64 protein-coding genes and 1 riboswitch are annotated in these 53,755 nt (G+C 64.3%); of the genes, 20 read left to right on the plus strand and 44 right to left on the minus strand.

Annotated elements, in window-relative coordinates:
• Positions 1–723 (plus strand): outer membrane protein (locus DDF70_RS15910; protein WP_162820432.1); only part of this gene is annotated, 723 nt, incomplete at its 5' end.
• A 479-nt stretch (positions 724–1,202) separates the two neighbouring features.
• Here the strand turns inward: DDF70_RS15910 and DDF70_RS15915 are convergent.
• The 11 genes from DDF70_RS15915 to cobA all read right to left on the minus strand — a co-directional run bounded on the left by DDF70_RS15915 (position 1,203) and on the right by cobA (position 13,054).
• Positions 1,203–2,435 (minus strand): phenylacetate--CoA ligase family protein, encoded by a 1,233-nt coding sequence (locus DDF70_RS15915; RefSeq protein ID WP_114945937.1) that lies wholly within the window; start codon positions 2,433–2,435, stop codon positions 1,203–1,205.
• 116 nt (positions 2,436–2,551) lie between these two features.
• Positions 2,552–2,953, minus strand: a complete 402-nt coding sequence (locus tag DDF70_RS15920; protein WP_114945845.1) for a DUF805 domain-containing protein — start codon at positions 2,951–2,953, stop codon at positions 2,552–2,554.
• Between the two features lie 112 nt (positions 2,954–3,065).
• Positions 3,066–3,914, minus strand: a complete 849-nt coding sequence (locus DDF70_RS15925) for an ABC transporter ATP-binding protein (RefSeq protein WP_114945846.1) — start codon at positions 3,912–3,914, stop codon at positions 3,066–3,068.
• 143 nt (positions 3,915–4,057) lie between these two features.
• Entirely contained in the window at positions 4,058–5,380 is a 1,323-nt protein-coding gene (locus tag DDF70_RS15930; protein ID WP_114945847.1) for an ABC transporter substrate-binding protein, read from the minus strand.
• Positions 5,381–5,455: 75 nt separating this feature from the next.
• The gene (locus DDF70_RS15935) at positions 5,456–6,541 is read right to left on the minus strand and encodes a branched-chain amino acid ABC transporter permease (protein ID WP_114945848.1); all 1,086 of its coding nucleotides are present in this window, start codon (positions 6,539–6,541) and stop codon (positions 5,456–5,458) included.
• A 12-nt stretch (positions 6,542–6,553) separates the two neighbouring features.
• Positions 6,554–7,510, minus strand: a complete 957-nt coding sequence (locus DDF70_RS15940; protein WP_170316084.1) for a branched-chain amino acid ABC transporter permease — start codon at positions 7,508–7,510, stop codon at positions 6,554–6,556.
• Positions 7,511–7,523: 13 nt separating this feature from the next.
• Complete coding sequence (locus DDF70_RS15945; protein ID WP_114945849.1) at positions 7,524–8,324, minus strand: ABC transporter ATP-binding protein; 801 nt, start codon at positions 8,322–8,324, stop codon at positions 7,524–7,526.
• Positions 8,321–10,369 carry an AMP-dependent synthetase/ligase gene (locus tag DDF70_RS15950; RefSeq protein WP_114945850.1) on the minus strand — a complete coding sequence of 683 codons (2,049 nt, stop codon included), beginning with the start codon at positions 10,367–10,369 and terminating at the stop codon, positions 8,321–8,323. The genes DDF70_RS15945 and DDF70_RS15950 overlap by 4 nt, the downstream gene beginning before the upstream one ends.
• Positions 10,370–10,541: 172 nt before the next feature.
• Entirely contained in the window at positions 10,542–10,745 is a 204-nt protein-coding gene (locus tag DDF70_RS15955; RefSeq protein ID WP_114945851.1) for a hypothetical protein, read from the minus strand.
• Positions 10,746–10,940: 195 nt separating this feature from the next.
• Entirely contained in the window at positions 10,941–12,263 is a 1,323-nt protein-coding gene (locus DDF70_RS15960; protein ID WP_114945852.1) for a cobyrinic acid a,c-diamide synthase CobB, read from the minus strand.
• Positions 12,260–13,054 (minus strand): uroporphyrinogen-III C-methyltransferase, encoded by a 795-nt coding sequence (cobA, locus tag DDF70_RS15965; RefSeq protein ID WP_114945853.1) that lies wholly within the window; start codon positions 13,052–13,054, stop codon positions 12,260–12,262. The genes DDF70_RS15960 and cobA overlap by 4 nt, the downstream gene beginning before the upstream one ends.
• A gap of 71 nt (positions 13,055–13,125) precedes the next feature.
• On the opposite strand from cobA, the gene DDF70_RS15970 reads away from it, so the two are divergent.
• Positions 13,126–14,229 (plus strand): cobalt-precorrin-5B (C(1))-methyltransferase, encoded by a 1,104-nt coding sequence (locus tag DDF70_RS15970; protein WP_114945854.1) that lies wholly within the window; start codon positions 13,126–13,128, stop codon positions 14,227–14,229.
• Positions 14,230–14,240: 11 nt separating this feature from the next.
• Here the strand turns inward: DDF70_RS15970 and cobM are convergent, their stop codons facing one another.
• The 3 genes from cobM to cbiE are packed head-to-tail and all read right to left on the minus strand — an operon-like array spanning position 14,241 to position 16,602.
• Positions 14,241–15,008 (minus strand): precorrin-4 C(11)-methyltransferase, encoded by a 768-nt coding sequence (gene cobM / locus DDF70_RS15975; RefSeq protein ID WP_114945855.1) that lies wholly within the window; start codon positions 15,006–15,008, stop codon positions 14,241–14,243.
• Positions 15,005–15,391: a cobalamin biosynthesis protein gene (locus tag DDF70_RS15980; RefSeq protein WP_245435510.1), complete on the minus strand. Its 387-nt coding sequence runs from the start codon at positions 15,389–15,391 to the stop codon at positions 15,005–15,007. The genes cobM and DDF70_RS15980 overlap by 4 nt, the downstream gene beginning before the upstream one ends.
• Positions 15,388–16,602 (minus strand): precorrin-6y C5,15-methyltransferase (decarboxylating) subunit CbiE, encoded by a 1,215-nt coding sequence (gene cbiE / locus DDF70_RS15985; protein ID WP_114945939.1) that lies wholly within the window; start codon positions 16,600–16,602, stop codon positions 15,388–15,390. Before cbiE ends, DDF70_RS15980 begins: the two co-directional genes overlap by 4 nt.
• A 37-nt stretch (positions 16,603–16,639) precedes the next feature.
• On the opposite strand from cbiE, the gene DDF70_RS15990 reads away from it, so the two are divergent.
• The gene (locus tag DDF70_RS15990) at positions 16,640–17,392 is read left to right on the plus strand and encodes a cobalt-precorrin-6A reductase (protein ID WP_114945857.1); all 753 of its coding nucleotides are present in this window, start codon (positions 16,640–16,642) and stop codon (positions 17,390–17,392) included.
• Here the strand turns inward: DDF70_RS15990 and cobJ are convergent.
• From cobJ to DDF70_RS16035, 9 genes are all read right to left on the minus strand, one after another.
• Positions 17,374–18,138: a precorrin-3B C(17)-methyltransferase gene (cobJ, locus tag DDF70_RS15995; RefSeq protein WP_114945858.1), complete on the minus strand. Its 765-nt coding sequence runs from the start codon at positions 18,136–18,138 to the stop codon at positions 17,374–17,376. The genes DDF70_RS15990 and cobJ overlap by 19 nt on opposite strands.
• Positions 18,135–18,878 (minus strand): precorrin-2 C(20)-methyltransferase, encoded by a 744-nt coding sequence (locus tag DDF70_RS16000; RefSeq protein WP_114945859.1) that lies wholly within the window; start codon positions 18,876–18,878, stop codon positions 18,135–18,137. The genes cobJ and DDF70_RS16000 overlap by 4 nt, the downstream gene beginning before the upstream one ends.
• A 4-nt stretch (positions 18,879–18,882) precedes the next feature.
• A complete protein-coding gene (locus DDF70_RS16005; RefSeq protein ID WP_114945860.1) occupies positions 18,883–19,512 on the minus strand; it encodes a precorrin-8X methylmutase in 630 nt (209 codons plus the stop codon).
• The gene (gene cobG / locus DDF70_RS16010; protein ID WP_114945861.1) at positions 19,509–20,807 is read right to left on the minus strand and encodes a precorrin-3B synthase; all 1,299 of its coding nucleotides are present in this window, start codon (positions 20,805–20,807) and stop codon (positions 19,509–19,511) included. The genes DDF70_RS16005 and cobG overlap by 4 nt, the downstream gene beginning before the upstream one ends.
• A complete protein-coding gene (cobN, locus tag DDF70_RS16015) occupies positions 20,804–24,271 on the minus strand; it encodes a cobaltochelatase subunit CobN (protein WP_114945862.1) in 3,468 nt (1,155 codons plus the stop codon). The genes cobG and cobN overlap by 4 nt, the downstream gene beginning before the upstream one ends.
• A 1-nt stretch (position 24,272) precedes the next feature.
• Positions 24,273–25,310 (minus strand): cobalamin biosynthesis protein CobW, encoded by a 1,038-nt coding sequence (gene cobW, locus DDF70_RS16020; protein ID WP_114945863.1) that lies wholly within the window; start codon positions 25,308–25,310, stop codon positions 24,273–24,275.
• Positions 25,311–25,490: 180 nt separating this feature from the next.
• Complete coding sequence (locus tag DDF70_RS16025) at positions 25,491–25,865, minus strand: DUF1636 family protein (protein WP_114945864.1); 375 nt, start codon at positions 25,863–25,865, stop codon at positions 25,491–25,493.
• A 3-nt stretch (positions 25,866–25,868) separates the two neighbouring features.
• Positions 25,869–26,645, minus strand: a complete 777-nt coding sequence (locus DDF70_RS16030; protein ID WP_114945865.1) for a CbtA family protein — start codon at positions 26,643–26,645, stop codon at positions 25,869–25,871.
• 12 nt (positions 26,646–26,657) lie between these two features.
• Positions 26,658–26,834, minus strand: coding sequence for a CbtB domain-containing protein (locus tag DDF70_RS16035; RefSeq protein WP_114945866.1), 177 nt, complete (start codon positions 26,832–26,834; stop codon positions 26,658–26,660).
• A gap of 31 nt (positions 26,835–26,865) precedes the next feature.
• Positions 26,866–27,053: riboswitch (cobalamin riboswitch) on the minus strand.
• 108 nt (positions 27,054–27,161) lie between these two features.
• On the opposite strand from DDF70_RS16035, the gene cobO reads away from it, so the two are divergent.
• A complete protein-coding gene (gene cobO, locus DDF70_RS16040) occupies positions 27,162–27,767 on the plus strand; it encodes a cob(I)yrinic acid a,c-diamide adenosyltransferase (protein ID WP_114945867.1) in 606 nt (201 codons plus the stop codon).
• 11 nt (positions 27,768–27,778) lie between these two features.
• On the plus strand, positions 27,779–29,224 hold the full coding sequence (locus DDF70_RS16045) for a cobyric acid synthase (RefSeq protein ID WP_114945940.1): 1,446 nt from the start codon (positions 27,779–27,781) through the stop codon (positions 29,222–29,224).
• Here the strand turns inward: DDF70_RS16045 and cbiB are convergent.
• Positions 29,211–30,197, minus strand: coding sequence for an adenosylcobinamide-phosphate synthase CbiB (cbiB, locus tag DDF70_RS16050; protein ID WP_114945868.1), 987 nt, complete (start codon positions 30,195–30,197; stop codon positions 29,211–29,213). The genes DDF70_RS16045 and cbiB overlap by 14 nt on opposite strands.
• A gap of 11 nt (positions 30,198–30,208) precedes the next feature.
• On the opposite strand from cbiB, the gene cobD reads away from it, so the two are divergent.
• The gene (gene cobD / locus DDF70_RS16055; RefSeq protein ID WP_114945869.1) at positions 30,209–31,213 is read left to right on the plus strand and encodes a threonine-phosphate decarboxylase CobD; all 1,005 of its coding nucleotides are present in this window, start codon (positions 30,209–30,211) and stop codon (positions 31,211–31,213) included.
• 488 nt (positions 31,214–31,701) lie between these two features.
• On the opposite strand, the gene DDF70_RS16060 is transcribed toward cobD, so the two are convergent.
• Positions 31,702–31,956, minus strand: coding sequence for a hypothetical protein (locus tag DDF70_RS16060; protein ID WP_114945870.1), 255 nt, complete (start codon positions 31,954–31,956; stop codon positions 31,702–31,704).
• A gap of 239 nt (positions 31,957–32,195) precedes the next feature.
• Here DDF70_RS16060 and DDF70_RS16065 point away from each other — a divergent pair, with 239 nt between their 5' ends.
• A complete protein-coding gene (locus DDF70_RS16065) occupies positions 32,196–32,426 on the plus strand; it encodes a DUF6894 family protein (protein WP_162820433.1) in 231 nt (76 codons plus the stop codon).
• Between the two features lie 286 nt (positions 32,427–32,712).
• Here DDF70_RS16065 and DDF70_RS16070 read toward each other — a convergent pair whose 3' ends face one another.
• Entirely contained in the window at positions 32,713–33,438 is a 726-nt protein-coding gene (locus tag DDF70_RS16070) for a Crp/Fnr family transcriptional regulator (protein ID WP_114945872.1), read from the minus strand.
• A gap of 103 nt (positions 33,439–33,541) precedes the next feature.
• Positions 33,542–34,537: an HAD family hydrolase gene (locus tag DDF70_RS16075; protein WP_162820434.1), complete on the minus strand. Its 996-nt coding sequence runs from the start codon at positions 34,535–34,537 to the stop codon at positions 33,542–33,544.
• A 104-nt stretch (positions 34,538–34,641) separates the two neighbouring features.
• Here DDF70_RS16075 and DDF70_RS36625 point away from each other — a divergent pair, with 104 nt between their 5' ends.
• On the plus strand, positions 34,642–34,908 hold the full coding sequence (locus DDF70_RS36625; protein ID WP_162820435.1) for a hypothetical protein: 267 nt from the start codon (positions 34,642–34,644) through the stop codon (positions 34,906–34,908).
• Between the two features lie 146 nt (positions 34,909–35,054).
• Here DDF70_RS36625 and DDF70_RS16085 read toward each other — a convergent pair whose 3' ends face one another.
• Entirely contained in the window at positions 35,055–35,861 is an 807-nt protein-coding gene (locus tag DDF70_RS16085; protein ID WP_245435511.1) for an Rz1 family lipoprotein, read from the minus strand.
• A 719-nt stretch (positions 35,862–36,580) separates the two neighbouring features.
• On the opposite strand from DDF70_RS16085, the gene DDF70_RS16090 reads away from it, so the two are divergent.
• The gene (locus tag DDF70_RS16090; RefSeq protein WP_114945941.1) at positions 36,581–37,009 is read left to right on the plus strand and encodes a hypothetical protein; all 429 of its coding nucleotides are present in this window, start codon (positions 36,581–36,583) and stop codon (positions 37,007–37,009) included.
• A 432-nt stretch (positions 37,010–37,441) separates the two neighbouring features.
• On the plus strand, positions 37,442–37,762 hold the full coding sequence (locus tag DDF70_RS16095; protein WP_114945876.1) for a hypothetical protein: 321 nt from the start codon (positions 37,442–37,444) through the stop codon (positions 37,760–37,762).
• A gap of 53 nt (positions 37,763–37,815) precedes the next feature.
• Here the strand turns inward: DDF70_RS16095 and DDF70_RS16100 are convergent, their stop codons facing one another.
• Both DDF70_RS16100 and DDF70_RS16105 read right to left on the minus strand, forming a co-directional pair.
• Positions 37,816–38,391: a peptidoglycan-binding domain-containing protein gene (locus tag DDF70_RS16100; protein ID WP_245435512.1), complete on the minus strand. Its 576-nt coding sequence runs from the start codon at positions 38,389–38,391 to the stop codon at positions 37,816–37,818.
• A 162-nt stretch (positions 38,392–38,553) separates the two neighbouring features.
• Positions 38,554–38,898, minus strand: a complete 345-nt coding sequence (locus DDF70_RS16105) for a VanZ family protein (protein ID WP_114945878.1) — start codon at positions 38,896–38,898, stop codon at positions 38,554–38,556.
• A 521-nt stretch (positions 38,899–39,419) separates the two neighbouring features.
• Here DDF70_RS16105 and DDF70_RS16110 point away from each other — a divergent pair.
• Both DDF70_RS16110 and DDF70_RS16115 read left to right on the plus strand, forming a co-directional pair.
• Entirely contained in the window at positions 39,420–39,800 is a 381-nt protein-coding gene (locus DDF70_RS16110; RefSeq protein WP_162820436.1) for an HNH endonuclease, read from the plus strand.
• 306 nt (positions 39,801–40,106) lie between these two features.
• The gene (locus DDF70_RS16115) at positions 40,107–40,313 is read left to right on the plus strand and encodes a hypothetical protein (protein WP_114945880.1); all 207 of its coding nucleotides are present in this window, start codon (positions 40,107–40,109) and stop codon (positions 40,311–40,313) included.
• A 159-nt stretch (positions 40,314–40,472) separates the two neighbouring features.
• On the opposite strand, the gene DDF70_RS16120 is transcribed toward DDF70_RS16115, so the two are convergent.
• Positions 40,473–41,084, minus strand: coding sequence for a hypothetical protein (locus tag DDF70_RS16120; RefSeq protein ID WP_114945881.1), 612 nt, complete (start codon positions 41,082–41,084; stop codon positions 40,473–40,475).
• Positions 41,085–41,130: 46 nt separating this feature from the next.
• Between DDF70_RS16120 and DDF70_RS36630 the strand changes: the two genes are divergently transcribed.
• From DDF70_RS36630 to DDF70_RS16135, 4 genes are all read left to right on the plus strand, one after another.
• Entirely contained in the window at positions 41,131–41,523 is a 393-nt protein-coding gene (locus DDF70_RS36630) for a hypothetical protein (RefSeq protein ID WP_162820437.1), read from the plus strand.
• 676 nt (positions 41,524–42,199) lie between these two features.
• Positions 42,200–42,403: a hypothetical protein gene (locus tag DDF70_RS16125; protein ID WP_114945882.1), complete on the plus strand. Its 204-nt coding sequence runs from the start codon at positions 42,200–42,202 to the stop codon at positions 42,401–42,403.
• A gap of 226 nt (positions 42,404–42,629) precedes the next feature.
• Positions 42,630–43,208, plus strand: a complete 579-nt coding sequence (locus DDF70_RS38045) for a hypothetical protein (RefSeq protein ID WP_245435513.1) — start codon at positions 42,630–42,632, stop codon at positions 43,206–43,208.
• A gap of 152 nt (positions 43,209–43,360) precedes the next feature.
• Entirely contained in the window at positions 43,361–43,639 is a 279-nt protein-coding gene (locus tag DDF70_RS16135) for a hypothetical protein (protein WP_162820438.1), read from the plus strand.
• Positions 43,640–43,708: 69 nt separating this feature from the next.
• Here DDF70_RS16135 and DDF70_RS16140 read toward each other — a convergent pair whose 3' ends face one another.
• Positions 43,709–44,413 carry a hypothetical protein gene (locus DDF70_RS16140; protein WP_114945884.1) on the minus strand — a complete coding sequence of 235 codons (705 nt, stop codon included), beginning with the start codon at positions 44,411–44,413 and terminating at the stop codon, positions 43,709–43,711.
• Positions 44,414–44,603: 190 nt separating this feature from the next.
• On the opposite strand from DDF70_RS16140, the gene DDF70_RS16145 reads away from it, so the two are divergent.
• Together DDF70_RS16145 and DDF70_RS16150 are read left to right on the plus strand one after the other, a co-directional pair.
• Complete coding sequence (locus DDF70_RS16145) at positions 44,604–44,912, plus strand: hypothetical protein (protein ID WP_114945885.1); 309 nt, start codon at positions 44,604–44,606, stop codon at positions 44,910–44,912.
• Between the two features lie 150 nt (positions 44,913–45,062).
• Complete coding sequence (locus DDF70_RS16150; RefSeq protein WP_114945886.1) at positions 45,063–45,443, plus strand: hypothetical protein; 381 nt, start codon at positions 45,063–45,065, stop codon at positions 45,441–45,443.
• A 198-nt stretch (positions 45,444–45,641) separates the two neighbouring features.
• Here the strand turns inward: DDF70_RS16150 and lysC are convergent, their stop codons facing one another.
• The 5 genes from lysC to DDF70_RS16175 are packed head-to-tail and all read right to left on the minus strand — an operon-like array spanning position 45,642 to position 47,284.
• Positions 45,642–45,911, minus strand: a complete 270-nt coding sequence (lysC, locus tag DDF70_RS16155; protein ID WP_114945887.1) for an Rz1-like lysis system protein LysC — start codon at positions 45,909–45,911, stop codon at positions 45,642–45,644.
• Positions 45,908–46,294, minus strand: coding sequence for a hypothetical protein (locus DDF70_RS16160; RefSeq protein ID WP_114945888.1), 387 nt, complete (start codon positions 46,292–46,294; stop codon positions 45,908–45,910). Before DDF70_RS16160 ends, lysC begins: the two co-directional genes overlap by 4 nt.
• Entirely contained in the window at positions 46,291–46,518 is a 228-nt protein-coding gene (locus DDF70_RS16165; RefSeq protein WP_114945889.1) for a hypothetical protein, read from the minus strand. The genes DDF70_RS16160 and DDF70_RS16165 overlap by 4 nt, the downstream gene beginning before the upstream one ends.
• Positions 46,515–46,775, minus strand: coding sequence for an XRE family transcriptional regulator (locus tag DDF70_RS16170; RefSeq protein WP_114945890.1), 261 nt, complete (start codon positions 46,773–46,775; stop codon positions 46,515–46,517). Before DDF70_RS16170 ends, DDF70_RS16165 begins: the two co-directional genes overlap by 4 nt.
• Positions 46,776–46,777: 2 nt before the next feature.
• Complete coding sequence (locus tag DDF70_RS16175; protein WP_205772436.1) at positions 46,778–47,284, minus strand: N-acetylmuramoyl-L-alanine amidase; 507 nt, start codon at positions 47,282–47,284, stop codon at positions 46,778–46,780.
• Between the two features lie 166 nt (positions 47,285–47,450).
• On the opposite strand from DDF70_RS16175, the gene DDF70_RS36635 reads away from it, so the two are divergent.
• Positions 47,451–48,497, plus strand: coding sequence for a hypothetical protein (locus DDF70_RS36635; RefSeq protein WP_162820439.1), 1,047 nt, complete (start codon positions 47,451–47,453; stop codon positions 48,495–48,497).
• Positions 48,498–48,683: 186 nt separating this feature from the next.
• Here the strand turns inward: DDF70_RS36635 and DDF70_RS16180 are convergent, their stop codons facing one another.
• Positions 48,684–49,070, minus strand: coding sequence for a hypothetical protein (locus DDF70_RS16180; protein ID WP_114945891.1), 387 nt, complete (start codon positions 49,068–49,070; stop codon positions 48,684–48,686).
• A gap of 32 nt (positions 49,071–49,102) precedes the next feature.
• Between DDF70_RS16180 and DDF70_RS36640 the strand changes: the two genes are divergently transcribed.
• Entirely contained in the window at positions 49,103–49,249 is a 147-nt protein-coding gene (locus tag DDF70_RS36640; protein ID WP_162820440.1) for a hypothetical protein, read from the plus strand.
• A gap of 37 nt (positions 49,250–49,286) precedes the next feature.
• Here DDF70_RS36640 and DDF70_RS36645 read toward each other — a convergent pair whose 3' ends face one another.
• From DDF70_RS36645 to DDF70_RS16210, 6 genes are all read right to left on the minus strand, one after another.
• Entirely contained in the window at positions 49,287–49,469 is a 183-nt protein-coding gene (locus tag DDF70_RS36645) for a hypothetical protein (RefSeq protein ID WP_162820441.1), read from the minus strand.
• A gap of 74 nt (positions 49,470–49,543) precedes the next feature.
• Positions 49,544–49,966 (minus strand): very short patch repair endonuclease, encoded by a 423-nt coding sequence (locus DDF70_RS16190; RefSeq protein WP_245435514.1) that lies wholly within the window; start codon positions 49,964–49,966, stop codon positions 49,544–49,546.
• On the minus strand, positions 49,950–50,891 hold the full coding sequence (locus DDF70_RS16195; RefSeq protein ID WP_114945893.1) for an Eco29kI family restriction endonuclease: 942 nt from the start codon (positions 50,889–50,891) through the stop codon (positions 49,950–49,952). The genes DDF70_RS16190 and DDF70_RS16195 overlap by 17 nt, the downstream gene beginning before the upstream one ends.
• Positions 50,891–52,072, minus strand: a complete 1,182-nt coding sequence (locus tag DDF70_RS16200) for a DNA cytosine methyltransferase (protein ID WP_245435515.1) — start codon at positions 52,070–52,072, stop codon at positions 50,891–50,893. Before DDF70_RS16200 ends, DDF70_RS16195 begins: the two co-directional genes overlap by 1 nt.
• A 283-nt stretch (positions 52,073–52,355) precedes the next feature.
• Positions 52,356–52,706 carry a hypothetical protein gene (locus DDF70_RS16205; protein WP_114945894.1) on the minus strand — a complete coding sequence of 117 codons (351 nt, stop codon included), beginning with the start codon at positions 52,704–52,706 and terminating at the stop codon, positions 52,356–52,358.
• Between the two features lie 74 nt (positions 52,707–52,780).
• Positions 52,781–53,176, minus strand: coding sequence for a hypothetical protein (locus tag DDF70_RS16210; protein WP_114945895.1), 396 nt, complete (start codon positions 53,174–53,176; stop codon positions 52,781–52,783).
• Positions 53,177–53,755 lie beyond the last annotated feature (579 nt).

The following is a 53,755-nucleotide window of genomic DNA, read 5'->3' on the forward strand; positions in this document are numbered from 1 at the left end:
TCCGCTGCCGACCTTCCGCGCCAGGCGCCGCCGCCTGCCCCGATCATTGCTGCTCCGATCTTCACCTGGACCGGCTTCTATATCGGCGGCAACTTGGGCTGGGGCTGGCGGAACAGCAACAATGACCCTGTGTTCCTCGGAGGACCTGGCATGCCTGTCGGCCTCGCCGGGGGCACGCTCATCTTCGACAACAACAACGACGGTGCCTTCACCGGCGGTGGCCAGATCGGCTACAACTACCAGATCGGCTCGTTCGTGATCGGTGTCGAGACCGACATCCAGGGGATCGACAACGGCAACAACAATGCGGTGTTCATTCCGGGTCCGGGCTTTGCCGGCGGCACCTTCGTTCCCGGCCGGTTTGAGGACTCTGCGGATTGGTGGGGTTCGACCCGCCTGCGCGCCGGTGTCGCCTTCGATCGCGTGCTGATCTACGCCACCGGTGGTGTCGCCTACACGGACAACGACACCGGCTGGGCCGTCGGTGGCGGCCTCGAATGGGCTCTGCCGACGAACTGGAACCTGTTCGGCGGCACCAGCGCGGTCACTCTGGGCCTTGAGGGCCTGTGGGTCAGCATCGATCAGGGCAATAACAGTAATTCTATCGGGACCTTCCAGCCGGTTGCTGGCCCGGCGGTCAATGTGTTCCTGCCGCAGACCAACAACGATCAGGACTTCTTCGTCGCCCGTGCCAAGCTGAACTTCAAGTTCGGCACGTACTGATCAGTTGATGCAAAGACGGAAAGGCCCGGGATCTCCCGGGCCTTTTTGCATGGGCCTTGGCGTGCTGCCGGGGCAGCCTGGATGACAGGAATAGCCGCGCCTGAACGGAGGTAGCCGCGACCATGTCCCGTTGAAGGGATCTCTGGTCGCGGCCCCGGCCCGTGTTTGCCCCCACGGGAAGCTAAGCCCTAGACCCTGAAAACGTGACTGTAATGAGGCGCGGGCCGGGCCGTAAAATTCCTACAAAAAATTCGGAACCAAACAGGCCCCTAGGCGTTTAATGACATCTCCGGTCACTTTTGCCCCTACGGCCGGACACCTTAAGAGCACCTCCGGGTGCTCTTTCTTTTTGGAATTACTCACTCTTTTGAGTTCGAATCGCGGTCGAGGACGAGCTTATGAAGCGGGAGTCCTGCGTTCAAGAGTTCCCAATCCCGGCAGCATCTGCATCGCTGCAATGTCGGCTTGCGGCCGTGGGCTCATCCCAGTTTCCGCTCATCCGCGATCACCTTTCCGTCGTTCGGAAGGCTGCCGGGGGCTGCGAACGTGACCAGCCCCTTGAGCTTGAGGACGCTCTGCAATGACGCACTGAGCGAGTTCGCGAGAGCATCGTTCGGACCGTCCGTTTCCGCCATCAGCGTCATGAGGTCCGTCTCGCCTTCGCGGGTGACCACGAGGCGCAGGCGGCCAAGTTCGGGATGGCGCCGGCCGAGCTCCGCCACCTGCTCCGGCCGTACGAACATCCCCTTGACCTTGGTCGCCTGATCGGCGCGCCCCATCCACCCCTTGATGCGCATATTGGTTCGACCGCAGGGGCTGGTGCCGCGCATGACGGCCGTCAGGTCCCCGAGGGCGAGCCTGATGAAAGGATGGCGCGGATCGAGCGTCGTCACGACGATCTCGCCCACATCTCCCTCCGGCACCGGATCGCCCGTGCCCGGCCGCACGATTTCGACGATGATATCCTCGTTGACGACGAGTCCTTCGCGAGCCGGGGTTTCGTAGGCGACGAAGCCGAGATCCGCCGTCGCATAAGCCTGAAAGGCCTCGATGCCTCTCGCGGAAAACTCTTCCTGCAACGATTTCGGAAAGGCGGCGCCCGAGACGAGCGCGCGTCTGATCGACGAGACATCGCGACCCGACGACGCTGCGCCGTCGAGCAGAATCTTCAGGAAATCCGGCGTGCCGCAATACGCGACGGGACGGTAGGCCTCGATCAGTTCGAATTGCTGCTCGGTGTTGCCAGGCCCTGCCGGGATGACGGCGCAGCCGAGCGCGCGCGCGCCCGAATCCATGATGAAACCGCCGGGGGTCAGGTGGTAGCTGAAGGTATTGAGCACCACGTCGTCGCGCCGGAACCCGGCGGCAAAGAGGCCGCGCGCCGCGCGCCAGGGATCGAGCGCATCGGTTTCCGGCTCGAAGATCGGGCCTGGCGACGTGAAGAGGCGTCCGAACGAGCCTGGTGAACTGGAGACGAATCCGCCGAAGGGCAGGGCGCCCTTCTGCAGGCCCGGCAGCTCGGATTTGCGCAACACCGGCAGGGTGGCAAGAGCCTCGCGGCTCCCGATCCTGTCGAGATCGACACCATTGAACCGTTCCGCATAGGCCGGGGCTTTGGCTGCCTGCTTCAGGATTTCCGGGAGACGTTCGAAGAGCGAGGCTTCGCGCTCGGCGGGATCACGGGTTTCGACATCGTCGTAATGATCCGCCAAGGGCTTCCTCCGCATCGTCTCGATCACTGCCGGAACATACCGTCAGTCCAGAATAGAATGGTGGAATGACGGTATGAGGATGATGGTGGATGAGCCACCGAGCCTTGGCAAGCGAGTTACGCTTGCGCTAACGCGCCGTAGGCGGCAGACGACGGCTCGGGTCCGAACTGGTTCGGGCCGGCGGTTCCGGGCTGGCAGCAGAGATAGATGACGAAGAGGCCGCCGACGATGGGAACCAGGGCGACGAGAAGCCACCAGCCGGAGCGGCCCGTGTCGTGCAGGCGGCGCGCACCGGCGGACAGGGTGGGGACGAGCGTCGCGAGCGCCACGATCAGGCCCAAGGCCGATGTTCCGATAAGGATCGAGTCGATAAGGTTCGCCACGAACAGAAGAGCGATGACCGGGAGCATGAGATACCAGTATTCCGGGCGGGATGCGCGACCCGAGAAGTCCGCGAACTTGCCGATGCTTGTCCGGACAGCCTGCTCCACATTCGTCTTCAAGATTTCAAAGTTCATCGTAAGCCCCTCACTTTAAGGTTTGCGCGTGAGTCGGCATGGAGACTCCGCTACCCTCGTGCTTAGAAAGTTATTTTGTAACGTCAAGTTGCCTTAAAGACGGATCCTTCGATCAGGCCAGCCAGCGCTTACGGCGCTTGTAGCTTTTCACCGCGCGGAAGGATTTACGGTCTCCCTCCGAGACGCCGAGATAGAACTCCTTCACGTCCTCGTTCTCGCGCAGCATCCGGGCGGGGCCGTCCATGACGACGCGGCCCGTTTCGAGGATGTAGCCGTAGGTGGCGTATTTCAGCGCCATGTTGGTGTTCTGCTCGGCGAGCAGGAAGGACACGCCTTCCGTCGCGTTGAGGATACGCACGATCTCGAAGATCTCCTCCACGATCTGCGGCGCGAGGCCCATGGACGGTTCGTCGAGCAGGATCATGGAGGGACGCGACATCATCGCCCGGCCGATGGCGCACATCTGCTGTTCTCCGCCGGAGGTGTACCCCGCCATGGAGGTGCGCCTCTGCTTCAGGCGCGGGAAATAGTCGTAGATCGCCTCGAGGTCGCGCCGGATGGCGGCGTTGCCGTCCCGGCGCGTGAAGGCGCCAGTGAGCAGGTTCTCCTCGATGGTCAGGTGGCCGAAGCAGTGGCGGCCCTCAAGAACCTGGATGCAGCCGCGCCGCACCAGCTCGTTGGGGGAGAGCCGGTCGACCCGCTCGCCCTTGAACTCGATCGATCCCTTCGTCACCTCGCCGCGCTCCGCGTGGAGCAGGTTGGAGATGGCCTTGAGCGTCGTGGTCTTTCCGGCCCCGTTCGCGCCGAGCAGCGCCACGATGCCGCCCTTGGGCACGTTGAGCGACACGCCTTTGAGCACGAGGATCACGTGGTCGTAAACGACCTCGATGTTGTTGACGGTCAGGACGGTTTCGGCCGCTTCTGATTGGGGGGGCGGTTGTGTTTGAACAGCACTCGACATCAAAAGGGCTCCCGGCTTTTCCCTCCCCCTTGTGGGGAGGGATTAAGGGTGGGGGTGTGAGCTCTGAACTGGACCAGCGAAGCGCCGACACCCCCACCTCCACCTCCTCCCCACAAGGGGGGAGGAGAGTAGGTTGCGCTTGCTCAACTCGCCTTGTCGCAAGCCTCGGTGCGTTTGGGCCAGCCGGCGTTCTTCTCGGCATAGTCCTTCGCGGCGGCATCGAGCTGAGACTTCACGCGGTCCGTCATGGGCTCGATGGGGTTGGAGATCTTCACCCACTTCGTGCCGTCCCATTCCTGCATGAACGCGGCGCGGTGGCCGTTATGGTCGTTGCAGGAGAGGACGAGCTGATCGGTGAAGCCTTCGAGCCCGAGTTCCTTCAGCCTAGCCGGGTCGAGCTTGATGTTCTCCATGCCGCGGCGCACGTCCTCACCGGTCACGACCTTCTTGCCGGTGATCTTCTGGGCCTGTGCGATGCCTTCGGCGATCAGGAGCGAGTTGTAGACGCCGCGGTTGTAGAGAACCTCGCCCACCTTGTCCTTGGAGGCTTTGGACAGGCCCTTGTCGACCACGTGCTTCTGGATGTCCTGCAGGGCCGGGAAGTTCGCGCCGACCGCGTGCCAGTTGAGCTCCTTGAAACCCTTGGCCCCAGCGCCGCCGGAGCGGGCATCATCCTCGCTCGGCCACCAGACCGAGTAGAACTTGTCCATCGGATAGCCCGAGCGCACGGCTTCCTTCACGGCGGCGCCGTTCATGGAGCCCCAGCCCCACATGATCATGTAGTCGGGCCGGTCGCGGCGGGCACTGAGCCATTGCGAGGACTGGTTCTGCATGTCCTGCGCGGCGACGGGATAGAGCGCCACCTCGAAGCCGATTTCCTTGGCGAGTTCCTGGAGCAGGGGAATCGGCTCCTTGCCGAAGGCCGCATCGAGATGAATGAAGCCGATCTTCTTGCCCTTCAGCTTTTCGAGCCCGCCCTCCTTCTCGCCGATGAACTTGATGATCATCGACAGGCCGTCCCAATAGGTGGCCGGTGGGTTGAACACCCAGGGGAAGATGTCGCCGCGCGCCGAGGCCGAGAGGCCATAGGCCATCGAGAGGATCGGGATCTTGTCCACGGAAGCGCGCGGGATCAGTGGAAGCGTGATGCCGGTCGACCAGGGGTTCACGACAACCGGGTTCTTGCCCTTCACGGCCTCGTAGCATTCGACGCCCTTCTTGGTGTCGTAGCCGGTCTCGCATTCCTCCAGCACGAGCTTCACGCCGCCGATGCCGCCGTCGCGCTGGTTCAGCATCTCGAGATAATCGTGCATGCCGTCGGCGATGAAGGTGCCCGAGCCCGCGAAGGGACCGGTGCGATAGGTGAAGAGGGGGACGTAGATCGAATCCTGCGCGAAGGCGGGCAGGGCCGTGCCCGCGAGCATCGTCACGGCGGCAAATCCAAGGCTCAATTTGCGAAACGACATGGTTGCGTTTCCTCCCATTGTATCGGCCGAGAAGCCGATTTCTTGTTCCGTGTTCGTCTCCTTTGAGCCTGCCCGTCAGTAGGGGAACGGCCAGACCAGGAGCTTCTGCTTGCCGATCTGCCAGAGCCGCGCGAGGCCGTGCGGTTCCACGATCAGGAAAAAGATGATGAGCGCTCCGACGATCATGAAGCGCAGATGTTCGATGACATCGGCCCCGACCGAGAGGCCGAAGGGCGACAGCATGGCCGGAAGCACGATGCCGAGAACGATCGGCAGGATGAAGATCAGCGCCGCTCCGAAGAACGAGCCGATGAGGCTGCCGAGTCCTCCGATGATCACCATGAACAGGATGAAGAAGGACTGGTTGATGTTGAAGACGTCGTATTCCGCGCCGCCATACCAGAGGAAGACGAGCAGTGCGCCGGCGACGCCGCAGTAATAGGACGAGACGGCAAAGGCGAGGAGCTTCGTCTGGAGCGGCCTGATGCCCATGAGCTCGGCCGCGAGATCCATGTCGCGGATCGCGATCCACATACGTCCGATGCGGCCATGGACGAGATTGGAGGCGAGCCAGGTGAGCAGGATCACGATGGTGAGTACGACGAGATAGCGCGTCTGCGGCGTGGCGTTCGGCCCCATGATCGGAACGCCGAAGAGAGTGCGTAAGGGCGCATCGAGCGCGCCCGAGACGTTATAGTTCACGAGCCAGGGGATGCGGATGAAGCACCATTGCAGGAAGAACTGGGCGGCGAGCGTGGCGACCGCCAGGTAGAAGCCCTTGATGCGCAGCGACGGCAGGCCGAACAGGGCACCGATTGCGGCGGAGAAGAAGCCCGACACGAAGATCCAGACGATCACGTTCACGCCCGGAAATGCTGTCATCAGCTTGTAGCAGGCATAGGCGCCCACGCCCATGAAGGCGCCGGTGCCGAGGGACAGGAGGCCCGTATAGCCGGTGAGGATGTTGAGCCCGATGGCCGCCAGGGAGAAGACGAGGAACGGGATCAGCACCGCCTGGAGCAGGAAATTGCTGCCGAGGAAGGCCAGCGCATAGGCAGCGAGGATGATGAGGGCCAGCCCGATCCGGTCTTCGCGCAATGGGAAGATAGCACTGTCCGCGACGTAGTTGGTCTTGAACTGGCCGGCCTCTCGGTAGAGCACTGAGATGTCTCCCTAAATCCGTTCGATGATCTTTTCGCCGAACAGGCCCTGCGGCCTGTAGAGCAGGAAGACGAGGGCGATGACGTAGGCGAGCCAGGTCTCCACGCCCCCGCCGACGAGTGGGCCCCAGTAGAACTCGCCGAGCTTCTCGCCGACCCCGACGATGAGGCCGCCGATGATGGCACCGGGGATCGACGTGAAGCCGCCGAGGATGAGCACGGGCAGTGCTTTGAGTGCGATGATCTGGAGCGAGAACGACACGCCCGAGCGCGCACCCCACATGATGCCCGCCACCAGCGCCACGATGCCCGCGGCGAACCACACGATCACCCAGATCTGGTTGAGCGAGATGCCGACGGAGAGCGCCGCCTTGTGGCTGTCGGCCACTGCGCGCAGCGCGCGGCCGATGCGGGTCTTGGAGAAGAACACGGCGAGCAGGCCGATCATGATGGATGCGATGACAGCGGCCGCGATGTCGAGGTGCTGGAAGCGCACCCTTCCTCCCAGCATGTCCACTTCTGTCGTGCCCTGGGGCAGGAAGAGCTGTTCCGTGATCATCTCGCGCGGATTGCCGCCGAAAATGAGCTCGCCGAAGCCGATGAGGAAGTAGGTGAGCCCGAACGTCGCCATGAAAAGAATGATGTCGGGCTGGTTGACGAGGGGGCGGAGCACCACCCGCTCGACGACCATGGCGAGAACCAACATTGCCACGGCGGCGAGGATCAACGCCAGGAAGGCGGGAACACCCTTCTCGTAGAGGCCCACCAGGATCAGGGCCGCGAAGACGACCATGATGCCCTGCGCGAAGTTGAAGACGCCGGAGGCCTTGAAGATGAGCACGAAACCGAGCGCGATCAGGGCGTAGAGTACGCCCGAGACGAGGCCTTCCCAAAGGGTCTGGACCAAAAGATCCGGGGCCTCGCCCATGAAGACGAAGGGTTCGATGAAGACCTTGTAGAGCATGTCCATCGTCAAGAACCCTTCAATGCGCCACGCCGAGATAGGCGTCGATCACGCGCTGGTTGCTCTTGACCTCGGCCGGCGTGCCGTCGGCGATCTTGCGGCCGTATTCCAGCACCACGACCCGGTCGGAGAGATCCATCACCACGCCCATGTCGTGCTCGATCAGCGCGATGGTGGTGCCATATTGCTGGTTCACCTCCAGGATGAAGCGCGACATGTCCTCCTTCTCTTCGAGGTTCATGCCCGCCATGGGCTCGTCGAGGAGCAGAAGCTCCGGCTCCATGGCCAAGGCTCGCCCGAGTTCGACCCGTTTCTGGAGGCCGTACGGCAGGCGTCCGACCGGGATCTTCCGGATGTGCTGGATTTCGAGGAAGTCGATGATCTCCTCGACGAAGCGGCGGTGTTCGACCTCCTCTCTCATGGCCGGGCCATGACGGAAGAGCTGCCAGAAGAAGTTCGAATGCATCCTGATCGAGCGGCCGGCCATGATGTTGTCGAGGGTCGACATGCTCTTGAAGAGAGCGACGTTCTGGAACGTGCGGGCGATGCCGCCGCGCGCGGCCTCGTAGGGCCGCATCTTCGGGCGCTTGACGCCCTTGAAGGTGATGCGGCCCTCGGTGGGATAGTAGAAGCCGTTGATGCAGTTGAGCATCGAGGTCTTGCCGGCGCCGTTCGGCCCAATGATGGCGCGGATCTCGCTCTTGCGGATGTCGAACGAGACGTCGGTGAGCGCCTTCACGCCGCCGAAGCCCAGCGAGACGTTATCCACCGCGAGCAGAACATCGCCCTTGCTGAGAACGGGATGGTCCGGCGCTCTCATTCCGCCGCCTCCAGCACCGATCCGCGTTCCTGTGTCGGATACACCTTCATGTCCCTGATCTTGACCCGTGCGGAGATCACGCCCTTGCGCCCGTCCTCGAAGGTGACCTCGGTCGAGATGTCGGCCTCGGGCGAGCCGTCGTAGAACGCGTCGATGAGCGGAGCGTAACGCTCCGCGATGAAGCCGCGACGGACTTTCTGCGTGCGTGTGAGCTCGCCATCGTCCGCATCGAGTTCCTTATGCAGGATCAGAAAGCGCTTGATCTGCGCCCCGCCCATGCGTGGCTCGGAGGACAGCGAGCGGTTCACCTCGTCCACGTGCTTCTCGATCATGTTGTAGACCAGCGGATGGCCGGCGAGCTCCTGATAGGACGCGTAGGTCACGCCGTTTCGCTCGGCCCAGTTGCTCACGGCCACGAGATCGATATTGATGAACGCGGCGACATAGTCGCGCCCGTCGCCGAAGCAGACCGCTTCCTTGATGTTGGGGTAGAACTTCAGCTTGTTCTCGACGTATTTCGGCGGGAAAAGCGCGCCGTCGCGCATCCGGCCGACGTCCTTGGCCCGGTCGATGATCTTCAGATGCCCGTTCTGATCGAAGAAGCCGGCATCGCCCGAATGCACGAAGCCATCGGGCGTCTTCGTCTCCGCCGTCTTCTCATCGTCCTTGTAGTAGCCCACGAAGATGCCGGGCGAGCGGTAGAGGACCTCGCCGTTGTCGGCAATGCGGATCTCCACCTGCGGGGCAGGGCGGCCGACCGTGTCGGCGCGGATCTCGCCGTTGGGCTGCATGGTGATGTAGACGGAGGCCTCCGTCTGCCCGTAGAGCTGCTTCAGGTTCACGCCGATGGAGCGGTAGAAGCGGAAGATCTCCGGTCCGATCGCCTCGCCCGCGGTGTACCCGACCTTCACGCGGGTCATGCCGTAGCGGTTGCGCAGAGGCGCATAGACGAGCACGTTGCCGATCTGCCAGAGCAGACGGTCCCAGGCGCCGACGCCCGGCTCCCCGTTCAGGATCTTCTCGCCCACCTTGTTGGCGTGCCGGATGAAGAAGTGGAACATGCGCCGCTTGAGGGCGCCCGCATCCTCGATGCGCACCATGGTCAGCGTCAGCATGCTCTCGAAGACGCGCGGCGGCGCGAAGACGTAGGTGGCGCCGATCTCGCGGCGGTCTTCCGCCACGGTCTCGGGACTTTCTGGGCAGTTGACGCATAGCCCCGACAGGATCGCCTGCGCATAGGAGAAGATGTGGTCGCCGACCCAGGCGATGGGCAGGTAGGCGATGATCTCGTCCGTCTCGTCGAGCTTGTCGAAGTCGCAGCCGATCTCGGCGGCGGCGATCACCGCATCGGAGGTGAGCATCACGCCCTTCGGCCGTCCGGTCGTGCCGGAGGTATAGAGAATGATGGCGAGGTCGGAGCCTTTGCCGTCCTGCATCGCCCGGTCGATGGCCGCCGCCTCCTGCACATCGCCCAAGCGGGCGCGGCCTTCCTCCACGACGGATTCGATGGAGTGAAGCCGGCCATGGTCATAGTCCCGCAGCCCCTTCTGCTCGTCGTAGAGCACGCGTTCGAGCTGCGGCAGCCGGTCGGAGACGGACAGGATCTTGTCGACCTGCTCCTGGTCCTGCACGGCCGCGTGGGTCACCTCGGCATGGGCCAGGACATAGGCCATCTCCTCGGCGACCGAGTCCGCATAGACCGGGATCGGGACCGCGCCGAGCCATTGGGCGGCGCAGATGGTCCAGTAGAGATAAGGGCGATTGTAGCCGATGATCGCGATCTTGCCGCCGCGCTTCAGGCCCAGCGATTGCAGACCGCTGGCATAGGCCCGGACGATGTCATGCACCTCGCCCCAGGTCCAGGACTGCCAGATGCCCAGATCCTTGTGCCGAAACGCGGTGCGCTTCGGGCGGACACGCGCATTGCGCGCCAGCAATTTCGGGAATGTATCCGCGCGCGCATCCGCAGCCGTCGTCAACGACGTCAACCTCCCTGGCAGCCGCGCGTCGAGACGCGTGGTATGGCTTCGCTTCCTCTGGGGCATGGAGATTGTTCCCCATGCGTCCGCCGATCTGATGCCGGCTTGCCCGTTTCGGGCTTTGTTGAAGGTATTGTGTCCTGCCCGCCAGGGGACGGCAAGGTGCCTGCCACCGCTACCATGGGCTAATACACCGACGAGCGGAGCTAAGCCGCCTCCACCCGGGACGGGGCGATCATCACGGTACAGCAGTCAGTGCGGCTGGTTCGATCTCGTAGGAGCTGACGACGCGTTCGATGCCGACAGTGTTCTTGATGCGATAGAGCCGCGATTCATCATCCTCCGACAGAAGGCAGACGATACAATAGATCCGGTGATCCGAGTTGCCTGAGGTTGGCCTGGAGATCCGGACGAGTTGCCCGATGTGGAATGCCTCTTTCATCAGCGTCTCCAAAACCCTGGGATGCGATGAACGGGAGCTTGGCGGATCAAGGGCGATAGGGAAGGTCGCCGGTCAGCCGATCAAGCTTGGATGTTCTCCCCGATCCCTTTCAGGCTTCGACCAGGATCAAGCCGGATGGCTGAGGCGAAACGATGGCGATCCGGCACTTCCGGCCCGTGCCGCGTCATGATGTCGTTATCCTTGAGCGATAACGTGGAAGAAACTTCCGGTGACATTCCCGATGCGATGCCCGGCCAGGCCGAGATCCTTGCCTTCCGCATCCGTGATCGCCGCGAAGGCGGACTCCCGCGCGGGATCGCTATGCGTCACCGAGGCATAATGGAATTCGTGGCCGACGAGGCGCTGCCCGGCCCGACCCATGGTCCCGTCGCCGAGCAGGTGCGCCACCCGGTAGCCGAGATGCATCCTGCGCTTGGCATAGCTCGTCTCGACCGGCAGGAGCCCCGCCATGGGATGCCTCTGCCCGTCGCCATCCTCCAGGGACCGACCAAGCACCATGTAGCCTCCGCACTCGCCATGGACCGGCCTGCTCTCCGCAAAACGGCGCAGACCGTCGAGGAAGTGCTCCGCACCGGCAATACGCCCCGCATGAAGCTCGGGATATCCCCCCGGCAGCCAGCAGACGTCGCAATCAGGCGGCGGTGGCTCGTCGGCCAGGGGTGAGTAGGGGACGATCTCCGCGCCGGCGGCGCGCCAGCCTGACAGCACATGCGGATAGACGAAGGAGAAGGCCTTGTCCGAGGCCAAGGCAATGCGCTGACCCGGCGGCGGCAGCGGCTTGACGCTGCCGGGGGAGTGAAGCCGGGTCGGGCTTGCGAGGGCGATGAGCCGGTCGATGTCGAGCGAGGCTTCAACCGCATCGGCAAGACGTTCCAGACGTGTATCGAGCTCATCGGTCTCGCCAGCCTGGACGAGGCCGAGATGGCGTTCTGGCAGGGTCAGGTCGGTATTGCGCGTCATGGCGCCGAGGACCGGCAGTCCGATCCTCGCCATGCCGTCCTCGACGAGCCGCCGGTGGCGGTCGCTCGCGACCTTGTTCAGCACCACGCCGGCTACCTCGATCCGCGGGTCGAAGCGGGCGCAGCCCAGCGCGACGGCGGCAGCCGATTGCGCGTGCCCCGACACGTCGAGAACGAGGATCACCGGCCAGCCGAACAGGGCCGCGATGTCGGCACTGGCCCCGGTCCGGCCGGTCTCCTGGCGGATGCCGTCGAAGAGCCCCATCGAGCCCTCTGCCAGGACAAGCTCCGCGTCGCCGGCCGCCTCATATGCAAGCGCCTCCAGGAGCGGCGTGCTCATGGCGAAGCTGTCGAGGTTGAAGCTCGGCGCGCCGGTCGCGGCGGCATGGAAGGCCGGGTCGATGTAATCCGGCCCGCATTTCATGCCGCGCACGCGCAGTCCCCGGCGGGCCAGGGCGCGCTGGAGCCCGAGCACGATGGTCGTCTTGCCGGAACCGGAGCGCGGCGCCGCGATGAGGAGACCCGGCGCGGCACTCATTGGGCGGCCTCGCTGCCGAATTCGAGCAGATGGTTCGCGATGGCCGAGCGGAAGGCGGCGATGGCCCCGATGGCCACGATGGCGGGCGAACGGATGAGCCCTTCCTCCGCAAGCTTCGGCAGGGTTTCCAGAGTTCCTTCCACGACGCTTTCCTTGGCGGTCGTCGCCCCGTGCACGGCCAGGGCGGGCGTATCGCCTGCAAGGCCGCCTTCCATGAGCCGCGCCACGATGGAGGGGAGGCTCGATACGGCCATGTAGAGCACGATGGGTGCCCCGGTGCGGGCGAGCGAGGCCCACTCGATCTCGGAATCCGGTGCGGCATGGCCGGTGGCGAGGATGACCGCATGGTTCGATTTGCGCATGGTCGCGGGAACGCCATGGATGGCGAGCGACGCGAGGCCGCTCGACACGCCGGGAATGATGCGGAAGGAAATCCCGGCATCGGACAGCGCCAGCGCCTCCTCGCCGCCGCGCCCGAAGATGAAGGGATCGCCGCCTTTGAGCCTCAGTACGCGCTTGCCCTCGCGGGCGAGCTTTATCAGTCGCTCGCAGATATCCCGCTGAACGGCGGAAGGCTTGCCACCGCGCTTGCCGGCGAATTCAAGGGTGGCTCCCTCGCGGGCCAGGGCCAGCACGGCCGGATCGACGAGAGCGTCGTACACGATGGCATCGGCTGTCGCGAGGGCGTTCATGGCATGGATCGTGAGCAGGCCGGGATCGCCCGGACCGGCGCCGACGAGCCAGACCGTGCCCGGAGCGAAGGGCGGCGAAAGGCGGGACAGGGAGGTCAAGCAGGCCTCCGGGCAGGACCGGCGGTCACGATGTGGCTGTTGGAATTCATGGCGACGATGTAAGAGGGCGTATGGACGAGAGTAAACCCGCCGGATCGTTGCGTCGTGGCTGGACCACGGGCGCCTGTGCCACGGCGGCGGCCAAGGCGGCATATCTTGGCTGGCAGAGAGGCGATTTTCCCGATCCCGTCGAGATCGTGCTTCCGGGCGGAGCGCGGCCCGCCTTCTCCCTTGCCTTGCACGAAATCCGGGAGGGCGGCGCCCGGGTGGGCGTCGTCAAGGATGCGGGCGATGATCCGGATGTGACGCACGGCGCGCTGGTGATCGCGACCGTCAGGGCCGGTGCTCCGGGCTCCGGCGTCACGTTCCGCGCAGGCGAGGGGGTCGGTACCGTGACCCGCGCCGGACTGCCGCTGCCGCCGGGCGAGCCTGCCATCAACCCGGTGCCGCGCCACATGATCCGCGACAACCTGGAGGAGGCGGCGCGCAGCGTCGGAGGGCCCGTGGACGTGGAGGTCGAGATCTCCATTCCGGGAGGCGAGGACATCGCGCGCAAGACCCTCAATCCGAGGCTCGGCATCCTGGGCGGATTGTCGATCCTCGGCACGACGGGCGTGGTGGTGCCCTATTCCTGCTCGGCCTGGATCCACAGCATCTACCGCGGCATCGACGTGGCCCGTGCGGGTGGGATCGATCATGTGGCGGGCGCCACCGGCTCGACCTCTGAGAAGGCCGTGCAGATCCTGCACGACCTGCCGGATCATGCACTCATCGACATGGGCGACTTCGCCGGCGGCATGCTGAAATACCTGCGCCGCAACCCGGTGCCGAGGGTGACGATTGCGGGCGGCATCGCCAAGATGACGAAGCTCGGACAGGGATTGCTCGACCTTCATTCGCGTTCCGGCGCAGTAGATCTCGCTTGGCTCGCCGAGCGCCTTGCCGAGTCCGGTGCGGAGCCGAGCGTCGTGGAAGCGGCACGCAGCGCCAATACGGCCCTCGAAGTGCTGGAGATGGCGAAGGGCCTCGATCTTCCGCTCGGCGATATGGTGGCGCAGCATGCCTGGCGCACGGCTGCCAAGGCCCTGCGCGGCGCCGAGATCGCTCTCGAGATCGTGGTGTTCGACCGCGACGGACAACTCGTCGGCCGCATGCCGTTCCACCCGGTTGCCTGAAGCCGCGCAGCTCATCGGCTATTCCCGCTGGGGCGGAACCGTCGGTCGTAATCGGTCGAGTAGAGCGCACTCTCGCGGAAATCTTTAGCGTCCAGCGTCCGCCCGACCAGGATCAGCGCGGTGCGTTCCAGCTTCTCCGCGCGCACCATGGCGGCGATGGTCGAAAGCGTGCCCTTGATCACCCGTTCGTCGGGCCATGACGCGCGCCAGACCACCGCCACGGGACAATCGGCGCCGTAGGACGGCAGCAGGTCCGCGACCACCTGCTCGATCACGTGGATCGACAGGTGAATGGCAAGGGTCGTCTTCGTCTGCGCGAAGGCGGCGAGCCGCTCGGTCTCCGGCATGGCAGAGGCACGGCCCGAGGTGCGGGTGAGGACGACCGACTGGCCGATCTCCGGCACCGTGAGCTCGCGCCCCAATGCGGCAGCGGCGGCCGCGAAGGCGGGAACTCCGGGCGTGATCGTGTAAGGAATGCCGAGAGCATCGAGCCGCCGCAGCTGCTCGCCCATGGCGCTCCAGATGGAGAGGTCGCCGGAATGGAGCCGCGCCACGTCCTCGCCCTGCTCATGCGCCCGCACGTATTCAGACGTGATGGCATCGAGGTCGAGGGGAGCGGTGTCGACGAGCCGCGCGCCGGGCGGGCACCAGGACAGGATCTCCGGCGGCACGATGGAGCCGGCATAGAGGCAGACCGGGCAACGTTCGATGAGCGAGCGCCCGCGCACGGTGATGAGATCGGCGGCGCCGGGGCCTGCTCCGATGAAATGAACGGTCATGGAGCAATCTCCAGGCGCGCGAGCGCACAGGTGGCGGAAGCGGAGGCGATCCGCGTCAGGATGAGGTCGGAGCCGGGGCCGGCGGCCGCAAGAGCTGCGGCTTCCGCGACGGATCCAATGCCGTGCGCCGCGATGGATCGGGCCGATTGCGTCTGCACACGAGGGGCTGCCGCTGATAGCGCGCTGTCCTCGACCGCTATTGCAGAAACGGCCAGCCTGTTGGCGGATTCCGTGAAAGCGGGCAGATCTGCAAGAGCCTTGATGGTGGCGAGTTTTACCAGGGAATCCCGCGTGAGCGAAGCACGCTCCAGCGCCTGCTCCACGAGCACGACGATCTCCTCGGCGGCAGCGACGCGCCTGAATCCGACACCTGCCACGATCATGGCTTCACCACCGCCCATTGCGTGACGGGCATCGCCGCGCGCCAGCCATGCATGCCGCCGACGGGTTCGAGGCGCGAGACCGCCAAACGCCGCATCGAACCGCCATGCTGCGCAAAGAGGGAGCCGAGCAACGTTTCGGTTTCCAGAGTGACGCCGTTGACGACGAGACGCCCTCCGGGTTTCAGTGCAGCCCAGGCGGCGTCGAAAACGCCTGTTTCCGATGCACCGCCGCCGATGAAGACGGCATCCGGCGGTGGCAGATCGGTCAATGCGTCCGGTGCGCGCCCGACGCGGATGTCGAGAGACGTCACGCCGAGTTCCTGCGCATTGCGCCGGGCCCGATCGGCACGTTGCGGACGTTCCTCGATTCCGATGCAGCGGTTGCGCGGATGACGCAGGCACCATTCGATGCCGACGGAGCCGGCACCCAGGCCGATATCCCACAGCAGCTCGCCGGCTTTCGGCGCGAGCGCCGCGAGGGTCAGAGCGCGGATTTCCGCCTTGGTGAGCTGGCCGTCATTTTCGAACAGGGCATCGGGCAGGCCTGGCGCCATCGTGACGATGCGCGCATCCCTTGTCGCCGCAACTTCGATCGTAACCGTGTTGAGCGGATCGATCTCCCCAATACCGAAATCGGCAGCACTGGCGCGGCGGATGCGCTCGCGCGGGCCGCCCATGGCTTCGCACACGGTGATCGTCGAAGCTCCGAAGCCGCGTGCCTTCAGCAACTCCGCAAGCTTGCCGGGCGTCGAGCAGTCCCAGGAGAGCGCGATAATTCGGGCGCCCGGCTGCAGATGGGGGATGATGCGCTCCAGCCCCCTGCCGTGCAGGCTCACGCAATCGCATTCCGGCAACGACCAGCCCAGGCGCGCGGCCGCGAGGCTGAAGGCGGAGGGTTGCGGAAAACAGGTGATCTCCTCCGCCGGAACGAGCCGCGCGAGCTCCGCACCCACGCCGTAATGAAACGGGTCGCCGGTCGCCAGAACGCAGGTCGGCTCGCCGCGACGGGCGAGGATCAGCGCGTAGGCTTCAGCGAAAGGGCTGGGCCACGATTGCGACCGGCCTGAGAGGGGCGCTGCCAGTTCGAGATGACGCGTGCCGCCGATGACGAACGCGGCATGATCGAGAGCGGCCAGAGCCGCCGGGGAGAGCCCCGCGCGCCCATCCTCCCCGATGCCGATGATGGTCAGCCAGGGAGACTTCGGCGCCATGCTCGACTCCTGCTCAGAATTCAGGGAAAAGGTGCCCATGCGCATCCTCATTCTGGGCGGCACCACGGAAGCCTCCGCGCTCGCCGCGCGGCTCGCGGGCCGATCCGATATCAGCCCGCTCCTCTCCATGGCCGGACGCACCAGCGATCCACGCCCCATGCCGATCCCCACCCGCATCGGCGGCTTCGGCGGCGTGACGGGTCTTGCCGATTTTCTGCGTCAGGAGCGGATCGAGGCCGTGATCGACGCGACGCATCCCTTCGCCGCCGTGATGTCCCGCAACGCGGCGGAGGCTTGTGCGCAGGCTCGGGTGCCGCTGCTTGCCCTTCGCCGCCCGGCCTGGATGCCGCAGGCAGGAGACCATTGGATCGATGTACCCTCGATGGAGGCGGCCGTTCAAGCGCTCGGCGAAGCTGCGCGACGCGTCTTCCTCACGGTGGGCCGTCTCGAACTCGCCCCCTTCACGGCCGCACCGCAGCACACTTATCTCGTGCGGACTATCGAATCCATCGGCGATGCCCTGCCGGTGCCGGACGTCATCGCCATTCAAGACCGTGCTCCATTTCATGAGGATTCCGAGCGCATGCTGATGGAGCGCGAGCGCGTCGATGTGGTGGTGACGAAGAATTCCGGCGGTGCGGCGACCTATCCCAAGATCGCGGCGGCGCGGTCGCTCGGCCTGCCGGTCGTCGTGGTGGCGCGGCCCGAGAAGCCTCCCGGCATCGAGGAGGTCGCGAGTGCCGACGCGGCGCTCGATTGGCTGCAGCGTCGTCATGGCCGCTCCCCGTAGAAGCGCGGCGTGTAGACGTAAGGCGTCTCTCCGTCAGGCCGCTCGATCAGCCGCGTTGTGGAAGCCCCGATGATCACGAGGGTCGACATGTCGGCCATGGAGGCTTCCACCTCGGCGAGGGGCACGATCCGGATCCGCTCGTCGGGCCGTCCGACCGCGCGGGCCAGGATGACCGGCGTGTCGGGGCCGCGTGTCTCCGCGACGATCTTGAAGGCTGCGCCGAGCTGCCAGGGCCGCGCGGAGGAGATCGGGTTGTAGAGCGCCACCGCGAAATCGGCCGCAACGGCGGCCCTGAGGCGTGCCTCGACGACATCCCAAGGCTTGAGGTTGTCGGAGAGTGACATGGCGCAGAAATCGCCGCCGAGCGGCGCACCGACGCGGGCGGCCGCCGCGAGCATCGCCGTGATGCCGGGCTCCACGCGGATGTCGAGGCCGCGCCATTTCGGATCGCCGTTCTCCACGGCCTCGAACACGGCGGCCGCCATGGCGAACACGCCGGGATCGCCGCCGGAGACCACTGCGACGCGAGCGCCCTTCGCCGCGAGATCGAGTGCGAAGCGTGCGCGGTCGAGTTCGACCCGGTTGTCGGACGCGTGCCGCCGAAGGCCGGGCCGTTCCGGCACGCGGTCCACATAAGGACCGTAGCCGACGATGTCGGTGGCAAGGGCGAGCGCATCGGAGGCTGACGGCGTCAGATAGCGCGGATCGCCTGGACCGAGGCCCACGATGGTGAGAAGGCCCGTCATACGCGCCTTCCTTGTCCCGGCACGATGATGAGCGAGAAATACGGTGCGTCCCAATCCTCGGACAGTTCGGGCAGCGGAACGATCCTTTCCGCCGCCATGGTCGCGCGCTCCACATAGATGGCGCGCTCGAAAAGGCCGATGGACTTGAGGACCGCTCGCACCTTCGGCAGGTGGCTTCCGAGCTTCATCACCACGGCGGCATCGGTGCCGGAGAGACGGCGCGTCAGCTCCGGCTCGGGCAGCGTGCCGGGCACGACCGTGAGCACGTCGTCGCCCCAGGTGATGGGCGCACCGGCCCGCGTCCAGGCTCCCGACATGGCCGTGACTGCCGGCACCACTTCAATCGGTATCCGGTCCTTCAGACGCCACCAGAGATGCATGAAGGAGCCGTAGAAGAAGGGATCGCCTTCGCACAGAACGCCGACAATGCGTCCCGCCTCGACCTCGGCGAGCAGGCGGGACGCCGCTTCCTCGTAGAAGGGGTTGAGGGCGGCGGCATAATCCGGATGATCGGCCGGGATCTCGGTGGTCACCGGATAGGCGAGGGCGATCTCGCGCTCAGGGTTCTGACCGACGATGGCGTCGGCGATGGTGCGCGCATTGCCGCGCCGTCCAAGCTTGCAGAAATGAACGAGCCGGTCGGCGCTCTCCAGCACCTTGCGGGCGCGCACGGTCATGTAATCGGGGTTGCCGGGACCGAGGCCGAGGCCGAAGAGGCGAATGGGATCCTGCATGGTCATCGGCTCACTCGACCGGGTTCGCGAGGGCATTGACGACCGCTGCCGCCATGGCGCTGCCGCCGCGCCGTCCGTGGACGACGAGGTACGGCACGCGTCCGTCACGGGAGAGCGCTTCCTTCGACTCGGCCGCGCCGATGAAGCCGACCGGGATGCCGATGATCGCGGCAGGCTTCGGCGCACCGGCATCGAGCATTTCGAGCAGATGGAACAGGGCCGTCGGCGCGTTGCCGAACACCACGAGGGCGCCGGCCATGCGCTCGCGCCACAGTTCCATGGCGGCGGCCGAGCGGGTGTTGCCGAGTTCGGCCGCAAGCGCCGGGACGCGCGGATCGTCGAGGGTGCAGATCACCTCGTTGTTCGCCGGCAGCCGCGCACGGGTGATGCCGTTCGCCACCATCTTGGCATCGCACAGGATCGGCGCGCCGCGCTTCAGGGCCGCTTCAGCCACCTCGGCGAAATCGGCCGAGAGATCGACGTCCTTCGGCAGGTCCGTCATGCCGCAGGCATGGATCATGCGCACGACGACACGTTCCGCCGTGCCGGAAAAGCGCGACAGGTCGGCCTCCGAGCGGATGATCGCGAACGAGCGGCGATAGATCTCCGCGCCCTCGCGGATGTAGTCGCGCTCGTTCATCGGGTGCGCTCCGGGTTGGCGCGGTACGCAATGTCGGACGTCTTCGACAATAAACGGTTCATGATCTCGTCGAGGGAAAGATGAAGAAGGGTAACATCACGGGTGGAGCCATGGGGCACGACGTCATAGCGGCCATCGGCGCGTCCCACCAGGGTCAGATCGGCCTTTCCCGCATGGGCGCAGCCTTTCGGGCAACCTGAGACGTGAACGGTCGTGCCTTGGGGCAGCAGGCCGCCGCAGGTTTCGGCAATGCGCAAGGCGTCCACGGGAGCCGGAGCCAAACCACTCGCGCAGTCCGGCTTGCCGGGGCAGGCGATCAGCGACAGGCGGGGATCGTCGGCGTCGGTGATGAAGCCGGATCGGGCCGCTTCCGCCATCAGCATCGGTATCTGCTCATCCCATATGCCGGGCAGCAGAAGGCCACGGGTGAAGGAGAGGCGGATTTCGCCGCAACCGAAGCGCTCGCTCCAGTCCGCGGCTTGGGTCAGCTGGACGGTGCTGCAGCGCCCGAAGGGAAGAGCGAGAAGAACGGCTTGCCTGTCTTGTATCCGGAACGAGCCGGCATGGGGTGCAACCGGGCGCTCCTGAGGTGGCACAGCGAATGCGAGGGCGGCCAAGACAGCCAGTTCTTTGGCAAGGGCAGGCTCGAGATCGCGCAACCGGCGCGCCTCGGTTCTGCCCGAGAGCCTCATATCCGCAAAGCCTGCAAGAATGGAGAGAGCAGCCTCCGGAGCGCGGGAAAGACTGGCAGTGCCGATCCAATGTAGGTCCCCGGGCGCGGCGAGCCCGAAAGCGATGGCATTGCCCCGGCTTGTCGCCACGAGGTGAAGATCGGCCCCGATGGCATCGAGCGGCATCGAGCCGCCACCGTCGACGGAGACGAAGAATTTCGCCGGAAGCCCGGCGAGGTCACTGGCCCCATCCTCGATGGCCCGCGCCACGGCGAGCGCATCGCAATGGTCCTGAGGATCGAGACCCGCGAGCGGGGACAATGCGGTGAGGCGGTTCGGGCCGTTACCCTCGGGTTCGGCGAGAGCTTCGCGTTCGAGGAGCGCGAGCAGGCCGGGATAGGTCTCTTCGCTCACGCCCCTGATCTGCAGGTTGCCCCGGGCCGTGATGTCGAGATGGCCATTGCCGTGATCGCGTGCAGCCCCGGCGACGATGCGCGCCTGACCGGCCGTGAGCCTGCCGCCAAACGGATGTAGGCGCACGAGCAGCCCGTCGCCGGTCGCCATGGGGCGGCGCACGCCCGGGCACCATCCACGGCGGCGTTCGCTCATCGGCTGTGCGCTCATTCTGCCGCCTCCTTTCGCTCATCGTCGAAGAAGGCTGCAACGGAATTGAGGCGGCTCGCCCATAGGCCGCGCCGGCGCGCGTCCGCAAGGCGGTCGCGGATGGCCTGCGCGGCGGCCGGATTGGCGGTCTCGATCCGTGTCCAGGTGGGCTCATCGGCGATCAGGGCCGTGAAGACGAGATCGAGGGTTTCCGACGGGATGGCATCCGTGGTCGCCGCGAAGGCGAAGAGCGCATCGACGCCTTGGGCGAGTTCGGCCGCGCCGCGCCAGCCATGGCGCAACTGACCGGCAATCCAGCGCGGGTTCGTCAGGCGGCCGCGCACGAGGCGATCCACGTCCTCCCCGAGCGTGCGGGCCCTCGGTTGCTGTGGACGGCTCGTGTCGAGGCTGTAGACGGCAGGCGTAGCGCCGAGGGACTGGGCGGCGGCCGCGAAGCCCCCGATGGCGTCGGCTGCGGAGTCGCCGTCCAGGATGTCGCGCTCGGCGACGTCGCTCACATGCACGAAGGCTTCGGCCTGCTCGACACGCTGCGGGAAGCTCACATCGCTCCGAGCCTCGCCGCCGGCTCCGAAGGCGTGGGACGTGCCATCCAGATAGGTGCGTCCAAGGTCGTGCCTCGTCGTCCATTCGCCGTCGAGTGCCCGGGTGGATACGCCTGCTCCATAAGTGTCGGGCGCCGAGCCGAAGACGCGTGACAGGGCCTCGCCGCGCCGCCTCGCGGCGGCGAGTTCGTTCCATTCGTCCTCCTCGTCGAGGGCGGCGACCGCGCGGGCCGCCTGATCGAGGAGCGCGATCTGGTCCGGGAACGTATCGCGGAACGCGCCGGAGACCCGCAGGGTCACGTCGGCGCGTGGCCTGTCCATGAGCGGCTGCGGCACGATCTCGAAACCCGTCACGCGGGCCGACGCATGGTCCCAGGTCGGGCGCATGCCCATGAGGGCCAGCGCATGAGCGATGTCCTCGCCGCCGGAGCGGAGGGTCGGGGAGGCCCACAGGTCCATCACGATCCGGCGCGGCCAGTCGCCTTCCTCCTGAAGGTGGCGGCGCACCACTTCCGCCGCCGCGCGCTGTCCGAGTTCAGTGGCGGCGCGGGTCGGGATCGCCCTTGGGTCGAGCGTTGTGAGGTTGCGGCCGGTGGGCAGTACGTTGGTCTGGCCGCGCGAGGGCGAGCCGGACGGGCCGGGCACGACGAAGCGGCCATCGAGGGCCTTCAGCAATCCTTCGCGCTCGCCGACGGCGCAGGCTTCGAGCCCGGCAGGAGCGCTGCCGAAGACGTGCAGGCCATCGCGGATCGTCACCTCGCCGAGATCGCAGAGATGCGCGTCGAGCCGCGTCAACGCCTCGTCCATCGGCATGCCGTCCTCGACGCCGCAGGCCGATGCGAGGCCGCTTGTCCGGGCGCGCTCCAGAATCTCACGTGCGACGAGTTCGGCCCGGCCGGGATGGAGAACCTGTGCGGAGGAGAATTCCTCGACCAGTTCGCGCAAGGCGCCGGCCTCGCCGTGCAGGCCCGCCTCCGCTGTCTGCGGCGTGAGATGGCCCACGGTGACGGCACCGATGCGGCGCTTGGCGGGCGCGGCCTCGCCCGGATCGTCGACGATGAAAGGATAGATCACCGGAATCGACCCTATGGCGAGGCGCGGCCAGCAGGCCGTGGAGAGCGCCGCCGCCTTGCCGGGCAGCCATTCGGTCGTGCCATGGGTGCCGAGATGCACAAGCGCATGGATGCGTTCGAGCATTCTCAGGCCACAATAGAAGGCAAGATAGCCGTGACTCGGCGGGCTTTCGGGGTCGTGATAGGAGCCCTTGCGATCGAGGCCGTGGCCCCGATCCGGCTGCAGCGCCACGAGAACGTTTCCGGCGCGAACCGCGCGGAAGCGGAAGGCACCGTCGGCAAATGCGGGATCGTTCTCAGGAATGCCCCAGCGTTCGGTGATGACCGTGCGTTGCTCTGCCGGCAGCGTGCCGAGCCACGCGCGATAGGTGGCGAGCGGTACGTCGAAGAATGCGCGTCCTTCGGTCAGAAGCGGCATCAGTGCTTCCGCCGTAAAACCCCGTCTCGCCGCATAACCGGCTTGTTCGAGATGATCGAGGACCGCGCAGGTGCTCGCCGGCGTATCGAGCCCGACGGCGAAGCCGGCGCGTCCGCCGCGAGCGGGATAATCCGAGAGAACCAGTGCGAGCCGCCGCTCGTGGCGCGGCGTGCGCGCAAGGCGCACCCAGGCAGCGGCCATGTCCGCGACGGCATCGAGGCTTCCCGTATCCGGCGCCTGAACCCGGCGCGAGAATGCAAGCGACGGATCGGTGGGCTCTTCCGCCTTGAACGAGATCGGACCGGCGGCGATGCGGCCGTCGAATTCGGGAAGCGCGATCTGCATGGCGAGATCGGCGGCGGATAGGCCGCGTGGAGAGGCCTCCCAGGCTTCTTTCGCGCTGCCGACCGGGATCGCCTGCAGGATCGGGCAATCGGCTTCGTCGAGCACGAAACTTTCATCATCGCGCGATGAGAAGGCTGTCGTCGTGACGATGATGTCGGGACGACGTGTCTGGATTGCGCGCCGAACGACACCCACCGCGTCCGGGTCCTTCAGGCTCGAAACGGCGAGAACGAGCGAGTCGACGCCGCGTTCGGCAAGTGCTGCCGTCAGCTCCTCGATGGCCTGCGTGTCGCCCGAGAGAACGGCGGAGCGATAGACGAGGAGATAGGCGAGGGGGCGATTGTTGGAGAGGTGGGAGAGGATGGTCTCCGGCTCGACGATGCCGCCGGGTTCAATTTCACGGCCCTCATCCTGAGGAGCCTGCGCAGCAGGCGTCTCGAAGGAGGCTTCAGTAGGCGCGGGAAGATCCTTCGAGACGCAGCCTGACGGCTGCTCCTCAGGATGAGGGCTGTGATTGGAATGTCTGTCTGCAGGAGATTTTTCGGGCACCCACGCGAATGCGCGAGGCACGACGCGCGGCGGTTCCACGACTGCACCGACCTCACCGATCTCGGCGCCGATGCGCGCGAGAAGGCGTCGCATGTTGTCGATCCCGCCAGCCTGGAAATAGGCCTCCAGCTCGTCGCAGAGCGCCTGCGGCACGGTAGAATAGGCCGACAGGCGCGGATCGGGCCGGTCGTCGCCTGGGAGAACCGCGAGCTTTACACCGGACAGGCGGCAGGCCCGGGAGAGGTGCTCGATGCCGTAGCGCCAATAATCGAGGCCGCCGAGGCAGCGCACGAGGACGAAGCGCGCCTTCGCGGCCGTCTTCTCGATGTAGAGGTCGACGGACAGAGGGTGACGCAGGCGGCGAAGCGAGGCGAGACGGAGCGATGCCCCGCCTGCCTTCAGACTTTGAGCGGCCGCCAGCGCTCCGAGGTCGCTATCCGCGAAGGACAGCACCATGATATCCCCGGGCGGCTGCTGGAGGTCCGTGGCCTCCCCGCCCTCGTCGAGGGAAATCGCTGTGACCGGAAGGAGGTGCATGTCACCCCTGGCGCAAAGCGGCTTCGACGGCCTTCACGTCGAAGCCTTTGAGCCCGATCACGACCATGCGGCCGTCGCGGGCTTCGCCTGCCTTCCACGGCCGATCGAAATGATGTGCGACGCGCTGGCCGACACCCTGCACCACGAGGCGCATGGGCTTGCCGTCGACGGGGGCGAAGCCCTTGATCCGCAGCACGCCGGCCGCTTCCGCCGCGCGCTCGACACGGGCGACGAGCGCCTCCGGCGTGGCGACGGGCGCGACCGGAATCGCGACGCTGTCGAAATCGTCGTGATCGTGATCCTCGGCGGTCTCGTGATGCGAGGGACGGGATTCGAGATCGGCTTCCGCCGCAGCACCGAGGCCGAGCAGCACCGTCGGGTCCACCTTGCCGTGCGACGTCTCGATGACCTTCACGGCGCGCGGCAGGTGCTCGTTGATCTCGGCGAGAACCTTGCCCTTGTCGCCGGCCGCCATCTGATCGGTCTTGTTGAGGATGATGAGGTCGGCGCAGAGGAGCTGATCCTCGAACACTTCCTCCAGCGGGTTCTCGTGATCGACCGAGGTGTCGGTCGCGCGCTGGGCTTCGAGCGCCCTGGGATCGTCCGCGAAGGCGCCGGAGGCGACGGCCGGACCGTCGACCACGGCGATCACGCCGTCCACCGTCACCCGGGAGCGGATGTCCGGCCAGTTGAAGGCGCGCACCAGCGGCTTCGGCAGAGCCAGACCAGAGGTCTCGATCAGGATGTGCTCGGGCGGGTTCGGACGGTTGAGGAGCGTGTTCAGGGCCGGCACGAAATCGTCCGCCACCGTGCAGCACAGGCAGCCGTTGGGAAGTTCGACGATGTCCTCCTGCGTGCAGCCCTCGATGCCGCAGCCTTCGATGAAGGAGCCGTCGAAGCCGAGATCGCCGAACTCGTTGACGAGAACCGCGAGGCGGCGTCCGCCTGCGTTCTCGAGGAGGTGACGCACAAGGGTGGTTTTGCCAGCGCCGAGAAATCCGGTGACGATGGTGCAGGGGATCTTTTTAAGATCGCTCATGGGTTTGAGCCTTTCGGCGGCTCTTCTCAAGCCGCGTTGTTCGTCTTTGCGCATCGTGCGGACCCGAAGGGCCGCGTCAGCGAAAAGTGGTTCCGGTTTTTCGCGCTCAACGATGCGCTCTTCAAGGAGTGGAGCATCGGATGGATCCCAAAAGTGGTATCCACTTTTGGGTCCGATGATCTACGGGGGAATGCGGGCGACGATGCCCTTGCGGAAGGCTTCCGGACGCTCGCGCCAGGGCACGAGTCCGTCGGACGTGGCCGCATAGCGGCGCAATCCGTCGAGAATCGTCTCGACCGAGGTCTCCGCGTTCAGGTCGCCGTAGATATAAGTCCAGCGTCCTGGACCCGAGACCGCGATGGTGCAGGGCCGCTTGCACACGGACAGGCACTCGACCGCCTCCAAACGCACCTTCGGTGCTTCGGAATGCGCGAGCGCCTCGGTGAGGGCCCGGTGAAGGATCGCACCGGGCCGCAGCGCCTTGTCGTCCGGGCCACCCGCCTGACGGCAGGTGACGCAGACATGCAGGCAGATCTCCTCAGGGAATGAGGTCATGGGCTAAACGGCCTTGCCGTCGCCGCTGACCGAAGCCGTCCGAGGGAGAAAACCTGACTCCGTCCGCTTCTCCTGTCGCGTCCAGTACCAGCCGAGGGCAAGTCCAAGAGTTGCCCAGAAGGCGAACGCGACGGCAAGCGAGCGAGCCGCAAATTGCGCAGCCAGGACCGCCGGGACGTCACTCGCGGCAGCTTCCGCATGGGGTGCTCCGATCAGGTGCGGAAGCACGATGGCGATGAGGCCGATGCCGAGAGCCGCATGATGGCGGACGTTCGTGATCAGATACAGACCAAGGCCCGTTCCAATCGCGGTGGAGACCCACCAGATCTGCCTCTCGGCGAGATGCGCTCCTCCCATGCCCGGAAGTTCCGGGGGCAGCCCGACAGCGGGCGCGAGACTGGCGGCGAGAAAGCCACCGATTGCCCACCGCAATGTCGTCTGCAGGTCGAATTGTCGACCCGCAGCGAGGATCGAGGCCGCCAGAATCGAGGCATAGCCGACACCGCTGACCAGGGTGGCAAGCGCCGTGAACGCGATCCGGGGAAAGCCCTCGCCCGGTTCCCACGCGCTCTCGTCCGCAGCATCCGCCGGTTCATGAGAGCTATGTGCGAGGTGCAGCAGACCGCCCCATGCAGCGGCATGCGCTTCCGGTGCCGAGGCCTTTTCGTGCGTCTCGGCCTGGAGAATCAGGGGAGATGTCAGGAAAGCTTGAAGGGTCGCAGCCACGCAGGCAGCCAGAAACCCAGCGACCAAAGCCGCTTTCAGAACCCTCACGATCATGGAAGCCCCCTGTCAGTGGCAGGGGAAATTATGCGAGTGACGCCAGTCATGCGCCGCATTGTGGATCGTTTCGGGCGACGCGAAGCCCGAAATGAACACAAGTGCGAGGCCGAAGGTTGCTGCGGTGATGATGGCCACGAGCCGTTGAGACGAAGTGGCGACGTAGGCTTGGTTGGTCAGTGTCGACATGAAGACCTCTTGGCCACCCCTCCGGCGGCATCTGGGTTGCACGATGACGGCAGGTCTCCTGGCTCGCGGGTCGCTGCTTTGCGCTACCGCCTTCCCGGGCTTTTAGACCCAGTGGCATGTGGAGCGAAGGCTCGCCGCTTACAGTTGCGGGGGCAGCCGCGGTATCTCACCGCATTCCCTTTTCACCCCGTTGCCGGGGCACCGTCCGTTACATGCTTACCGGGCCGAGGAGGATCTTTCAAGCCTGGGTGTTGAAAATGGCTCGGCCTTGAAATCGCGCCTCAGCCTGTTCATGGTGCGGCCCTCTCATGGGAAGGCGGGCTCGGGATGACCCAGGACGAAGAGGCGCGGCACCGCGCCAAGATGATCAAGCGCAAGGAAGTCCAGGACCTGGAGGTCGCCTCGAAGACAGTCGAGAAGGGGCTCCTGATCGTCCATACGGGCCCTGGCAAGGGCAAGTCCACGGCCGCCTTCGGCCTCATGCTACGGGCGCTCGGGCGGGGCTTTCACGTGGGCGTGGTGCAGTTCATCAAGGGTGCTTGGGAAACGGGCGAGCGCCTCGCCCTCGACCGATTCTCCGATCAGGTCGAATGGCACACCATGGGTGAAGGCTTCACCTGGGAGACGCAGGATCGCTCCCGCGACGTGGCGGCGGCCGAACGCGCCTGGGCCAAGGCAAAGGAACTGATGGCCCGCGAGGACATCCGCCTTCTCGTGCTGGACGAGCTCAACATCGCGCTCCGCTACGAATACCTGCCCTTGGCGGAGGTGGTCGAAACCCTTCGGCAGCGCCGCCCCGGTCTCCACGTGGTCGTCACCGGCCGCAACGCGAAGCCCGAACTCATCGAGGCCGCCGATCTCGTGACCGAGATGACCCTCGTCAAGCATCATTTCTCGGCCGGCGTGAAGGCGCAGGAAGGCGTCGAGTTCTGATGCGCGCACTCATGGTGCAGGGCACCGGCTCCAATGTGGGCAAGTCGCTCCTGGTAGCAGGCCTGTGCCGGGTCTTTGCCCGAAGGGGACTGAAGGTTCGGCCCTTCAAGCCGCAGAACATGTCGAACAACGCGGCGGTCACGGCCGATGGCGGCGAGATCGGCCGCGCCCAGGCCCTGCAGGCGCGGGCCGCCGGCGTGGCGCCCAGCGTCCACATGAACCCGGTGCTCCTCAAACCCCAGAGCGAGATCGGCTCGCAGGTGGTGGTGCAGGGCCGCGTCGTCGGCACGGCGAAAGCGCGGGAATACCAATCCTGGAAGCCGCGCCTCATGGCGGCGGTTCTCGACAGTTTCGGGCGGCTCTCTGCGGAAGCCGACCTCGTCCTCGTCGAAGGCGCGGGCTCGGCCTCCGAGGTGAACCTGAGAGCAGGCGACATCGCCAATATGGGCTTTGCCCGCGCGGCGGATGTACCGGTGGTCCTCGTGGGTGACATCGACAGAGGCGGCGTGATCGCGAGCCTCGTCGGTACAAAAGCCGTGCTCGACGAGGCGGATGCCGCGATGATCCGCGGTTTCATCGTCAACCGCTTCCGGGGCGATCCGGCCCTGTTCGAGAGTGGGATGCGGTTCGTGGCCGAGCGCACCGGCTGGCCGGCACTGGGCCTCGTGCCGCATTTTTCCGACGCCGCGCGCCTTCCGGCCGAGGATGGGCTCGGGTTGCGGCGCGAGGGTCGCAAGGGTTCGGTTGTCGTCGCGGTTCCGGTGACGCCATGGATCTCCAACTTCGACGATCTCGATCCCCTGCGCGAGGAGCCGGGTGTCGAGGTGGTGCTGGTCGAACCCGGCCAGACCCTGCCTGTCGAAGCCGCGCTCGTCCTGCTGCCCGGTTCCAAGACCACTATCGACGATCTCATGTTCATGTGCGCGCAGGGCTGGGATATCGACCTGAAGGCGCATGTGCGCCGGGGAGGGCGCGTCCTGGGCCTCTGCGGCGGCTATCAGATGCTCGGAACGCGTATCGACGACCCCTTCGGCATCGAGGGCGAGGCGGGCCGTTCCATCGAGGGTTTGGGTTTGCTCGACGTCGCGACGACGCTCACCACGAGGAAGCGGCTCGAGGCGGTGACCGGGACAACGATCCCGGATGGCACGCCGCTCTCGGGCTACGAGATGCATATCGGCGAGACGTCAGGACCGGACGCCACTTCGCGCGCTTTTGCGCAACTGGCGAACGGGCATCGCGACGGTGCCGTCTCGGCTGATGGCCGCGTAACCGGCACCTATGTCCACGGCCTCTTCGCGGATGACCGGCAGCGGGCGCGGTGGCTGCAACTGCTTGGAGCAGAAACGAGCGATCTCGCCTACGAGGCCCTCGTCGACGATATTCTCGACCGCTTCGCCGATCACCTGGAAGCGCATCTCGACTGCGATGGGCTGCTTGCGCTCAGCGCGCGGTAATCCCTGTCAGGAGAGCGAACCCCACCGTGATGGCGAAGAGCAGCAGGCACGCGGTCCGGTAGAGGCCGAGCGCCCGGTCGATGTCGTCCGCATTCGCCTGCGCGCGCCCGTCGCCCATCCAGCGATCCTCGATGCGCACATCGCCATAGACCCGGGGACCGGCCAGCCGCAGGCCCAGGGCGCCGGCCATCGCGGCTTCCGGCCAGCCGGCATTGGGCGAGCGATGATGCGAGGCGTCGCGCCGTAGCGCCCGCCAGGCGCCTCTGGCGGAGGCTCCCCGGTGAAAAGCGGCCGCCGCAACGATGAGGAACGCCGTGAGCCGCGAGGCAGGCAGGTTGACGAGATCGTCGAACCGCGCCGCCGCCCAGCCGAAGGCTTCGTGCCGGGGCGTGCGATGGCCGATCATGCTGTCGGCCGTGTTCGTGGCCTTGTAGAGGGCGGCCCCCGTGAGGCCCCCGAGGCCAAGCCAGAAGGCCGGCGCCACGATGCCGTCGGAAAAATTCTCCGCAAGGCTCTCGATGGCGGCGCGGGAGACGCCCGCCTCGTCGAGGCTCTGCGGATTGCGCCCGACGATCATCGAGACGGCCGATCGCCCCCCGTCTAGACCGCCTTCGCGCAGGCCTTTCGAGACCGCCCCCACATGCTCGTGCAGGCTGCGCTGCGCAATGAGGGTGCCGGAGATGAGGGCGAGCAGTACCAAGCCGATGATGCCGAGGGGTAGAAGCAGGCGCTCCAGCGCCCATGCCGCCAAACCTGCGACGGCCAGAAGGATCACCAGGGCCGTGAGGCCGGCGGCGCGTCGGCGTCCGGACGACCAGGTCTCCCGGTTCAAGCCCCGGTCCAGCCCTTTGATCAGCCGCCCGATCCAGGTGACGGGGTGCCCGATCCACGTGTAAAGGCGATGGGGATAGCCAAAGGCGGCCTCGGCCGCGAGGGCGAGGCTCAAGATCAGCAGGCTATCGGAGAGGGCCATGGGAGTATCGGATGAGTGAGGCGCGGATCTGGCACGGCGGCGACCTGGACGAGGCCCGCAGGCTCTTTCCGGATGCCCCCGAGCCGTGGATCGACCTGTCGACGGGGATCAACCCCATACCCTATCCCATGCCTCCCTTGCCAGCCCGCCTGTTCGAACGGCTGCCGTCGCCGGCGGACCACAGGGATCTGGAGGCGGCGGCCGCCGAAGCCTATGGTGCTGCGGATCCCGCCCTGGTGGTGGCCGCCCCTGGAACGCAAATTCTCATCAGCCTGCTGCCGGCCCTGTTCCCCCGGTCGCGCGTCGCCATCCTCGGGCCGACCTATGCCGAGCACGCCCATGCCTGGCGTGGGGCAGGGCACGAGGTGTCGGAGACCGGCACGGTCGACGGGATCGGCGAGGCGAATATCGTCGTCGTGGTGAACCCCAACAATCCCGACGGTCGTTTGCTTCGCCGGGAGACGCTGCTCGGACAGGCAGAGCGTCTTCGGCCGCGCGGCGGCTGGTTCGTGGTCGACGAAGCCTTCGCCGATTTCCAGGGCGACGAGACGCTCGTTCCCGTTCTGCCGGAGAACGTCATCGTCCTGCGCTCCTTCGGCAAGACATACGGGCTTGCGGGCGTGAGGCTCGGCTTCGCGGTCGCGGCGACCGGCTTTGCCGAGAGGCTGAGGCGGGGGCTCGGCCCCTGGTCCGTTGCGGGACCCGCCATGGAGGTCGGGCGTCGGGCGTTGCGCGATCGGACATGGCGAACGGCCGCTCAGGAGGCGCGAGCCGAGGATGCCCGCCGCCTCGACGCGCTGCTTTCACCGCTATCGGATCGGGCGCCCGGCGGCACGATCCTCTATCGTCTCATGGAGAGCGGCCGCGCGCCGGAACTGTTCTCCCATCTGGGACATCGCGGGATCTGGGTTCGTCGCTTCCAAACCGCTTCCCGTCTCCTGCGCTTCGGGCTGCCGGGTTCGGCGGAGGATTGGCGGCGTCTCGAGATCGCTCTTGCCGGCTTTTCGAAGGGTTGAGTTGGAGGCGAGAAAAAGAAAAAGCCGCGCCCGATCATTTGATCGGAGCAGCGGCTTAAATCCGTGCTCTGGCCCCCTCAGGCACGGTAGATTTGGAATATGTCTTTGGTGAATGTTGTTTTGAATTGCCCCGCATCAATGGAAATACTCTATAAGCGAGCGTACCTGGGTCGGAAATAGTGGAAAATACGTAACGCCAATGGCCAAGCTTGGCATCTCATGTCGATGACCGAGCAATGGCAATGATTTTCCGGAGATTTAAGGGCAAGGTGTGCGTTCTCGTCGCAGGCATCTTCAGCAACGCGCGGACGACGAGATCACTCGACGGCAGAATTCGTCTACAGCATCGGACCCAAAAGTGGATTCCACTTTTGGGTCCGATGCTTATTCTTGAGTCTGGCGCATCGTTGGGCGCGGAAAACCGGGTCCACCTTTCACTGACGTGGCCCTACGGGTCGCTGCGCGGCCCGCTAGGTCCGCACGATGCGCTAGCCTTTCAGGCGCTTCACATTGGCGCGCACCTTCCGGCGGTATCCCTTTACGACCTTGTGGGCCGATCCACCCGTCGCAAGTGTCGCCGCCGCCTCCGCGAAGGCTGCGACTTTCTCCGTGACCATCAGCAGGTTTTCGGTCGCGGAACCTTGCCCCATGGCGGCTTGGGACAGTCGGGTCCAGATCACGAGCTGGGATTCAACGGCCAACATGGTGGTGTCGGTCGCCAGTTTCATCCAAGGCAATAGCATCGAAACTCCTGAAGAGCGCGGTGGATCGGCAGTCCCGGTCATCTCTCCCGGTCGGCCGAGCGTGAGAGCAGCAGGTCTATATAATCAGAGTGGCGACATAAAGTTTCGTGGGATTGGACCTGTCCGGAATAGTGGACGGGGATTCCGAGTCATTTTCGAGATCCGCCGTTGTAAATTAACATAGGTGAATACCATGATGGGCGGTCCCGTCCAATCCAGCGTTGTCGAGGGGATGTGTGGTGCCCCGCTATTACATTGATGTCAGAAGCCATTTCGGCCTGGATGAGGATCTGAGCGGAATCGAGTTGCCGGACATCGAAGCGGCCAGGATCGAGGCCATGAAGGTTGCCGAGAGACTCCTGAAGAGCTGGGCGGGCATGTTGCCGCATTACAGCAGCGAGATCATGATCGAGATCGTAGGCGAAGATCTTCGCCCGGTCCTGATCATTCCATGCTCGGAGATCGGTTGACGTTCCGCGAGACACGTCGGGGTGCCGCAGCTTGGCGCGTCAGGGGAGCTGGCAGCACAGGAGAAAGGCCGCTAGGGCAGCTGTGACGGCCGTGGCGATCAACCCCTTGTCGATCACATGGTGTGGCAGGACAGTGCGGTTTGGCATGCGCTTGCTCAAGTCACGGCTCGTTCAGGGGTGACCTCGGTTGACGTAGCTGGAGCGGTCCATCGGCAAGTCAACCATCCCGCTTCAATGAATTTCAAGCATCGGATCCGAGAACCGATCCACTTTTGGCTCCGATGCTTCAGGCAGTCGACGGCGGCAGGAGCTCTGCGAATTTCCGGCGGATGACCTCGTAGCATTCGCAGGCCGTCTCCTCGAGGCCGTGTCTGTCGACGATGGTGATGGCGCCTCTGCTCTGATTGATGAGCCCGCCCTCATGGAGGGCGCGCGTGACGGCGCTCACGGTGGAGCGTTGAACGCCCAGCATTTCCGAGAGGAATTCATGGGTCAGGGGCAGCTCGTCGGATCCCCAGCGGTCGCGTGTGCTGAGGATCCAGCGGCAACAGCGCGCCTCGACGCTGTGCGTGGCATTGCACGCGACACTCTGCAGGGTCTGTGCCAGAAGCGCCTCGGTGAAACGCAGGATGAGCTGCTGGATCTTGGGCCGTGTTCTGAAAGCCTCGTGCATCCGATCGAGCTCGATGCGGGACGCCGTGCCGGGGATCTGCACGATATAGCGTCCGAACGAGTTGCGGGAAACGAAGGCGCTGACGAGACCGAGAAGGGATTCGCACCCGAACGTTGCCATCTCGGCAGATTTCCCGTCGAGCATCACGGTGACGAGAGAGACCACGGCGCTGTGGGGGAAGTACGTGTATTCAAGCGTCTCTCCGGCCTCGTAGACTACCTGACCTCTCTGGAAATCGACCATGGTCAGATGCGGCGCCAGAAAAGCGAAATCCTCGTCATCCAGAGCGGCCAAGAGCCGATTGCCACGATGCGGGTTGTTCTCCTGAACCTGATCCATTGTGAACGGTCCTGCCCCGAACAGAGGCATTCTACCACAATCGGTGCCAGGAGACGTGTCGCTTGCGCGTGTGAAGTGGACGAATGATGGTTCCACCCTGTCGTCAGCGCTTCTCGGCCGGGAACACGGTTTTCCATTCGCCCTTCATATCGATCACGATCCATCGGTCCAATGCCGCGGCCTCGAGCGCCTTGTCGAGCCGACCGAAAATGGTATCCCGGTCATAGGCATATTCTCGCTCTCCGTCCGTATGGTGCAGGATGGCGCCGAGCCTTCGTTTGCCCGTCTCGGTCGTCCATTGCAGCATCTCGAGATCGCCGTCGGAGTTGCCGAAGGCCGCAACGGGACGGCGTCCGATCAGCTGTTCGATGCCGACAGGCTTGCCCGGGCCGTCATCCACGAAGTCGACCTGTGGCAGGCGGAAGAGCGTCGGTTGCCCGTCTCGTCGCTCGAACTTCGTGGAGATGCGGGAGCCTACGATCTGCTCGGGCGGGATGCCGTAGCGGTCCTCCGCGAAGGCGCGGATGAACTCCGCGCCGCCGCCGGAGACGATGAAGGTCTTGAACCTGTTGGCACGCATGTAAGCCAGCACCTCCAGCATGGGCTGGTATACGAGTTCGTCGTAGCGTCGATCGAATCGCGGATGCTTCGCGGTCGCGAGCCATTCCTTGACGATCCGCCGAAATTCCTCATTCGTCATGCCGGCATGTGTCGCGGCGATGATCTCGACGGCGCCATGCTCCCCGGAGGCGGCGAGAGCAGCCATGCCACCTTCGAGCACGGCCTTGAATGGCTGTTTGTCCTTCCACTCCGGATGCAGCGGCGCCAGCGCCTTGAGGCGATCCACGGCGAAGGCGAGTTGGACATAGGCGGGCTGCTCGATCCAAAGCGTGCCGTCGTTGTCGAAGGTCGCGATCCGCTCCGGCTCCGGAATGAAGTCGGACGATCCTTCACGGGTCGTATCCGTGACGAAGGCGATGATCGCCTGTTTCGCGGGGCCGTCGTTCCAGGACGGCAGGGGATCGGTCTGTGCGACCGCGGCCGTGATCCAGGCCGCGAACAGGGCGAGAACCCCGAGCCGGTATACCCGAAGCGACATCTTTGCCTCCTTTGCCATGGCCTGAACGCATCCGGCGTGCGCCGGTGCTTACGAGAATTCCGGTCTCCTCCCGGTTCCTGCCGCCGCTATGCCGGTCCTGTGCGATGGTCCGGGAGGAGACCTGCGGTGGCGGTCACTTCAGGGGTGCCGTTGCCGGCGCGCGTTCACCGGCAATCTGTGCAGATGCCTTTCTCGAGCAGCTTATCGATCCGTTGATTCTGACGTTTCATCTGCTGGGTTGCCGTGGCATCGTTGGTCGAAAAGTCATTTCGCGGTTGCGTCACCGCATCCTGCTCAAGGGTCTTTTCGGAGGGTATGACGACCTCGCCGTTGCGAACCGGCGGCTGGCGGGGATTCTGTCCTTGGGCTGAAACCGATGCGGCCATCACGAGGCCGGCGAGCGCAAGGGGTAATACGAGACGTCTCATCATTCTCTCCTGCTCCCAGACGATTTCAGGAGAGATTGCCACCGCCCAAACGGCGTTGCTTGACTAAACGGGACAGGATTTGAGCGCGTTCAGAATCTCGCGCTGATGCCGAGCACGGGTCCGTGCTGGAGCATGTCGAACTGATAGCGCTGCCGACCCTCGCCCTGGGCATAATCCACGTAGAGCGCACGATATCCGATGACGCCTGAGAACGTGATTCCCTGATAGGTGCCGAGCTCGAAGCCGTAGGCGCCGATGGCCTGCCAGGAGAAATCGCTCCCGAGGCCGAACCCGCCGATGTCGCCGCGCAGCAGGAGCTCATGGCCCGGCGCGACCGTGTAGCGGATTCGCGCACCGAGCATGGGATCGACCCAGTCGACCGAACCCGACCGGGCGAACGCGCGGCCGCCCGCCACCTCCAGATCGGCCGTCGAGACTCCCGCTGCAAGCGCCAAGGAAAGATCCCCCGACTGATGCCAGTACCTCGCCCCGCCGAGTAGATCGAAGGCCAGCGGACCCGAGCGGTAGACCTCGTAGGCGGCGCCGACTTCGACGATGGCCATCTCGATATCGAGACCCAGGGAGGCGGCGAGCGAGCCCGTCACCCCAGGCGCCAATGTGCGGCTTCTGATATTGTTGCCGTCGGCTCCGATCTTGCTCCAGACGACGTCGGTGAAAAGAGCGACAGGACCGTTGCGGGCTTCGAAATCGCCCATCAGGGCCACGAGCGTGTCAGAGGCCTCGACGATATCCGCGAAGCTTGCGTCCACCTTCACGGATCGGCCGCGTATGGTCTGGGTACCGTTCAACGCGGTCAGCCAACCATAGGGCGTGAAGCGATAGGTCCAGCTGGGAGGTGCAGGGGTTACGATCTCGGGAGCAGGAGGAGGGCTCAAGTCCGCGGCATGGGAGTTGTTCGCACCTCCGACAAGGAGCCCGGCCGAAACCATAAGGACACATGACAACCATCGCGGAAGGTAACGCATCGTTCCCCCTTGGATTGCTGATGACTTGCCTCTCAGCCTAGCCATAGCAGCCGACGCGACATCTCCCGTCAAGGCTATAATCATGACCCACCGAGCGAAAAACTGCGGCCGCCAATGAATAAGCCTTGGTAGGTATTCTTACCAATGGCTTTTGGCTTCGGGACGCGTCGTATGTGTCGTTCGATGTTGTTTATTGAGCGTTTCTACAGGATGCGAATTCTTTAACAGCACCTCCGCCTGACCTGCGTCGGCTTTGTCCCGATCTGGTAAGTGAATGGCTCAACGGATCAAGCAGAGCAGGCGGGGCCAATTATGATCGACCCTGCGGATCCACCCGACGCTTGATCGAAGCATGTTCCGATCGACTCGCGTGTCCCGCTCTCGGCGAGGATCGGATCAGCGCCGTTGGTCCAACGTCAGGAAGCGGTGAGTTGTTGGGCTGTTCATCAGGTTTCAGCTGACACCCGCGATACCGTGCGTGATGGCAGGCTCCGTGGTTTTGCCTCGTGCGAAGCCTTGGAGCCTGCTCTCGGGTTCGGCGGCCGACATTGGCCAACATCGTGCAACAGGAGCGTCCGCAGCGCCCCTTGCATGCTGCATTTCCCGCCATCTGCGGAGAGGAGGCCTCCATGAGAACGCTGACGCTCCTGTCTGTCGCAGGGATTGTGTCCATTGCCGGTCTTGCGGCCGCCCAGGCGCAGCCCAACCCCATTCAGGGAACGCCGGGCTCGCTGTTCCCCTATGCGGCGCCCAATGAGGTCCAGATCATCAACGGCGTGCCGTGCCGCACCGTCCTGATCGGAGGTACCAATATGCGCGTTCCCGTGGAATGCGCCGGTCATGCCCCGACCGGTACCTTCGAGCCCGGGACGACCGGGAGCATCCGCGTCGAGGATGGAGGGGAGCGGGTGGTCGGAGGGCGGCCGCTGACCGGCACTCCCGACGCGCTGTTCCCCTATGCGACCCCGAATGAGGTCCAGATCATCAACGGCGTGCCGTGCCGCACCGTCCTGATCGGCGGCTCCAACGTCCGCGTTCCCGTAGAGTGTATCCGCTGAGCCGTTCCTGCGGGATCGGGACTGTGGCCGATAGGTTACAGAAAAAAGAAAAGGCAGCGATGCTGCCCGTTTATGCTTGCCGCTTTTTGCGGCACACAGTACTTTATTGCAATGCAGTACGGTGATTGGCGTTACCGTCCTGCTCGCCCTTCTTGGGCGTTTCCTCCCTAAACTTCGGGTCGCATTGTTGCGGCCCTTTTTCTTGTCAGGGGAGAGTATTCAGGCTTCGACAGCCCGGCAATAGAAAAGCTGCGTCCCGACCTTGCACAAAAGTAGTAGAAGACGCGAGCAGCCACTCTCGCCCTCCCGCCGCATAGGAATGGTCGGCTTGAGGCCTGATCCTCATCGACCCGAAGCATCGTGTGCAAAAATGCATTCCACTTTCCGGACCGATGCTCTAGGAATTTTCTGCTGAAGTGGTGGGGGTGTTCAATGGATGGGAGTGATCAACTCGGCTCTGCCGTGACGCTGGGTATTGTCCTGGCCGTCGGCCTGATCCTGTTCTCCCTGATTGCGTGGCTCGGTCTCGCCATCTGGCGCTGGATTGCCGGAAGTGGATCAAAGTCGAAGAAGCAGGCGAGCGAGCCGAAGCTCGACCTGGGTCCGTCGATCGACGCGTCCGGCGTATCCGCCTCGGATCTGTTCGTGATCCGATCGAACCTCAATGCTGTCGCCAGACAGGTCGAGGATCTGGAGCGCAGGCTCCGACTGGCATCCAGCGACCGCGCAAAGACGGTCGAGACATCCCGGTAGGAGCCGGTCGGCCCGCCGGGCGATCCAAACGGACGGGCGGCATACCCCCGGAATTACGGCTGTGCGGCGGTGTGGCTGTTTCGAAGTGCTCGAAGGGTGCCGGCCTCGAGATTTCCCGTAACCGGGAGCCCGCGAGACTGTTGAAACGCCTCGATCGAACGGCGCGTGCCCGGACCGAAGACCCCGTCCGCCTTTAAAGGGCCGAACCCCAGTGCGGTCAGCGCCTGCTGCGCATAGCCGACCTCTTCCTTCGAAGGAACTGCGCCGGCTGCGTCCGAAGAGACGGGGTGCTCAGGCGCGGACAAGGCTTGGGATGACCCTCTCGAGGGTTGGGGTCGCATCACGTCGATCTCGCCGCTGATCCGTGACCGGAGATATTCCAGGTGCTTCAACTCCTGTGTGGCGGCGGCGATCCGGTTTTGGAGATGCTGAAGATCCTGGTTCGCCTCCTTGAAAAGCTCCAGTTGGGCGACCAGTGCATCATGTTCGGTGCCCGCCGCCTGGGCCGCCTGGTGCAACCGTGCGATCTCCGCTTGGGCATCGGCGTTTGACGACCGGGGCATCAGGGCCGAAAAACCGTACAGAGCCCACCCTGCCGCGGCTATGGCGATCGTCAGACGGTTCATCATCACGCACCGGGTCTTGTCCTGCTTCTTGCATGCCGCTTCCATGAAGGCGGCATCAAGGCATGAGGGGATGAACGGGAGATATACGATCCAGGAACGTTAGGAAACCATGCAGGAGCATCCATCGCAAGGAGGCGCGGTGGCCTCGTCCTGGGACCGGTCCGTCTACAAGGTCCGCTTTCCACGAGTCAGCAAACTGGCAAAGGCCGCGCCGATCAAGGCACCCGACACTTTGACCATGCCGTCCGGGAGGCGGCCATGCCGGTTCGGGACATAGTTCTGCGTCACCTCGAGCAGAGTAATAATACCTATCAACATGACGATGATCCTGAGGCGGTGTCCCGGATAGCCCAGACAGAACATCGTTCCGATCACCACGAAAGCGCCGAACCGTTCCAGGCTGACCGGCGCTCCGCTGACGGGTCGGAACTCTATCGGCGCAACGGTAAAGATTGTGATCGCAAGGACGAGAAGCCATGCGACCCAGCGGAAAAACATCTTGGGCGTCATGGCGACCTGTCTAGCGCATCGTAGGTGAGCCGAACATTGCCCTTTTGCGCTCACCCATTCGGCTCGTCCGCAAACGAGGCGAGAGTGGGAGAGCGAGGTATGTGCCGAACCCGCGAGTCCGGTGTCTGGGAAGATGACGCTAGATGCTGCTGCGCTGAAGGGCTGGCTGGGGGACCTGGATTCGAACCAAGACTAACGGAGTCAGAGTCCTGTGCTCTATCTCGGTACCGTTTTCCGAAAGCGTTAATTTGCAAGGGCTTTAGAATTTATCCGCTATTCTATCTCTGACCTTGGCCGATATCATAAACACTTCATAAACACGGCTCGATTTTCCACAGGCCCCGATATGACGTCGCCGGCGGCGTGGTGACCGTCGGCGAGGTGCGTCCCAGAACAAGTGGCGCGCTCTGTATATAGAGCGACCTTCGCGGCCGCCACTGCAACATTCCACCCTCGCGTCCTTCTGGGATGCAGCCGGCCGTCACTCACTGGAAGCGGGCAACGTGCTCGTGGAGGTGGACATGGCGGTCAGGAAGGTGAGAGTCGAAGGGGATGTCGCGGTCGTCCCATTGACGCGGGGCATGGAGGCCGTCGTCGACATCGCGGACCTGCCCCTCGTGGAGGGCTTCAACTGGCGGGCCTTCAGGAGCAAGAGCACTTGGTATGCAGTGCGCCACGATCGCCTATCCGATGGACGCCCGACGCTCACGCACATGCACCGGACGATCTTCCGGGCCGAACCGGGGAAGATGGTGGACCATAGGGATGGAGACGGCCTCAACAACCGGAGGGGTAATCTGCGCAGCGCTATCCATGCGCAGAATGCCAGGAACGCAGGCACGCGCAAGGACAGCACTTCCGGCATCAAGAGCGTGACTTGGCACGCGAAACGGCAGAAGTGATAGGCTGAGATTCACGTCAACGGCAAGCACAGATGTCTCGGCATCTTCCCGACCATCGCGGCTGCGGCCGAAGCTTACCAGGGGGCGGCCAACGAACTCCACGGCGAGTTCGCTCGCACGGCCTGACACCCATCCCCGAAAGAAACGCCGTCGTCCCCGAGTGCGACGACGGCGCAGGGAGAAAGGAACGAGCATGACCGCCCGGTGACCAGGCGGGGCATCCTCAACCTCTGCCGGCGGCATGCAACATTCCACCATCCGTGCCTCCGCCGATGCAACAATGGTTTTCCAATGATGGAGGCACCGATGTCGACCGAGGCGACGCCCAACAGGTATGATCCCTTCAACAGGTTCTTCCCGAGGCAGCGCGTCGGGCTGGACGGCCACCCTCTCCGCCTGCCGCCCGTCGAGAAGGACGAGTTGGCGACGATGATCGAAGCGTTCCAGGAGAAGGGCGGCGAGGTGCAGCGGCTGGAACCGGGATTCGCCGACGGGTCCATCGTCACGAGCTAGCAACACGGCTTCAGCGTTGTAGTAAAGGTTTTCAGTGCCAGTTTTAGGCAAGCTGAACAATTGTCCGTAGAGGTGAAAAGCTGGGTCTCCTTGGTATCATGGGCCGGCACGCCGCCGGAGGGCAATCGTCTTGAAATTCATTCCACAGGGGCCGGTAAGTTAAGCTCGAGTCGACCAGGCATCTGGTGCCGTATCAAAGACCGAAACGAAAGGAGGCACGTAGTACCCCGGCTGCTCTAAACCCGCGTTAGTCATCTGGGTAAATATTGTCTCGACGCTGGCCTCGATGATTACACCTGAATTTGTCGTACTTTTCATAGCTAAGAGGTTTCTCGGCGCTAATCCTGTGGTCGGTGGCGTAGGGGCCGGTGTCACGCTCCCTTGGGGTTGGAGGACAAACCCAGCAGGAATAAGATTCATCCACTCAGGAACAAGATCCGCATAAGGGTCGCCAGTTTGCGGTGTCATTGTCTTGCCCGCGTCGACAGGCTGCTCACCTGTAGGAATTGTTGCCATTATATTCTTGGCGAAGACTTCGACTTGGGATATTGCGTTGTTGGCGTCGGTTACTGCACTTTCGATAAGTGCATTGTCTTGAATGCCCCGAGCACGTAGCTGAGTAGCAACCCTACCAGGATCAGGCAGTTCATTCCTAGCCACATAACCCGACTCGGTAATCTGTACTACTATCCCTGCCTCGCTCACTTTCTGCTGAAGATATGCAGCGGCGGATTCTGCGTCACTGAACGTCTGTGTTAAATAATCTTCCATAATTTTATCAAACGTCTCGGCAGCCTTGGATTGAGGTGAAGACGTTGTGTCTGGGGGAGATAAGATCTTATCGTCAGGCGGCGATGTACTTGGTTCGTCATCAGGTGGCGATGTACTTGGTTCGTCATCAGGTGGCGATTTAGGCTCGTCGTCAGGAGGCGACGAACTCGGCTCGTCGTCAGGAGGCGACGAACTCGGTCCCGACGAAGGCGACGAACTCGGTCCCGACGAAGGCGACGAACTCGGTCCCGACGAAGGCGACGAACTCGGTCCCGACGAAGGCGACGAACTCGGTCCCGACGAAGGCGACGAACTCTGTGATACTCCGGTGGTGTCACACTTCATCTGGACGCAGCAGCAATACAGAGTCTCAGGCTTCGTCGAAGTTTCTGGCGTTGGTGATGGCGATGAACTTGGCTCATCATCTTTTTGCTTATAATAACTAATTATGATGATTGCCGCACCAGCAACTACGGCAATTACCACAAGCATTGCAAGCAGGGCGGACACTAACTCCTGTTCTGTGGGAACTTCTTCATTTTCAATCGAAACTTCTGGCTCCGTCGTATATATTACGAGGTTGTCAGTAGCTACGCGCTGCAACTGTGTATGTTTGGGAGTTAACATACGACCTCCTATTTAGATGCTGCTCTGATGCGCTACATCACTATAGACGGAAGCAGTTTTCGAACGTCGCGTTTATCAGGACGATCACATCACAGTACATGCACGTTGGCCAATCCAATCTCCGTGCACGAACCCGTATGTGATGCAGAAAAGGGTCAAGTAAAGATAGCATCTTAAGCGGTCACGAGTCAATTATTCCCTGCCGCAAGTTGGAATAGTTCCGCAGATCGCCTATACTGCTTAGATTGAGATCATTCAGGTCGGATCAATAGTACTGAATGACAGCTCGGTGCCCAAACTCGGCGTTCTGCATAGCGCAAAGCCCGCATGAGAGCCTGTGTTAAGAAGGCGCCAGTTATGTACGCGTCTTAACCCTCTAGTGTTCTAAGACGAATCCGGCGGTGACGTTGTTGCCCCTGCCGCGCCGGCGAACTCATTCTGTAGTGCCGACACATACAAGGAACCGTCGGCGACAACGGGAGGGCTTCATGAATGCATCGGGGGAACTGTTCACCGAGGTGCTGGGTGGGCCGGAGGCCTACGTCCCATACGGACAACAGGCTGCGCGGGATCGCGAGGCCGCCGCCTTGCTCGAGGAGAGGATGGCCCGGCTGGCCGCACGGAAGGCGGACCTCGCCGCGTGGCCGACGGTCACATTGAAGGACGGCGGGATCGCCCGGTCTCACAATTAAGGGAGCCGCCAACGGCGTCGTGCATGCCGTCCCGAAGGGGATGTGGCGTGCGGCGTGCGGCTCCGCTCCGGGACGCGGCGGCTCGTGGTCGACGGCGCTCGACGAGGCGGTGAGCTGCCCGCGCTGCGCGAAGAAGATCGCGTAAGCATCGACACCATCATCTGAATCACGAAGGCCCGGCGGGGACGGTCCGCCGGGTCTTTCGCTTTGGATCGCCATTGCCTCCTTGAAGGCGTCGCCCGTGCCGCTGGCAATCTCTCAACGCGGCATCGTCCCGGACCTGGGTGGCGTGCTGGCCTATACGGACATCATCCAGCGGTGCTCCCATGAAGACGGTATCCGCGACGTCCGCACGGCGCAACGAGATTGCAGAATTCCCGCCGGCGATCTCACCCTCGAGGAGCCGGATGATCCGGCGTGGGAGGCAGGCATGGCAACGATCAGGGAAATCCAGGAACTCGCGGACAGGCTCAAGGAGATTTCGAAGGCGGACAGCGTGATCCTCAATTTCGCTGGCGACGCCGCCGATGTCTTCGACGAGGCGAGAGCAGATGACGGCGCGGAGGATGGTGACGTCCGCGTGGTGGGGCGCAACGACCCGGCCTTCTTCTCCTACGGACTGAACCATCGCGTCGCGCTGCTCTCCGGGGAGGAAGGCGAGATCATCGGCCGGGCCGAGTACGCCGAGGGATTCGACAGCTACCTCATCCGGTACACGGCTGCGGATGGCCGACTCGTCGAAGGCTGGTGGAACGAACCCGCCATCCGCGACGTCGCCGACGAGGAGAACGCCGCCCTTACCTAAAACAAGTATTGTTTTAGGTAGAAAGAAAGCAACGCCTCGGTTGTCCGGGGCATTATTCTTTTTCCATAAGAAAACGCGACCGAACCTTGACGGGAACCGAAGTCATCGCCATGTATTGTTGACGAGACGGGAAGACACGGGAGCCGACGATGATGAACACTCCGCACGCAGCAGCCAACACCATGGCGTACGTCCTGACGACCGCCCTGATGCACGGCGTCCGCCAGGTCTGCGCGAACAATGAGGCTCGCGCCGAAGCCGCTGCGTACGACGCCTGGGACAGCGCCTTGTCGTCTGCCCGGGGCAGCGCGGATGCGATGACGGACGTCGCCTGTGCCGCAATCCAGCGCGTCGCCGAACTCGAGGCCCAGGTCGCGCAGCTTCACCGCGCGATCCGCTACCGGGACGAGGCGCTCGCCGCCCGTCAGTGAACGGTACCGTCTCCGCAAAGGAAAAGGCCGGGAGTGATCCCGGCCTTTGTCGTTTCCGGTACTGCCGGATCATGCGTGAAAGACGCGGGCCTCCGCCTTCGCATCGGCAATCCTTCGCAGGTACGGCGCCGCCGCCGACTGGGCCATCACCAAGTCCACGTCGACGAGGTCCGTGCCGGCCCCATCCGGCCGCTCGATCCCGACGATCCTGCGCTTGCCCGCGGCGAATTCTCCGCAGGCCTCCGGTCCGATCCGCGCCAGCCGCTCGAGCGTCCGCTCGTCGCACGCGATCAGCCACGATCGGATGTGCGGAGGCAACATGTCGAGATCGAGCGCGAGACGCTCTACAGGATCCGCTTGCGCGTAGGCATGCACGAGCTCGCCGATAAGGGACCGGGGAGAGAGCGGCCCGGCCGTGCGCGGGATCGGCTGCGCGGTCGCCGCCCGGCTCGCCTGAAGGGCAGCCGTCGCCTTTTCGACCTGCGCGACCCGGCGGTCATGCGCGGCGTCCTCGCTGACGTGGGGCATCGGAAGCGAGGCACCACCTCCGCCGAGCAGCCCGCCGACGAGGCGCCCGGGAATGGAAGCGGCCTTGCCGACGAGATCGGCCGTGCCGATCAGGGCGTCGCCCGTCTTCTCCATGACGAACGAGATCGGGCGCGCGGTGTGGTCGACGATCCACGCACCCGTCCTGCCGCACCACTTCAGCACGGGTGCCGTTGCTGACATGATCGCTCTGATGATGCTCGCTACGCTCGATAGAAGTGCCCGCATGTCATCCTCCCGTTGTTGCTGACCCGAAGATCGTTGGGTGTGCCGATGCCATGCACAAGCGCGCCGGCACCGGGCCGGAGCGGAAGTCCCTTTGATGTCAACAATTTAGCGACTTGCGCCATGCCGCCGTGTGCATACCATCGATACAGGCGCCACGTCCGCGGTGCCGGAACCAGGGGGAAAGCTGGACATGGACACGAAGCGCGAATTTCAGGTGCTCTACCGCAGGCTGAGACTGCCCGCGGCCGCCGTCGCCGCGATCACGGGCCGGAGCGTCAACACGGTGCGGCACTACCTGTCGTCCGCCGTCGGCAGCCGCATTCCCGGCGAGGACGTCATCGTCGCGATGCGCGCAGCCTGGCGCGAGAAAGCGAAGGTATCCCTCGTCGAACTCGTCGAGCACCTGCGCGACGATGGAGTGGAAATCGATTGGGCGTCGCTCGAGCCGTCGGGTCCGGTCGAGGTGACCTTCATCCGCCCGGCGTTCCTCGCGGCGTGATGCCGGGCATCATCGGCACCGATCCTTGCAGGGGGCGGCCTTCGGGTCGCCCCTTCCGTTTTCGCCGGCGGCCGGCGGCGGATTTGTGCATGGCACATGCACAGCGAATCCTCTGGATGTCGGCGGGGGAGCCGGCGGGAGGACGAAACCATGGCAAGCAAGAGCAAGATGGCGGAGCGGGAAGCGATGGGGCAGGAAGCCGCCGCGCGTTTCATGATGGAGCGCTACGGCTTCGCGATCACGTCGGCGACCCAGTACCAGCGGCTGCCGGACGGCACAACACGGAAGCACCTCATCACCCTCGTCGACGGGATCGACAGCGGGCTGTCCACGGTCCACGGCGCCAACTGGGACGACGTCGCGATCTACCGCCGGATCACCGGGCGCTTCGTCGAGCAGCCGATCCCGGAGGGTTCCGACTGGCAGCGCCACTCGCTCCGCCTCCTCGAGGAGACGGGCCTCATCCCGTCGAAGGAAGAGCGCCGCCGCAGGATCGAGGCAGCGAGGGCGTCGGCCCCGGCCATGCGGTGACGGCGCCGGGAGGAACGGAAAAGGGCGGTGGGGGAACCTGCTGCCCTTTCGCTTGTCCGGTCCAATGCCTTCCGTCAGGGAGGCCCCGCATTACTTCCCGGATCACCCCGTCACGCGCGCCGTCACGCGGTGACGCTCCTGAATCGGAAATCCGTAAATTAAAATGCAGCGAGACACGTTGAGTTGACCTGAGATGGATCACGCGGCGTCCGCGCCGCCCTGCGCTTCCAGTACCCGGCGCACGGCATCGAGCCTGTCGCGGCAATCATGCCCGGCCTCGGCGAGCTTCACGAGATACAGGCCGACGTCGCGCTGAGTGCGCCATGTCTCCCAGGCGACTGGCTCCGGCATGCACTCGAGCAGGGATGCGGGCACGTCGATCTGGCGGGTCACGACCTTCGGCGCCGGGGCCGTGGTCGCGCAGCCGGACAGGAAGCAGGCGATCCCGATGACGGTGGCGATCCTCATTTTGCGAACCTCCGCTGGCGCAGCCCCTCGAGCAGCGGGGCGACGGGTCCGTCATCCGACGTCGGCGCCGACTGCACCGTCCGCTCTTCGCCCCGGGCGACGTTCGCATTGTTGGCAACACGGCCCTGAAGCTCCTCGAGGGCGTCGACGACGGCCTTCCGGTCCCGGTCGGCCTGGGCCGCAGCCTCGGCGTTCTCGGCTGCCCGCACTTCGGCTGACTTCCTCGCCTCGTTGGCCAGCTTTGCCTGGATCAGGGCGTCCGTCAGGTCGGCGCGCAGTCCCTGGTAGTGCAGCCATGCGAGGACGACGAGGCCCGCGGCGGCGACGGACCACGTGAAGCGGGAGCGCAGGATCGACAGGATGGCGGGGACAGCGGCGATCACGACGCGTCGCCCTTGCCCGTGATGGCGCGCAGCGCGCGCAGGTCCAGGTGGCCCACCCCGACGTAGGCGCCGAACAGGGCGCCGACGAGACCGAGCGCCGCGACGCCGATCTCCGCCTGTCCCTGCATGGTCGCGTAGCCGGCGACTGCCCAGGCGGCGAGCGTGTTCACGAGGAGAGCGAACTTGCTGGTGCGCCGCTTCGACTTCTTCTCGGGAACGGTCATGATACCTGCGCCTCTACGCTGACGCCGATGGCCTCCGCGATGGCCACGAGCCTGTTGATGCCGAAGATCGCCCAGTCGCCCTGACGGATCTTCGAGATGTCGCCGGCCCGGATCGAGGCGTAGCGCCGGGCGATCTCGGCGGCGGTGATGTCGTCACGCTCGATCCGGCGGACGATGGCCTCGCCGATGCGGTCCTTCATGCGGGCCGCCGAGACCGGGATGTAGCGGTTGGGGATGACGGGACGGGAGCTTGCCATGATCACTTGCTCCCCTTCTCTGCGCGGACCTCGGCGACGAGGTTCCGGTATTCCGTCGTGGCGTCGAAGCTGGGGCAGGCCTTCGCGGCGTAGTCGCGGTGACCGCTGATCCTCCTTACCCCCGGGAAGCGGCGCACGAGATCGCGGAGCAGCCTGTCGAGGGCGGTCTTCTGCGCGGACGTCCTCCTGTCCTTGGGGGTCTTCCCGTCGGCCGCGACTCCGCCGACGTACGTGATCCCGATGGTGCCAGCGTTATGGCCGACCACGTGGGCGCCGACCTGCTCCACCGGGCGGCCGGCATGCACGGTGCCGTCGACGTAGATCACGTAGTGATAGCCGATGTCGCGCCAGCCCTGCGACTTGTGCCAGCCGCGGATGGTATCGACCGTGACGTGACGCCCTTCCGGCGTCGCGGCACAGTGCACGATGATTTCGTGGACGTCCCTCACGCGCTGCCCCCAGTTCTCGTTGTGTTCTGGGGGGACGTTGCCGCGGGATGGCTGAAACATTCCAGATTCTTGCACCGTCGCCGGCACGAAAGTGGCAAGGCGCCGGGAAGCACTCCGGCAGCTTGGCGCCTAATTCATCGACACAGTGATTTTACTGTCTGGTGCAGCCAAGCTCTTGATGGCAGCTTTGGCTCTCCGTGGCATCCCATCAGCAAAGGAATAATGTATGGCGAAGCAGATAGTTGTGCTTATCCATGGCATGAACACAGTCGGCCCTTGGATGGAAACGGTGCAGTCAATTTTAGAAACAGACCCAGACATCCAAGTAAAGCACATCAAGTTCGATTTTTTGGATCCTATAAGGTTCCTTTGCCCTTTGAAAATCTGCCGTGATTCAACAATAAATCATATATATTCTGGCCTTCTTTCAATAATAAACGATAATCCGGACAAGGAAATATCTGTGCTAGCGCACAGTTTTGGAACATATGCCCTATCAGAGATTTTACTTCGTGATGAAAGCATGGAATTTTATAAAGTATTGCTGTGTGGATCAGTCGTAAAAAGGTCATTCAACTGGGGTCTTTTCAATAAAAGAATTAAATATATCGTAAACGATCGAAGCGTTAACGACATTTGGCCCGTTCTTGCTCAACTCACAACTTTCGATTACGGCGCTTCTGGGACATATGGTTTCACTAAGTCAATAAAAGACCGAAAATATACCGTTAAGCATATTGGGTATTTTGACGACGAATTCGTCAGAAATAATTGGCTAAGTTTCTTTTCAGATAACGAACTTTATAAAAGCCAAACGCATAATACTTCGGAAAAGGCAAATAGCCCATTTTATTTTCACTGGCTGCATAGGCCTATGTTCTTAAGTATGCTAGTAGTTTTATCATTTTTTATATCAGTTGTATCTTATTTTATTTACCAAGCTAATCTACCTTGTTACAAGAAGTGGCTGCCTTCTGCCGAATACAGCAAATGTTTTGGTGAGACACAGAAGGCATACTTCTTGCCTCAAGTAGTTAATGGGCGTGTAAACATATGGGGAGAAGATGTTTATAAAGGAGACTGGTCAACAGGGCCACGGTATTGGTGTTCATTCTCAAGACTGACCAGAAAGCAGTTTGACGAAATAAATCGTAGGGTTGTGGCAAAACTTAACGGTGCCCTTCTTGGTCAACGCTCATTCATCAGCAGCAATGGCCAAGAACTGATCCAGGGCACTTGGGAAACCGACGGAGGGAACTGCGAGCGCGATTAAAGTTGCAGCCCGTCGTTCTGAGCGTGTCCGCGACTAGGTCCTCTGCACAGTAGTGGATTGGACGGTTCGGCCTGTCATTCCTTCAGCCGGCATCGCTGCTCGGTTCGGGATCAGCGAGGGGACTAATCCCCTCGGTCAAGGCTTCGGAAGAAAGTGCGAGGCTCGCATCAACACTGAGCCGATGATCTAGGCCGCCATGAGGTCCGCGATGGTTACGTCCGCCATCGCACGGAAGCGTCCGTTCGCCGCCATGTGGAGCATGCAGCGCCTACCGTTGGAGTAGAGGACGACGTGCGCGTGCGCCCACTGGGTGCCGCCCTTATTGTAGCCTTGAAAGAGCATGGCCGAGATGCCCGCCACGTAGACGTCGTCGACGATAAGAGGCGCATGCGTGTGGGCGGACGTCGTGCCGCCCCCGAAGCGGCGGTACTGCATCGGGCTTCCCTTGGCACCGTTGATGCCGAGGTCGCCGTGCTGGCCGTGTTCGATGCCGCAGATGACATGGGAGCCGCCGGAATTCACGAACTCGATGTCGGAATGGAGGCCCGCCTCGCGGAAGGCGTCCTCCACCACGTTGTAGTCGGTGCGAGACGGACTCCTGCCGCATGTCCTCCGCCGTCCATCCCGGCCGCAGGAACGGCAGCGCCTCGGTATTCATCCACGTCCCGGCCCGGCGGGAGAGCATCTCGACCACGGCCTCGAGGCTGGCGAGGCGCACCGCCACGGAGACGCCGCTCGCGGACGCGTCGTAGGTGCCTCCGGGTGTGATGCTGCCGTCGAGCGCCATCGTCACGATCTCCGATTCCGGTCAGGCCTCAACGCCCGGCCCCGGTACGCCACCGCCGGAGGGGGCGGCAGCCGCGACGTCGCGGTCGCGATCCGCTGGTCGACGCGGCGCTCGGCCTCCGCTGATGCCCTGATCTCGGCAATGGCGCCGGCGAGCGCGGGCGATGACGTAGTTTGGGATGACATGCGGAGGCTCCGTGATGATCCGGAGCCTCCGGCCGGAGGCTGAAAGATTCTAGGACGGCGGAGGACGGCGGAGTTCAGCCGAGGAACTCGGCGATCCGGCGCCGGAGGTCGTCGCGCTGCCGGGGCGTCGTCTGGCACTCCCAGATCACGAGCACCTGCCACCCGTCCGCCTCGAGGGCGGCGATGTCCCGCTCATCCCGGGCGGCGTTCCCTTCCAGCTTCGGGATCCAGAACTCCGGGCGCGACTTCGGCAGTCGCGCCCGCCAGCAGGTTGGGTCGGGATGCCGGTGCCAGAAGCACCCGTGGACGAAGATGACCTTGCGGCGCCCAGGGAAGACGAGGTCGGGCTTCCCCGGCAGGTCGCGCCGGTGCAGTCGGTAGCGGAATCCCATCGAGTGAACCAGGCGTCGGACGACCATCTCCGGCTTCGTGTCGCGATTGCGCACGAGGGACATCTGCCGGCTGCGGGCCGGATCTACGTCAGGTTGGCGGGGCATCCTCGTCCACGATGTCCTCCGGGGCGACCTCGTCGTCGGTCACGGGGGCGGTGGCCGTCATCGGATCCTGGGCGAACGCCTCGAGGAAAAGCTCGATGACGTGATCACGGTCCTTGAACGGAGTGTTCTCGGCGAAGTGGGACTTGAGGTCATCAAGGATCTGCTCGACCGAGCGCGAGTCCTTCAGCTTCTCGGCCATGGCCCACTTCCGCCCGGGATGGAGCACATCCCACGGGGAACGGTCGTTGCTCCGCCCCTCGGTGTCGCCGTGCTTGCTGATGCCCCAGCAGATCTTGGTGTCCGAGTTCCAGACGGGCTGGAACAGGGAGATCAGATGCCGCTCGGCATACATCTGTGCGTTCGTCGCCGTAACGAGGCGCCGGCACTCGAAGTCGGCTATGTGCAAAGGATTCGGCAGCCCCTTTTCGACTGCGTATCCTTCGACGGTGCGTATCATCTTCCGGTGGTCAGCAAGCCGCCCGTACAGCTTCTGCCCCTGTTCACGCGGGGTCATCGCGGAATGCGACGCCGGATCCGCCTTGCCCACGTAGATGGGCGTCTCGGTGCCGGCTATCGGCGCGTATGTCGGATGGTCGCCGATGTAGTAGATCGCGTAGACCCCGGCTCCGTAGGTGCGCGGCACGAGGTCCAGCGGGACGCGAGGCTGTGCCAGGAGCGCAGCGGCCACCAAGCGGCCGGCAGTATTCTGGTCCGCCGGATCAAACCACGAAGTCGGTTCCTTCACTGGGTCAAGGCTGGCGACCGCTCGGCCGACGTCGTGCTTGACCTCGCCCAGCAGCTCGCGAGTCCTTTTCGCAGCCACCTTCGAAAGCGACGGTCCTAAGGCTTCGATCTCGTGAATGGCGCTCCGTATGTCCTCGACCAGTGATACCTGGCGAGAAGGCGTCTTGGGTTTCCTCGCCATCACGCAGCCGCCTTGCGCCGACGGGGCTTCCGGGCGATCTCGATTGCGTCGCGCATGGCGCAGCCGACGTACTCGGCGAGTTGCACGGGCACCGCGTTCCCGAGCTGGCGCATGTTCTCGGACCATGCCCCGACGAACTCGTATTCGTCCGGCATTCCCTGGAGCCGGGCTGCCTCCCTGACGGTGAAATAGCGGATGGACCCGTCGTCCTTTACCATCATGTTCTCACCGCCCGGAACGCCGTGCACGCCGGCCTTCAGGGCCTTGGCGGGCATGTCGAGCGGGCTGCCGGTATGGCCGGGGTAGGAGCGCGCACCGGGCTGGAAGACGTGGTTCGGGATGTCGCAGCCCTTCTCAGGATCGCCGAGGCCGGCGATGGCGTCGCGCACGGTCCGCCACGGTAGTCCCTTTGGCACCTCGCCGAGGTCCCGCAGCCGACGCACGGCCGCGACGTCCATCTTGTCCGGCCCTTGCTTCGGAGCCTTGATGCCGTGCCGGCCCCAATACTCGAAGGTGACCCACTGGTCCCAGAGGAGCCGTTCGCGGGAATGCGTCTTCGGAAGTTCCGGCAGCGTGGCGCCGAGTTCGCGGTTCAGACCAAGAATGACGACGCGGTGGCGCCGCTGGGCTGCCCCGTAGTTCGCGGCGTCGACACTGTGAAGCACGACGTCGTATGTCGCCTCGTCCCTCTTCAGGGCCGCCTCGAGCCGCTTCAGGTGCTTCGCGCGGTCCTCCTTGTCGCCCTTCTCGATGTCCGGCATCGCGAGCGCGAGCAGGATCCAGCGCAGGTAGTCTGCGAAGGCCACGCGGGTGAGGCCCCGCACGTTCTCCCAGATGAATCCGGCGGGACGGATCAGTCGGACGGCGCGGTCGGCCTCGGGCCACATGTCCCGCTCGTCCTCGTGTCCGCGATGGAGACCGCCGATGGAGAACGGCTGGCAGGGAACGCCGCCCGCGACCAGGTCGATGCCCGCGTAGTCCTCCCAGGCGACGGAGCGGACGTCCTCCTGGTGGATCGGCCAGTCCTTCACGTACTTGATGCGGCGGCGCTTGTTGTGCCCGACGTTCACGACGGAAGGCCCATCCCACTCGGACAGCCGCAGCGTCTTGAACCCGGCGCGGGACACACCCATCGCCAAGCCGCCGCACCCCGTGAACAGCTCCACACAACTCATCGGCATCGAAAAGACTCTCTTCCCCAGTCGATTTCACCTCGACCGCCGTACGAGTCGAGTCCGGTCCGGGCACCCGGTTCCGGTATCGGACGTACCCGAGGCAGAACACAATGTGAACAGAATGGTTACAGTCCGGTTACGATTCTTCAAATCCCCCGTCGGAGTCAGGGACTTGCGCGCCGCTCTGTGGGCAGGGCGGACAGGGAGTAAAATCCTGTGGAAATGTCTGGCGGGATCTAGGTTTCGGTAAGGAACTGGTGGGTGAACATCACGGCGTGATTTGCGGGCGTCACCCATCAGCCTTGAGCGCCGGGCCCGGGTACGGGGGGATCAGCGCCAGGTGCATGCGCCGCTTCACCCGGCCGCGATCGAAGCCCTGGGCGACGAGGTCGTCGATGGACTTCTCGATGAGGCTCCTCAGGAAGGTGGCGACGAGTCCGTCATAGATCTCGTCGCCGGAACCCCTTCCGCGCCGGACGTTGAAGACGGCGCCTCTGACCGCTGCGAAAATGGCGCGCTGGACGTCGTCGCTTTCCGGATGCCGCTCCTCCCGCAGCCGCTCCCGGTACCGCCGCTGCCGCTCGCGGTGCGCCGCGCGGCTGGCTTCCGTCGCCTTGATCTTCCTTGCCCTCCTTGCCATCGCCGCCTCCCTCCCGTCACCGAGTGATCATCGGACGGGCGTTCGCAAGGGACACGGCCGGAGAGGGCCGTCGGTCACTTCTCCGCCGATGCCAAGTCGCGAACGTTCCTGAGCCGGATCTTGCCGTCCTTGGCGTCCGCGCGGACCTTGCCCGGGACGCCCGCCCGACCCTTGAACGCGATGCCGAGGACGCCCATGACGATGTCCGCCCCCGGCGCATCCTTGATGAGGATGAGCAAAGCGGCATCAGCGAGCACGGACCTGATGTTGTCCGTCGTAGGCTCGGGCGAGCCCTTGTCCATCGCTGCCCGCTGGCGCTCGCGGGAACGGCGCTTCGATTCCGACTTGTAGGCCCGCAGCTCGTCGGGCGTCATGTCCGCGAGGGTCTTGCCCTTCGTGCCTTCCTTCGCCGCCAGGTCCTTGTAGAGCTGCATCAGCCTTCCGGCGTCGGTTTCCCCTGAGTCCGTCATGATTTGCCTCCCGTTGCAGATTGATGGTGCGATGTCGGCGGGTACGTGACAAGGGAAAATCGACCTGTCGATAATGCGTCGGGGAGCGGGGAGAGTGCGGAGTCGACGTGTCGATCGGAGGCCGGCAACGCCCCTCCTCGCGCCCGGCGACATAATCGACATGTCGATTATGAATCGCGATGTCCCTGGAACGGCGCCTTCGGCAGCACCCTCGGCGGCGTCCCCACGGATGGATGCTGGGAACCCGGCCGGCACCTGGAACCGGAGCGGTCTCTTTCGAAGGATTCGGTCCGGTTCCCTGCCAGTCGACGCCGCTCCCGGGGGAGACCGACCAGTCGCTTGTCACGCGCACCGGGTTCCGGCAATCTCCATCGACGTTGCAGGACTGGCACGGCCATTACACCCCCCTCGACCTAAACCATGCGCGAAGCGCCCCAGCCCGGTCCTTCCCTTAAGATCTGCCGGAGGGCGGCGATCTCGGTCACGGGATGCGGACGGGCTGCCAGGCACCGACCCAGCGAAGCCCGGCGGGGCACCGATTCCCACCCGTCAGGCGGCGGTCGATTCCCTGCATTCTGA

The sequence above is a fragment of the Microvirga calopogonii genome (genome assembly GCF_003347665.1).
Lineage (GTDB): Bacteria > Pseudomonadota > Alphaproteobacteria > Rhizobiales > Beijerinckiaceae > Microvirga > Microvirga calopogonii.

Bases quoted from the DNA above. Each gene is read 5' to 3' on its own strand.
- DDF70_RS15920 (WP_114945845.1), bottom strand. From the start codon at position 2,953: ATGAACTTTGAAATCTTGAAGACGAATGTGGAGCAGGCTGTCCGGACA.
- DDF70_RS15925 (WP_114945846.1), bottom strand. From the start codon at position 3,914: ATGTCGAGTGCTGTTCAAACACAACCGCCCCCCCAATCAGAAGCGGCC.
- DDF70_RS15930 (WP_114945847.1), bottom strand. From the start codon at position 5,380: ATGTCGTTTCGCAAATTGAGCCTTGGATTTGCCGCCGTGACGATGCTC.
- DDF70_RS15940 (WP_170316084.1), bottom strand. From the start codon at position 7,510: ATGGACATGCTCTACAAGGTCTTCATCGAACCCTTCGTCTTCATGGGC.
- DDF70_RS15945 (WP_114945849.1), bottom strand. From the start codon at position 8,324: ATGAGAGCGCCGGACCATCCCGTTCTCAGCAAGGGCGATGTTCTGCTC.
- DDF70_RS15950 (WP_114945850.1), bottom strand. From the start codon at position 10,369: ATGCCCCAGAGGAAGCGAAGCCATACCACGCGTCTCGACGCGCGGCTG.
- DDF70_RS15955 (WP_114945851.1), bottom strand. From the start codon at position 10,745: ATGAAAGAGGCATTCCACATCGGGCAACTCGTCCGGATCTCCAGGCCA.
- DDF70_RS15960 (WP_114945852.1), bottom strand. From the start codon at position 12,263: ATGAGTGCCGCGCCGGGTCTCCTCATCGCGGCGCCGCGCTCCGGTTCC.
- DDF70_RS15970 (WP_114945854.1), top strand. From the start codon at position 13,126: ATGGACGAGAGTAAACCCGCCGGATCGTTGCGTCGTGGCTGGACCACG.
- cobM (WP_114945855.1), bottom strand. From the start codon at position 15,008: ATGACCGTTCATTTCATCGGAGCAGGCCCCGGCGCCGCCGATCTCATC.
- DDF70_RS15980 (WP_245435510.1), bottom strand. From the start codon at position 15,391: ATGATCGTGGCAGGTGTCGGATTCAGGCGCGTCGCTGCCGCCGAGGAG.
- cbiE (WP_114945939.1), bottom strand. From the start codon at position 16,602: ATGGCGCCGAAGTCTCCCTGGCTGACCATCATCGGCATCGGGGAGGAT.
- DDF70_RS15990 (WP_114945857.1), top strand. From the start codon at position 16,640: ATGCGCATCCTCATTCTGGGCGGCACCACGGAAGCCTCCGCGCTCGCC.
- cobJ (WP_114945858.1), bottom strand. From the start codon at position 18,138: ATGACGGGCCTTCTCACCATCGTGGGCCTCGGTCCAGGCGATCCGCGC.
- DDF70_RS16000 (WP_114945859.1), bottom strand. From the start codon at position 18,878: ATGACCATGCAGGATCCCATTCGCCTCTTCGGCCTCGGCCTCGGTCCC.
- DDF70_RS16005 (WP_114945860.1), bottom strand. From the start codon at position 19,512: ATGAACGAGCGCGACTACATCCGCGAGGGCGCGGAGATCTATCGCCGC.
- cobG (WP_114945861.1), bottom strand. From the start codon at position 20,807: ATGAGCGCACAGCCGATGAGCGAACGCCGCCGTGGATGGTGCCCGGGC.
- cobN (WP_114945862.1), bottom strand. From the start codon at position 24,271: ATGCACCTCCTTCCGGTCACAGCGATTTCCCTCGACGAGGGCGGGGAG.
- cobW (WP_114945863.1), bottom strand. From the start codon at position 25,310: ATGAGCGATCTTAAAAAGATCCCCTGCACCATCGTCACCGGATTTCTC.
- DDF70_RS16025 (WP_114945864.1), bottom strand. From the start codon at position 25,865: ATGACCTCATTCCCTGAGGAGATCTGCCTGCATGTCTGCGTCACCTGC.
- DDF70_RS16030 (WP_114945865.1), bottom strand. From the start codon at position 26,645: ATGATCGTGAGGGTTCTGAAAGCGGCTTTGGTCGCTGGGTTTCTGGCT.
- DDF70_RS16035 (WP_114945866.1), bottom strand. From the start codon at position 26,834: ATGTCGACACTGACCAACCAAGCCTACGTCGCCACTTCGTCTCAACGG.
- cobO (WP_114945867.1), top strand. From the start codon at position 27,162: ATGACCCAGGACGAAGAGGCGCGGCACCGCGCCAAGATGATCAAGCGC.
- DDF70_RS16045 (WP_114945940.1), top strand. From the start codon at position 27,779: ATGGTGCAGGGCACCGGCTCCAATGTGGGCAAGTCGCTCCTGGTAGCA.
- cbiB (WP_114945868.1), bottom strand. From the start codon at position 30,197: ATGGCCCTCTCCGATAGCCTGCTGATCTTGAGCCTCGCCCTCGCGGCC.
- cobD (WP_114945869.1), top strand. From the start codon at position 30,209: ATGAGTGAGGCGCGGATCTGGCACGGCGGCGACCTGGACGAGGCCCGC.
- DDF70_RS16060 (WP_114945870.1), bottom strand. From the start codon at position 31,956: ATGCTATTGCCTTGGATGAAACTGGCGACCGACACCACCATGTTGGCC.
- DDF70_RS16070 (WP_114945872.1), bottom strand. From the start codon at position 33,438: ATGGATCAGGTTCAGGAGAACAACCCGCATCGTGGCAATCGGCTCTTG.
- DDF70_RS16075 (WP_162820434.1), bottom strand. From the start codon at position 34,537: ATGTCGCTTCGGGTATACCGGCTCGGGGTTCTCGCCCTGTTCGCGGCC.
- DDF70_RS36625 (WP_162820435.1), top strand. From the start codon at position 34,642: ATGGTCCGGGAGGAGACCTGCGGTGGCGGTCACTTCAGGGGTGCCGTT.
- DDF70_RS16090 (WP_114945941.1), top strand. From the start codon at position 36,581: ATGAGAACGCTGACGCTCCTGTCTGTCGCAGGGATTGTGTCCATTGCC.
- DDF70_RS16095 (WP_114945876.1), top strand. From the start codon at position 37,442: ATGGATGGGAGTGATCAACTCGGCTCTGCCGTGACGCTGGGTATTGTC.
- DDF70_RS16100 (WP_245435512.1), bottom strand. From the start codon at position 38,391: ATGATGAACCGTCTGACGATCGCCATAGCCGCGGCAGGGTGGGCTCTG.
- DDF70_RS16105 (WP_114945878.1), bottom strand. From the start codon at position 38,898: ATGACGCCCAAGATGTTTTTCCGCTGGGTCGCATGGCTTCTCGTCCTT.
- DDF70_RS16110 (WP_162820436.1), top strand. From the start codon at position 39,420: ATGGCGGTCAGGAAGGTGAGAGTCGAAGGGGATGTCGCGGTCGTCCCA.
- DDF70_RS16115 (WP_114945880.1), top strand. From the start codon at position 40,107: ATGTCGACCGAGGCGACGCCCAACAGGTATGATCCCTTCAACAGGTTC.
- DDF70_RS16120 (WP_114945881.1), bottom strand. From the start codon at position 41,084: ATGGAAGATTATTTAACACAGACGTTCAGTGACGCAGAATCCGCCGCT.
- DDF70_RS16125 (WP_114945882.1), top strand. From the start codon at position 42,200: ATGAATGCATCGGGGGAACTGTTCACCGAGGTGCTGGGTGGGCCGGAG.
- DDF70_RS16135 (WP_162820438.1), top strand. From the start codon at position 43,361: ATGAACACTCCGCACGCAGCAGCCAACACCATGGCGTACGTCCTGACG.
- DDF70_RS16140 (WP_114945884.1), bottom strand. From the start codon at position 44,413: ATGCGGGCACTTCTATCGAGCGTAGCGAGCATCATCAGAGCGATCATG.
- DDF70_RS16145 (WP_114945885.1), top strand. From the start codon at position 44,604: ATGGACACGAAGCGCGAATTTCAGGTGCTCTACCGCAGGCTGAGACTG.
- DDF70_RS16150 (WP_114945886.1), top strand. From the start codon at position 45,063: ATGGCAAGCAAGAGCAAGATGGCGGAGCGGGAAGCGATGGGGCAGGAA.
- lysC (WP_114945887.1), bottom strand. From the start codon at position 45,911: ATGAGGATCGCCACCGTCATCGGGATCGCCTGCTTCCTGTCCGGCTGC.
- DDF70_RS16165 (WP_114945889.1), bottom strand. From the start codon at position 46,518: ATGACCGTTCCCGAGAAGAAGTCGAAGCGGCGCACCAGCAAGTTCGCT.
- DDF70_RS16170 (WP_114945890.1), bottom strand. From the start codon at position 46,775: ATGGCAAGCTCCCGTCCCGTCATCCCCAACCGCTACATCCCGGTCTCG.
- DDF70_RS16175 (WP_205772436.1), bottom strand. From the start codon at position 47,284: ATGTTTCAGCCATCCCGCGGCAACGTCCCCCCAGAACACAACGAGAAC.
- DDF70_RS36635 (WP_162820439.1), top strand. From the start codon at position 47,451: ATGGCGAAGCAGATAGTTGTGCTTATCCATGGCATGAACACAGTCGGC.
- DDF70_RS36640 (WP_162820440.1), top strand. From the start codon at position 49,103: ATGTCCTCCGCCGTCCATCCCGGCCGCAGGAACGGCAGCGCCTCGGTA.
- DDF70_RS36645 (WP_162820441.1), bottom strand. From the start codon at position 49,469: ATGTCATCCCAAACTACGTCATCGCCCGCGCTCGCCGGCGCCATTGCC.
- DDF70_RS16190 (WP_245435514.1), bottom strand. From the start codon at position 49,966: ATGCCCCGCCAACCTGACGTAGATCCGGCCCGCAGCCGGCAGATGTCC.
- DDF70_RS16195 (WP_114945893.1), bottom strand. From the start codon at position 50,891: ATGGCGAGGAAACCCAAGACGCCTTCTCGCCAGGTATCACTGGTCGAG.
- DDF70_RS16200 (WP_245435515.1), bottom strand. From the start codon at position 52,072: ATGCCGATGAGTTGTGTGGAGCTGTTCACGGGGTGCGGCGGCTTGGCG.
- DDF70_RS16205 (WP_114945894.1), bottom strand. From the start codon at position 52,706: ATGGCAAGGAGGGCAAGGAAGATCAAGGCGACGGAAGCCAGCCGCGCG.
- DDF70_RS16210 (WP_114945895.1), bottom strand. From the start codon at position 53,176: ATGACGGACTCAGGGGAAACCGACGCCGGAAGGCTGATGCAGCTCTAC.